39 protein-coding genes, 2 tRNA genes and 1 pseudogene (1 of these 42 running past the window's edge) are annotated in these 49,383 nt (G+C 67.3%); 16 read left to right on the forward strand and 26 right to left on the reverse strand.

What is annotated here, in order from left to right:
* From AC3WLY_RS31525 to AC3WLY_RS31540, 4 genes are all read right to left on the reverse strand, one after another.
* Nucleotides 1-419 carry the 5' portion of a GNAT family N-acetyltransferase gene (locus AC3WLY_RS31525; RefSeq protein WP_492308759.1) on the reverse strand. Its footprint begins 22 nt before the window's first position, so 419 of the gene's 441 nt are visible here — the first part of the coding sequence; the start codon lies at nucleotides 417-419; the stop codon falls past the left edge of the window.
* A gap of 42 nt (nucleotides 420-461) precedes the next feature.
* Nucleotides 462-1,421: an alpha/beta hydrolase gene (locus AC3WLY_RS31530; RefSeq protein ID WP_310141237.1), complete on the reverse strand. Its 960-nt coding sequence runs from the start codon at nucleotides 1,419-1,421 to the stop codon at nucleotides 462-464.
* 199 nt (nucleotides 1,422-1,620) lie between these two features.
* On the reverse strand, nucleotides 1,621-2,100 hold the full coding sequence (locus AC3WLY_RS31535; RefSeq protein ID WP_175960975.1) for a PaaI family thioesterase: 480 nt from the start codon (nucleotides 2,098-2,100) through the stop codon (nucleotides 1,621-1,623).
* A complete protein-coding gene (locus tag AC3WLY_RS31540) occupies nucleotides 2,097-2,411 on the reverse strand; it encodes a Dabb family protein (protein ID WP_175960977.1) in 315 nt (104 codons plus the stop codon). Before AC3WLY_RS31540 ends, AC3WLY_RS31535 begins: the two co-directional genes overlap by 4 nt.
* A 64-nt stretch (nucleotides 2,412-2,475) precedes the next feature.
* Between AC3WLY_RS31540 and AC3WLY_RS31545 the strand changes: the two genes are divergently transcribed.
* Complete coding sequence (locus AC3WLY_RS31545; RefSeq protein ID WP_492308760.1) at nucleotides 2,476-2,790, forward strand: Arm DNA-binding domain-containing protein; 315 nt, start codon at nucleotides 2,476-2,478, stop codon at nucleotides 2,788-2,790.
* A gap of 523 nt (nucleotides 2,791-3,313) precedes the next feature.
* A complete protein-coding gene (locus tag AC3WLY_RS31550; RefSeq protein WP_310141231.1) occupies nucleotides 3,314-3,769 on the forward strand; it encodes an avidin/streptavidin family protein in 456 nt (151 codons plus the stop codon).
* A 195-nt stretch (nucleotides 3,770-3,964) separates the two neighbouring features.
* Here AC3WLY_RS31550 and AC3WLY_RS31555 read toward each other — a convergent pair.
* Nucleotides 3,965-4,435 (reverse strand): annotated as a pseudogene (locus tag AC3WLY_RS31555) (hypothetical protein); the annotation flags it as partial.
* Nucleotides 4,436-5,033: 598 nt separating this feature from the next.
* On the opposite strand from AC3WLY_RS31555, the gene AC3WLY_RS31560 reads away from it, so the two are divergent.
* Both AC3WLY_RS31560 and AC3WLY_RS31565 read left to right on the forward strand, forming a co-directional pair.
* Entirely contained in the window at nucleotides 5,034-7,178 is a 2,145-nt protein-coding gene (locus AC3WLY_RS31560) for a glucosidase family protein (RefSeq protein ID WP_492308761.1), read from the forward strand.
* A gap of 28 nt (nucleotides 7,179-7,206) precedes the next feature.
* Nucleotides 7,207-7,347 (forward strand): hypothetical protein, encoded by a 141-nt coding sequence (locus AC3WLY_RS31565; RefSeq protein WP_492308762.1) that lies wholly within the window; start codon nucleotides 7,207-7,209, stop codon nucleotides 7,345-7,347.
* Nucleotides 7,348-7,396: 49 nt separating this feature from the next.
* Here AC3WLY_RS31565 and AC3WLY_RS31570 read toward each other — a convergent pair whose 3' ends face one another.
* The 5 genes from AC3WLY_RS31570 to AC3WLY_RS31590 all read right to left on the reverse strand — a co-directional run bounded on the left by AC3WLY_RS31570 (nucleotide 7,397) and on the right by AC3WLY_RS31590 (nucleotide 14,957).
* On the reverse strand, nucleotides 7,397-8,797 hold the full coding sequence (locus tag AC3WLY_RS31570; RefSeq protein ID WP_175960985.1) for a sensor domain-containing diguanylate cyclase: 1,401 nt from the start codon (nucleotides 8,795-8,797) through the stop codon (nucleotides 7,397-7,399).
* Nucleotides 8,798-9,056: 259 nt separating this feature from the next.
* The gene (locus AC3WLY_RS31575) at nucleotides 9,057-10,235 is read right to left on the reverse strand and encodes an acetyl-CoA C-acyltransferase (protein WP_492308763.1); all 1,179 of its coding nucleotides are present in this window, start codon (nucleotides 10,233-10,235) and stop codon (nucleotides 9,057-9,059) included.
* Between the two features lie 103 nt (nucleotides 10,236-10,338).
* Entirely contained in the window at nucleotides 10,339-10,971 is a 633-nt protein-coding gene (gene pncA / locus AC3WLY_RS31580) for a bifunctional nicotinamidase/pyrazinamidase (RefSeq protein ID WP_072437163.1), read from the reverse strand.
* A 44-nt stretch (nucleotides 10,972-11,015) separates the two neighbouring features.
* Nucleotides 11,016-13,100 carry a 3-hydroxyacyl-CoA dehydrogenase NAD-binding domain-containing protein gene (locus AC3WLY_RS31585; RefSeq protein WP_492308764.1) on the reverse strand — a complete coding sequence of 695 codons (2,085 nt, stop codon included), beginning with the start codon at nucleotides 13,098-13,100 and terminating at the stop codon, nucleotides 11,016-11,018.
* A 213-nt stretch (nucleotides 13,101-13,313) separates the two neighbouring features.
* On the reverse strand, nucleotides 13,314-14,957 hold the full coding sequence (locus AC3WLY_RS31590) for a 3-(methylthio)propionyl-CoA ligase (protein WP_492308765.1): 1,644 nt from the start codon (nucleotides 14,955-14,957) through the stop codon (nucleotides 13,314-13,316).
* A gap of 155 nt (nucleotides 14,958-15,112) precedes the next feature.
* Between AC3WLY_RS31590 and AC3WLY_RS31595 the strand changes: the two genes are divergently transcribed.
* The 5 genes from AC3WLY_RS31595 (at nucleotide 15,113) to AC3WLY_RS31615 (ending at nucleotide 18,959) form a co-directional block, all read left to right on the forward strand.
* Nucleotides 15,113-16,681 carry a protein adenylyltransferase SelO gene (locus AC3WLY_RS31595; RefSeq protein ID WP_492308766.1) on the forward strand — a complete coding sequence of 523 codons (1,569 nt, stop codon included), beginning with the start codon at nucleotides 15,113-15,115 and terminating at the stop codon, nucleotides 16,679-16,681.
* Nucleotides 16,682-16,727: 46 nt separating this feature from the next.
* Nucleotides 16,728-17,159 carry a peptide-methionine (R)-S-oxide reductase MsrB gene (msrB, locus tag AC3WLY_RS31600; protein ID WP_072437159.1) on the forward strand — a complete coding sequence of 144 codons (432 nt, stop codon included), beginning with the start codon at nucleotides 16,728-16,730 and terminating at the stop codon, nucleotides 17,157-17,159.
* Nucleotides 17,160-17,317: 158 nt separating this feature from the next.
* Nucleotides 17,318-17,848, forward strand: coding sequence for a septation protein A (locus tag AC3WLY_RS31605; RefSeq protein WP_492308767.1), 531 nt, complete (start codon nucleotides 17,318-17,320; stop codon nucleotides 17,846-17,848).
* Between the two features lies 1 nt (nucleotide 17,849).
* Nucleotides 17,850-18,158, forward strand: a complete 309-nt coding sequence (locus tag AC3WLY_RS31610) for a BolA family protein (RefSeq protein WP_047900921.1) — start codon at nucleotides 17,850-17,852, stop codon at nucleotides 18,156-18,158.
* A gap of 18 nt (nucleotides 18,159-18,176) precedes the next feature.
* Complete coding sequence (locus AC3WLY_RS31615; RefSeq protein ID WP_072437158.1) at nucleotides 18,177-18,959, forward strand: peptidylprolyl isomerase; 783 nt, start codon at nucleotides 18,177-18,179, stop codon at nucleotides 18,957-18,959.
* Between the two features lie 172 nt (nucleotides 18,960-19,131).
* Here the strand turns inward: AC3WLY_RS31615 and AC3WLY_RS31620 are convergent, their stop codons facing one another.
* A complete protein-coding gene (locus AC3WLY_RS31620) occupies nucleotides 19,132-19,677 on the reverse strand; it encodes a GNAT family N-acetyltransferase (RefSeq protein WP_492308768.1) in 546 nt (181 codons plus the stop codon).
* A 5-nt stretch (nucleotides 19,678-19,682) separates the two neighbouring features.
* On the reverse strand, nucleotides 19,683-23,747 hold the full coding sequence (gene purL / locus AC3WLY_RS31625) for a phosphoribosylformylglycinamidine synthase (protein ID WP_175960999.1): 4,065 nt from the start codon (nucleotides 23,745-23,747) through the stop codon (nucleotides 19,683-19,685).
* A gap of 326 nt (nucleotides 23,748-24,073) precedes the next feature.
* Between purL and AC3WLY_RS31630 the strand changes: the two genes are divergently transcribed.
* The 3 genes from AC3WLY_RS31630 to pgi all read left to right on the forward strand — a co-directional run bounded on the left by AC3WLY_RS31630 (nucleotide 24,074) and on the right by pgi (nucleotide 28,707).
* Nucleotides 24,074-25,375: an FAD-dependent oxidoreductase gene (locus tag AC3WLY_RS31630; protein WP_425130777.1), complete on the forward strand. Its 1,302-nt coding sequence runs from the start codon at nucleotides 24,074-24,076 to the stop codon at nucleotides 25,373-25,375.
* A gap of 53 nt (nucleotides 25,376-25,428) precedes the next feature.
* Complete coding sequence (locus AC3WLY_RS31635; RefSeq protein WP_492308769.1) at nucleotides 25,429-26,973, forward strand: NAD(P)H-hydrate dehydratase; 1,545 nt, start codon at nucleotides 25,429-25,431, stop codon at nucleotides 26,971-26,973.
* Nucleotides 26,974-27,084: 111 nt separating this feature from the next.
* Nucleotides 27,085-28,707, forward strand: a complete 1,623-nt coding sequence (pgi, locus tag AC3WLY_RS31640) for a glucose-6-phosphate isomerase (protein ID WP_175961005.1) — start codon at nucleotides 27,085-27,087, stop codon at nucleotides 28,705-28,707.
* Between the two features lie 60 nt (nucleotides 28,708-28,767).
* Here pgi and AC3WLY_RS31645 read toward each other — a convergent pair whose 3' ends face one another.
* Entirely contained in the window at nucleotides 28,768-29,481 is a 714-nt protein-coding gene (locus AC3WLY_RS31645; protein ID WP_072437152.1) for an ABC transporter ATP-binding protein, read from the reverse strand.
* On the opposite strand from AC3WLY_RS31645, the gene AC3WLY_RS31650 reads away from it, so the two are divergent.
* The gene (locus tag AC3WLY_RS31650) at nucleotides 29,480-30,154 is read left to right on the forward strand and encodes an arylesterase (RefSeq protein WP_072437151.1); all 675 of its coding nucleotides are present in this window, start codon (nucleotides 29,480-29,482) and stop codon (nucleotides 30,152-30,154) included. The genes AC3WLY_RS31645 and AC3WLY_RS31650 overlap by 2 nt on opposite strands.
* A 74-nt stretch (nucleotides 30,155-30,228) precedes the next feature.
* On the opposite strand, the gene AC3WLY_RS31655 is transcribed toward AC3WLY_RS31650, so the two are convergent.
* From AC3WLY_RS31655 to tig, 7 genes are all read right to left on the reverse strand, one after another.
* Nucleotides 30,229-32,163, reverse strand: a complete 1,935-nt coding sequence (locus AC3WLY_RS31655) for a SurA N-terminal domain-containing protein (RefSeq protein ID WP_492308770.1) — start codon at nucleotides 32,161-32,163, stop codon at nucleotides 30,229-30,231.
* Between the two features lie 170 nt (nucleotides 32,164-32,333).
* Nucleotides 32,334-32,410: transfer RNA gene (locus AC3WLY_RS31660), tRNA-Asp, on the reverse strand.
* A gap of 23 nt (nucleotides 32,411-32,433) precedes the next feature.
* Nucleotides 32,434-32,509 (reverse strand) — tRNA-Val (locus tag AC3WLY_RS31665).
* Nucleotides 32,510-32,716: 207 nt separating this feature from the next.
* Nucleotides 32,717-35,140 (reverse strand): endopeptidase La, encoded by a 2,424-nt coding sequence (gene lon, locus AC3WLY_RS31670; RefSeq protein WP_310141185.1) that lies wholly within the window; start codon nucleotides 35,138-35,140, stop codon nucleotides 32,717-32,719.
* Nucleotides 35,141-35,337: 197 nt separating this feature from the next.
* Nucleotides 35,338-36,609: an ATP-dependent Clp protease ATP-binding subunit ClpX gene (gene clpX / locus AC3WLY_RS31675; RefSeq protein ID WP_006489345.1), complete on the reverse strand. Its 1,272-nt coding sequence runs from the start codon at nucleotides 36,607-36,609 to the stop codon at nucleotides 35,338-35,340.
* Nucleotides 36,610-36,775: 166 nt separating this feature from the next.
* Nucleotides 36,776-37,429, reverse strand: a complete 654-nt coding sequence (gene clpP / locus AC3WLY_RS31680; RefSeq protein ID WP_010092137.1) for an ATP-dependent Clp endopeptidase proteolytic subunit ClpP — start codon at nucleotides 37,427-37,429, stop codon at nucleotides 36,776-36,778.
* A gap of 140 nt (nucleotides 37,430-37,569) precedes the next feature.
* Nucleotides 37,570-38,916, reverse strand: coding sequence for a trigger factor (gene tig / locus AC3WLY_RS31685; RefSeq protein ID WP_175961013.1), 1,347 nt, complete (start codon nucleotides 38,914-38,916; stop codon nucleotides 37,570-37,572).
* A gap of 391 nt (nucleotides 38,917-39,307) precedes the next feature.
* Between tig and AC3WLY_RS31690 the strand changes: the two genes are divergently transcribed.
* Both AC3WLY_RS31690 and AC3WLY_RS31695 read left to right on the forward strand, forming a co-directional pair.
* A complete protein-coding gene (locus AC3WLY_RS31690) occupies nucleotides 39,308-40,453 on the forward strand; it encodes a glycerate kinase (protein WP_425130781.1) in 1,146 nt (381 codons plus the stop codon).
* A gap of 62 nt (nucleotides 40,454-40,515) precedes the next feature.
* The gene (locus AC3WLY_RS31695; protein ID WP_492308771.1) at nucleotides 40,516-40,965 is read left to right on the forward strand and encodes a MarR family winged helix-turn-helix transcriptional regulator; all 450 of its coding nucleotides are present in this window, start codon (nucleotides 40,516-40,518) and stop codon (nucleotides 40,963-40,965) included.
* A gap of 196 nt (nucleotides 40,966-41,161) precedes the next feature.
* On the opposite strand, the gene AC3WLY_RS31700 is transcribed toward AC3WLY_RS31695, so the two are convergent.
* A complete protein-coding gene (locus tag AC3WLY_RS31700) occupies nucleotides 41,162-42,160 on the reverse strand; it encodes a 2-dehydropantoate 2-reductase (RefSeq protein WP_492308772.1) in 999 nt (332 codons plus the stop codon).
* A gap of 243 nt (nucleotides 42,161-42,403) precedes the next feature.
* On the opposite strand from AC3WLY_RS31700, the gene AC3WLY_RS31705 reads away from it, so the two are divergent.
* On the forward strand, nucleotides 42,404-42,619 hold the full coding sequence (locus AC3WLY_RS31705) for a hypothetical protein (protein WP_029227107.1): 216 nt from the start codon (nucleotides 42,404-42,406) through the stop codon (nucleotides 42,617-42,619).
* A gap of 31 nt (nucleotides 42,620-42,650) precedes the next feature.
* On the opposite strand, the gene AC3WLY_RS31710 is transcribed toward AC3WLY_RS31705, so the two are convergent.
* The 5 genes from AC3WLY_RS31710 to AC3WLY_RS31730 form a co-directional block, all read right to left on the reverse strand.
* On the reverse strand, nucleotides 42,651-43,694 hold the full coding sequence (locus tag AC3WLY_RS31710; protein ID WP_175961019.1) for a DUF4438 domain-containing protein: 1,044 nt from the start codon (nucleotides 43,692-43,694) through the stop codon (nucleotides 42,651-42,653).
* 72 nt (nucleotides 43,695-43,766) lie between these two features.
* Complete coding sequence (locus AC3WLY_RS31715; protein ID WP_492308773.1) at nucleotides 43,767-44,615, reverse strand: hypothetical protein; 849 nt, start codon at nucleotides 44,613-44,615, stop codon at nucleotides 43,767-43,769.
* A 22-nt stretch (nucleotides 44,616-44,637) separates the two neighbouring features.
* Nucleotides 44,638-45,726: a hypothetical protein gene (locus tag AC3WLY_RS31720; protein WP_060091562.1), complete on the reverse strand. Its 1,089-nt coding sequence runs from the start codon at nucleotides 45,724-45,726 to the stop codon at nucleotides 44,638-44,640.
* A gap of 165 nt (nucleotides 45,727-45,891) precedes the next feature.
* Nucleotides 45,892-47,841, reverse strand: coding sequence for a hypothetical protein (locus AC3WLY_RS31725; RefSeq protein ID WP_492308774.1), 1,950 nt, complete (start codon nucleotides 47,839-47,841; stop codon nucleotides 45,892-45,894).
* Between the two features lie 59 nt (nucleotides 47,842-47,900).
* On the reverse strand, nucleotides 47,901-49,175 hold the full coding sequence (locus AC3WLY_RS31730; RefSeq protein WP_175961027.1) for a hypothetical protein: 1,275 nt from the start codon (nucleotides 49,173-49,175) through the stop codon (nucleotides 47,901-47,903).
* Nucleotides 49,176-49,383: the final 208 nt, after the last annotated feature.

A 49,383-nucleotide genomic window follows, 5' to 3' on the forward strand; every position in this document is an offset into this window, starting at 1 on the left:
ACGTGCGGCACGCCGGCTTCGACGAACGGTTCGCCGACCGCCGCAAAGCCGTGCCGCACATAGAACGACACCGCCGAATCCTGCGCATAGAGCCGCACGACGGTTTCGCCGCGGCGCCGCGCGGCAGCCAGCAGCGCTTGCAGCACGGCCGACCCGACGCCCTGCCCGCGCGCGTCGGCCAGCACGGCGACGCGGCCGATCGTGCCGGACGGCAGCAGCCTCCCCGTCGCGACCGCGCGGCGTATTCCCGTCGCCGCGTCGATCCGGTACGCGACCGCATGGAGCGATAGCGGATCGTCGTCGTCGAGCTCCCATTCCGGCGGAATCTGCTGCTCGCGCACGAATACCGCGTCGCGAATCCGCGCAGCGTCGCCACCCAGTAGCGTCCAGTCACCCGTTTCCACTACGCCGTCCGTCATCGCAGCCCTCCATGCGGCGCACACGCCGTCAAACGCCCGCCGTCAAACGTCGTCGAACGCGGCCTTCAGCGCCGCGACCGCATCGGCATGCGCGGCCCGCACCTCGGGCACGTAGCCGCCCATCTTGAAGAATTCGTGGATCATCCCCGGATAGCAGACCAGCGTAACCGCATTGCCGGCCGCGCGCAGCTTGTCCGCGTACGCGGCGCCCTCGTCGCTCAGCGGATCGTATTCGGCGGTCGCGATCCAGGCCGGCGCGACGCCCGCGAACGACGGCGCGTCGCGCGTGCCGTCGAGCGGCGCGAAGCGCCAGTCGTCGCGGTCGGCCGAATCGCGCACGTATTGCGTGAAGAACCACTGGATCGTGTCCTGCGACAGCAGGTAGCCGTTCGCGAGCCGTGCGTGCGATTCGGTGCCCTGGTAGCCCGTCACGCCCGGATAGATCAGCATTTGAAGCGCCAGGCGAATGCCTGCGTCGCGCGCGAGCACCGCGCAGACGGTCGCGAGCGTGCCGCCCGCGCTGTCGCCGCCGACCGCCAGCCGCGCGGCGTCGATACCGAACGCGGCGGCCTCGCGATGCAGCCAGCGCAACGCGTCGTCGGCATCGTTCACCGCGGTCGGAAACCGGTGCTCGGGCGCGAGCCGGTAGCCGACCGACAGCACCGCGCATTGCGCGCCGTGCGCGAACATCCGGCACAGCGCATCGTGCGTGTCGACGCTGCCGACCGTGAAGCCGCCGCCGTGGTAGTAGACGAGCGCGGGCAGCGGCTCCGCGAGGCTCGGCTCGACCGGCAGGTACAGCCGCGCGCCGATCGTGCGGCCGTCGCGCGTCGGCACGACGCACTCCTCGACCGAATGCATCGGCGCCGGCGCGACGTCGAGGATCGGCGCGCTCTTCTCGTACGCAGCGCGCGCCTGCTGCGGCGTCTGATGGTGATAGGACGGACGTTTCGCGCGCTCGATCATGTCGAGCACCTGGGCGATCTTCGGATTCAGCGGCATCGGAGAGGACGGCGCCTGCGCGGCGCCGCGAACGGACAAACGTCACATGATGCCATGCCCGCGTCGGGCCAGCGCTACGCGCGCTGCGTGTCGAAATACCGGCCCTTCGGCGTCCGGTGAAGCGCGTCCTTCACGCAATCTCGCACCGCAAAACAAAACGGCCCTGCCTGTGAAGAGGCAGGGCCGTGCGTCGGGGCGCTTACGCGTCGCTCGGGCCGGGCTGCGCGTCCGGCGCCGTGCGCGAGCGTTGCCGCTTGATGTCGCGGCCCACCGCGAGCCGCCGCATGTACTTGAACGTACCGAGCGCCTTCGCGACGAAGTTGCCGTCGCTGTCGCGCACTTCGCCTTCGCAGTAGGCCATCGTCGTCGAACGATGCATCACGCGCCCGTATGCGCGCAATTCGCCGCGCCCCGGCTGCATGAAGTTCACCTTCATCTCGACCGTGACGACGCCGACGCCGTCGTCGGTCAGGCTGCGCGCCGCCATCGCGAGCGCGATGTCCGCAAGCGTCATCGTCACGCCGCCGTGCGCGATGCTCCACGTGTTCATGTGCCGCTCTTCGAGCGGCAGCACGATCTCGCTCGCGCCGTCCTTCGCGGACACGAGCTGCACGCCGAGCAGGTCGACGAACGGGCTTTCGATCGACGGGCCGTCCGCCGGGGATGCCGCGTCGCTCATCGTGCGCTGTCGACGACGTAGTCGACGCACTCGCGCGATTCGGCCACCGCGACGACGAATTTCTTCACTTCCTGGTGAACCGGGTGCACCTGGTAGGCGTCGAGCGCGGCCTTGTCCGCGAAATCGGACACGAGCACGATGTCGGAGGTCGCATCGAGGCCCGGCGTCGCCACGCCGACGTCGATCTGCAGGATGCCCGGTACGAGATCGCGGCAGCCTTCGAGCTTTTCCTTCAGCTTCAGCGCGTTCTGCGCGCGCGTCGCGCCTTCCGCGGATTCCTTCAACTTCCACATGACAATATGTCTGATCACTTCGTTCGCTCCAGTTCGTGTTGGTTCAGTGATTCGCCTGTAACCCTTACCAGTCGGGCTTCCTATGCCCTTTCGCTGTTCGCTCACGTTCGCCAGAAATCGCGCCCAGCCGAGAAAAAAGCGGGTAAGAAAGGGGGTATCACTCCAGCCTTCCAAAGACAATACCCTCTATTTCACCGTGCCACTTACCGACGTCAAGATCCGACGAGCGAAGGCAGGCGACAAGCCTACCAAACTTACCGACGCCAATGGACTGTATCTTGAGGTGCGTCCGTCCGGCTCCAAGCTCTGGCGATACCGATACAGGATTGCCGGGAGCCGGGAAGGAGAATCTATTCGCGATCGGCGAATACCCCGCCGTCAGCCTCCCGCGTGCTGAGTGCCAGTAGTATCCCCATTCCTTAAAAAGTGGGCACTTTTGACAACCCGCGCACCCGCACTCGTGGACACCGACTTGGGCTTACAAAACGACGTTTATTGCATTTCCAGAAATTAAGTCAAGCAGAACGAAACGGACTGAAACTCATCCTTAATCCAATCCCGCCCTATAATTTCTGGAGGATTTCGACATACATCTTGACTATCCTTAATCGCAGGACAATCTCTCGTGAAAAATATGAAATCTTCTATAAGGACATTCAGTTTTATCTAATAATCCGCTCCGATTGGTCACCTCAAGAGTCATTTTATGAAAGACTCAAATCATCGCCAGTGTAGTTGCTGAATGGAAACGACCGGACAAACACATTGCCCACTCGATCAAATCTCATCAAAGGATGATTGCTGCTAGCAGACATCATCAGTCGAGCTCGCACAAAATTCGTGCCGGATTGGGGTAAGGTTCGCCATTGAGTGGCTGAGCCGATACGCGGGATCCGCACAGTAGAACGGAAGGAACCGAAATGAAGAAAACTCTCGTATCACTCGCTATTTTGGGGACCGTCGCATCACCTTCATGGGCCGACACGGCAACTTGCCAAAATCCAGTCGGCGCGTGGCGCAACGAGTTGGGCTCAACAATGAAGATCTCCTCCGTCGCGAGCAGCGGCGCCATTACCGGAACGTATATCTCGCCTTCTGGAACTGGCGGACAGACCTTTTCACTTTCCGGCTGGTATTACGCGGCACCGTCTTCAAGCCCCGGACTTGATCAAGTCACGTTGGTTACATTTTCCGTAAATTGGAACAATAACTCGGCTAGCTACAATAGCATTACAACCTGGTCAGGACTTTGCCAAGTGACGAACGGTGCACCGACGATCACGGCGCTTTACTATTACGCAAACGCTTTCGCTCAGTTTCCGTGGAAACACGTCAATGTAGGGCAAGATATTTTCACACCAGTTAGCTCACAGTAAGAGGGCCGCTGCAGACGTTCCTACACCCGAGTCGCGCGTCAGCGTCAGGACTCGAAATGAAAGCGCCTCGCTGCCAACGGATCGGCGCGAGGTGCAGTTCGAAGCACAACAAAAAGCCCTGAGGGCTTACGCACTCAGGGCTTCTATATCCATTTCGTAGGGACGAACGCCCCCCACACGACCTAACGGGCTCCACTATGTGTTCTTATGTCCCGAGAGGTTTGCACGACTAACGCACGGTGCCAGCGATTCTCGCAATTGACGGCGCATTGTGTCGGACACCGATCCATTCACGTGATCGAGCAGCGCGTGCATGTCATGAAAACGACGAGACCAGTGCCGACGATATTCATCGAGCAGGACACCGATCGCCTGCGCACGCGCTGCTTCGTCAATCGGCGGCTTGCCCGAGCCGGCGCAATCCGGACGAATGTAGCGGCCGTCTCGCCGTACGATGCCGCGCCCTTCGCACCGCACGCACCGATCGTTGATCCATTCGTCGAGCAAGCGCAACGCGAAGCGCTCGACGATACCGACCTTTGCACGCTCGACTTCATGTCCTGCACGCTGATCACGTCGCTCGTCACGCTCCAGGCCCGTGAACCGACTGCGCTTGAAACGACCCGACAAGCGGATCATCTGCCCAAACAGCAACGTCGCTTTCCGCTGCATCGCAGGAACGCGGATTGCTCATGCGTCGCACGCTCCGTTTCCGCGCATTCCGGCATTGCCCGACAACAGCCGGCACAAACGCGACGATTCAACTCCTGTCCGGCACCAATCGCCGAATTGAAACGTCATTGTCAATTGTTTCGCCCACCGGATATCCGGATTCCACTATTTACTTTCTTTGAATCGCATATTTTACCGACTCAACGGGTAATAATTGCGATCGCCTTTTCAATCGAACATTGGAAAACCGCGAAAACATTATTGACTTCAACTTTCCCGTAAATTTAGAATCCCCTACGACGGCTTACGTTTCATTTTCTCCCGCCGCATACGAGTCGCCATTCGCTCGCGCGAAGGCCACCCCTGAGCCTTTTCCCGCGCCGCGCCGGGGCGACGCCCTCTGCCATTTCCGTTTTCGGCACTGATCGATCATTCGCTTTTTTGCCGCGCAATTCGCTTGTCGCAGAAGCATCACATCTCGATTAATTCCAGGCATTCGCCCGAATGTCCGCAGCACAGAACGAAACGGACGGAAGATCCGTTCATTCGACCATTCCGATAAAAATCGCCAGTCACCAGGAGGGACATCAACATGCATCGCCTTGCGAAGTCGCTGTGTCTCGGATTCGTCTGCGCCGGCCTGCTCGCCGCATGCAACGACGACGACGTCAAGTCGAGCGACGCACCGTCGCACAACGCCGCGCTGTCGTTTCGCATGGACACCGGCGGCCAGATCAACGCGTTCTACCGGCAGGACAAGGTCGCCGCGCACCTGCTGGCGCGCTCGTCGACAAAACCGCGCCTGCTCGTGGTCTTCCCCGCCGGCAACAGCGGCACTGGGCTGTGGTTCGACGACACCGCACAGCCGGTGAACTGGAGCCTCGACACGCCACCGTCCGCGCTGTCGGCCCCCGACACGCACGGCCGCCCGCTGTACGGCATCGGCGCCGACGTGTCGGTGGACACCGACACGCTGACGATCCGCCAGGGCGTGCTCAGCAACGTACGCTTCCTGCGCGACTTCAACGGCGGCGCAACGATTCCGCAGCAAATCGTCACGGCGCCGGCGATCCAGGGCAGCGCAGTGCAATGGCAACGCGACCGGATCGACGGTGCGCCCGGCTACGCGCTGCGCATCACGCTGCGCGATGGCGGCAGCATCGCGCCGGCAGCGGGCGGCAAGCTCGTGCTGCGCGCACCGGCGGGCTCGCACACGCTGAAGTTGCATGTCGACGCGCTGTCGGGCGAGACGCCGCTGTCGCCGATCACGCGCGCCGATTTACTCGCGCCGTCCGTGAACCCCGATCCGGTCAGCCAGAACGTGCTCGAATTCCTGAGCTTCCACGACAAGCTGCTGGCCGGCTCGTGGCAGTACGACACGTACTTCGGCCGCGACACGCTGATCTCGGTCCGCATGCTGATGCCCGTGCTCGAACCGGCGGCGATCGAGGCCGGTTTGTCGTCGGTGCTGAGCCGCCTGTCGGCCGACGGCAAGGTCGCGCACGAGGAAGGCATCGGCGAATTCGCGCTGGTCGACAACCAGAAGAACGGGCGACCGAACGATCCGACGCCGACCTACGACTACAAGATGATCGACAGCGACTATCTGCTCGCGCCGATCGCGGCCGCGTGGCTGATCGACGACACGCGCGGCCAGGCCCGCGCGGCCGCCTATCTGGCGCAGCGCGGCAGCGACGGGCAGACCAACGGCAGCCGCCTGGTCGTCAACCTGCTGCACGTCGCGACGACCGCGCAGCCGTTCGCGCAGCAGCCGTCGGTCGTGAACCTGATCCACCTGCGGCCCGGAGAGATCGTCGGCAACTGGCGCGACAGCACCGACGGGCTCGGCGGCGGCGTCTACCCGTACGACGTGAACGCGGTGCTCGTGCCGGCCGCGTTGCGCGCGGCGAATGCGTTCCTCGCGCGCGGCCTGCTCGATCCGTACCTGGATGCCGCGCAGCGCGCGACGCTCGCCAACACGGCGAACCAGGCCGCCGCGTGGGAAACGCAGGCGCCGCCGCTGTTCCAGGTCAGCGTGCCGGCCGCGCAGGCAGCCACCGACGTGTCCGCCTATGCGCCGTCCGCCGGCGTGCCGGCCGGTGCCGCGCCGAGCGCACCGCTGTCGTTCTACGCGCTGTCGCTCGATCAGCAGGGCAACCCGGTTCCGGTGATGAATTCCGACGGCGGCTTCGCACTGCTGTTCGGCACGCCGCCGGACGACGAGCTCCAGCGGATCGTCGCCGACGTCACGCGGCCGTTCCCGACCGGGCTCGTGACCGATGCCGGGATGCTGATCGCGAACCCGGCGTATGCGAACCAGTCGCTGTGGCCGAAGTTCACGAGCTCCGCATACCACGGCACGGTCATCTGGTCGTGGCAGCAGGCGATGTGGGTGGCCGGGCTCGATCGCCAGCTCGCGCGCCAGGACCTGTCGGCCGCGACCCGTGCATTGCTCGCGCAGGCGCGGCAGACGATCTGGCAGGTGATCTCGAACGGGCGCGACATGCGCACGTCGGAGATGTGGACATGGTCCTACGTGAACGGCCAGTACCGGACCGATGCATTCGGCACGCGCAGCGCGGACGCGACCGAAGCCAACGCGGCGCAGCTCTGGAGTACGACGTATCTCGCGATCCGCGATCCGCAGCAGCGCGCGGGCAAGTACTGGTGGCAGGCGTCGCAGCGGATGCAGGACACGCAGCCGACCGGCAACGCGGCAGCCGTCGCGTCGCGATAGCGCATCGCACGCGGGCACGGGGGCGCTGGTGCGCGTGCTGGAACACGTGCCGTCGGCCGCCGGCACGCCGATGCATGTGGTGTGGCCCGCGACGCGGCTCCTGCCGCACAAGCTGAGGGTGGCGATCGATGCGGTGCTGGCGGCGATTCCGCCGCTGCTCGCGTCGTAGGCGGCCGATTTCGACGAGCCGTGCGCGACTCGCCCCGCTCGCCCGGGCGTTACCGCGACACGACCCGGTTCCGCCCTTCCCGCTTCGCCTGGTACAGCCGCTCGTCGACCACGCGCAGCAGCGCATCGACCGTACTGCCGTCGACCCCGTATTGCGCGACGCCGACGCTGACCGTCACCTGCACGCGCTTGAAGTCCAGCCCGAACGGCGAACTCGCGATCGACGAGCGCACGCGCTCGGCCGTCATCCGCGCGCCCTCGAGCGGCATCTCCGGCAGCAGCGCCATGAACTCCTCGCCGCCGACTCGCGCGAGCCCGCCCGCCGGCCGGATCGCCTCGAGGCACTGGCGTACGACGCCGCGCAGCACCTCGTCGCCGATCTGGTGCCCGTACGCATCGTTGATGTTCTTGAAATTGTCGAGATCGAGCGCGAGCAGGCAAAACGGCGTGCCGTCGCGCTCGGCCCGCACCATCTCGCGCTCGACCTGCGCGATGAACTGCCGGCGGTTCGATGCGCCCGTCATCGGATCGGTCGCGGCCATGTACTCGAGCTTCTGGTTCGTGCGCCGCAGTTCCTGCAGCGCGCTCTCGGCGCGCGCCATCGACTCCGACAGCCGGCTCATCAGGTCTTCCTGGCTGTAGATCGCCGAGAACGAGCGCGTCGTCTGCAGCGCCTGCACGACGCCGTAGCTGAGCAGGAAGAAGCCGCCCGCGAAGATCGCGTGCGCGAGCCACCACATGTGGTTCCACGGCTTGCCGAGAATGAATGCGAGCGACGACAGCGCGAACGCCATGATCGACATGCCGTAGATCACCATCAGCGGCGAGCGGATTCGCCGCGCGAGCAGCACGCCGACGTTCAGCAGCGAGAACACGAGCGCGCCGCCCTCCATCGACAGCCGCGTGCCCAGCGCGCCCGCGACCGGCGAATACGCGATGTACGCAACGGCCACGTTGACGATCACGAAGAACATGATCCACGGCAGCCACGTCCGGACGCTCGTGCGCTTCTCGACGCGATCGGGCGGACGCGAATACGACATCAGGCCCGTGAGCAGCAGGATCGACATCACGAGCCGCGACGCGGGCCCGTACAGCAGGAACAGCCAGATATTGTGGTGCGCCATCCCGGTGAATGCACCGTGCAGCGAATAGATCATCGCGAAGCCGAGAAAGCCGAGCGTCAGCCAGCGCAGCAGCGGCTCGCCGGACGACCGGTAGCACACCCACGTCACGTAGGTGACGAACGCGCCCTCGAGGGTCGCCGCCGCAATCGCGATTTCATGGAACACGTGGCTCTCGAACACGACACGCGGGTCGCCGAAGAACCACAGATAGGCAATCAGATAGGCAGGCAGCAACGCGAATCCGACCAGCAGGCATTTCGCGTAAAGCCTCGCGGCCGCGCTGACGACGCGCGGCGGTTCCCCGGCTGCATAGGTCGTACTCATTCGGTCCCCGGTCGGTCTGCTGCGTTGGTTCAACCTTCGCGGCACGTATCGCGCGATGTACGATCCGGCCCGTCGTGCCGAACGGCAAATGTCAGAGCAAGTATAGGTGGGGCAATTCGTTTGACAAGTAAGGGGAAACGGCATTGCCGGGAGCATGTCTTTTGCTTCCCGATTGTTTCGAATGGCGGTACTGTCACGCCGTTCGTGTCGCGGCCGCTGGCCTCGCCGAAGCGAAACCGCGACCGCCACCAGCCAAAAATCAGATAATTTCGAACAGGCCCGCCGCGCCCTGCCCGCCGCCGATGCACATCGTGACAACCACGTATTTCACGCCTCGGCGCTTGCCTTCGATCAGCGCATGGCCCGTCAGGCGGGCGCCCGACACGCCGTACGGATGGCCGACGGCGATCGCACCGCCGTTCACGTTCAGACGATCCTCGGGAATCCCGAGCGTGTCGCGGCAGTACAGCACCTGCACCGCGAACGCCTCGTTCAGTTCCCACAGGCCGATGTCGCCGACCTTCAGCCCCGCCTGCTTCAGCAGCTTGGGCACCGCGAACACGGGGCCGATGCCCATCTCGTCCGGTTCGCAGCCGGCCACCGCGAAGCCGCGGAACACGCCCAGCGGCTGCAGCCCTTCGCGCTGCGCGGCAGCGGCGCTCATCACGACGCACGCCGACGCGCCGTCCGAGAACTGGCTCGCGTTGCCGGCGGTGATCACGCCGCCCGGCACGGCCGAACGGATCTTCGACACGCCTTCGAGCGTCGTGTCGGGACGGATGCCTTCGTCGGCCGATACGGTCACCTCCTTCGTGAACAGGCGGCCCGTCGCCTTGTCGGCGATACCCGCGAGCACGGTGATCGGCACGATCTCGTCGTGGAAAAGACCGGCTTCCTGAGCGGCCGCGGCCCGCAGTTGCGACTGCACGCCGTACTCGTCCTGCCGCTCCTTCGAGATTCCGTAGCGCTTCGCGACGTTCTCGGCCGTCTGCAGCATGTTCCAGTAGATCTCGGGCTTGTGCTCGACCAGCCAGCCCTCCTGGACCATGTGCCGGTTCATCTCGTTCTGCACGCACGAGATCGATTCGACACCGCCCGCAACATATACGTCGCCTTCGCCCGCGATGATCCGCTGCGCGGCCAGCGCGATGGTCTGCAGCCCCGACGAGCAGAAACGGTTCACCGTCATCCCCGGCACGGTCACCGGCAGCCCCGCGCGCAGCGCGATCTGCCGCGCGATGTTCGCGCCGGTCGCGCCTTCGGGGTTCGCGCAGCCCATGATCACGTCCTCGACGCGCGCGGGGTCGAGCTTCGCGCGTTCGAGCGCGGCCGCGACCACGTGGCCGCCGAGCGTCGCGCCGTGCGTCATGTTGAAGGCGCCGCGCCAGGATTTCGCGAGCGGCGTGCGTGCGGTCGATACGATTACGGCTTCGGTCATGCGAGTCTCCTTCGGTCCTGCTTCATGTCAGGGTCTGTTTACATATGGAACGCGGCATGTGCGTTCCATATGTAAACAGACCCTGAATCGGATGGGGAATGCGCTACGCCGCCGGGCGCGCGCCCGCGGACGTCACATGTGCGACGCCCGCTGCCTGCATCTGCTGCCATGCGTGCGCGAGCGACCCGTTCAGGTCGATCGCGCGGCACGCGTCGTTGATCACCGCGGCTTCGAAACCGGCCGCGCGCGCATCGAGCGCCGACCACGCGACGCAATAGTCGGTCGCGAGCCCGCAGCACCACACACGCTTCGCGCCGAGTTCGCGCAGATAACCCGCAAGCCCCGTGCGGGTCGTGCGGTCGGCCTCGACGAACGCGGAATAGCTGTCGACCTGCGCGTCGCCGCCCTTGCGGATCACGAGCCGCGCATGCGGGATGTCGAGGTCGCGATGCAGCGCCGCGCCGTCGGTGTCCTGCACGCAGTGCACGGGCCACAGCACCTGCTCGCCGTACGGCAGCGTGAGCGTCGAGAACGGCTCGCGCCCCGGATGGTTCGCCGCGAACGACACGTGCTCGCGCGGGTGCCAGTCCTGCGTCAGCACGACCTGGTCGAAGCGTCGCGCAAGCGCGTTGATCACCGGCACGACCGCGTCGCCGTCCGGCACCGCGAGCGCGCCGCCCGGCATGAAGTCGTATTGCACGTCGATCACGAGCAGTACGTCGTCGGTGCGTTTCATTGCGTTTCTCCTGCGGAAATCGGTTGCGCCGCCGCGCGATATCGTCAGCCGTTGAACCCGCGGCCGGCCTTCGCGAGCTCCACGATCGACGGCGCGAGCTGCCATGCGTCGCCGTTCGGCGCGGCCGCGTAGCGGCGAATCGCGCGCTCGACGTTGTAGAGGCCGACCATGTCCGCGTACAGCATCGGGCCGCCGCGCCACAGCGGGAAGCCATAGCCGGTCAGGTAGACCATGTCGATGTCGGACGCCTTCGATGCGATCTTCTCTTCGAGGATCTTCGCGCCTTCGTTGACGAGCGCGAACACCAGCCGCTCGACGATCTCGTCGTCGCCGATCTTGCGCCGCTCGACGCCGCGCTCCTTCGAATACGCGACGACCATCTCGTCGACCAGCGACGACGGCTTCGCGTTGCGATCGCCCGGCACGTAGTCGTACCAGCCGGCGCCCGTCTTCTGACCGAAGCGGCCCTGCTCGCACAGGCGGTCGGCGATCTTCGAGTACTGGAGATCCGGCTTCTCGACGTAACGACGCTTGCGGATCGCCCAGCCGATGTCGTTGCCGGCGAGATCGCTCATCCGGAACGGCCCCATCGCGAAACCGAACTTCTCGATCGCGCGATCCACCTGCGCAGGCAGCGCGCCTTCCTCGAGCATGAAGAGCGCCTGGCGGATGTACTGCTCGATCATCCGGTTGCCGATGAAGCCGTCGCACACGCCCGACACGACCGCCGTCTTGCGGATCTTCTTCGCGACGGCCATCACGGTCGCGAGCACGTCCTTCGCGGTCTGCGCGCCGCGCACGACCTCGAGCAGCTTCATCACGTTCGCCGGGCTGAAGAAGTGCATGCCGACGACGTCCTGCGGACGCTTCGTGAACGCCGCGATCCTGTCGACGTCGAGCGTCGACGTGTTCGACGCGAGGATCGCGCCCGGTTTCGCGACTTCGTCGAGCTTCCTGAACACCTGCTCCTTCACGCCGAGTTCCTCGAACACGGCCTCGACGATCAGGTCGGCATCCTTCAGGTCGTCGTAGGACAGCGTCGGCGTGATCAGCGCCATGCGCGCGTCGAGCTTCTCCTGCGTGAGCTTGCCCTTCTTCACCTGCGCGTCGTAGTTCTTGCGGATCGTCGCGACGCCGCGCTCGAGCGCTTCCTGTTTCGTCTCGAGCAGCATGACGGGCAGGCCCGCGTTGACGAAGTTCATCGCGATCCCGCCGCCCATCGTGCCCGCGCCGATCACGCCGACGCGACGGATCTCGCGCAGCGGCGTATCGGCCGGCACGTCGGGAATCTTGCTCGCCGCACGCTCGCCGAAGAACGCATGGCGCAGCGCGCGGCTTTCCGGCGTCATCATCAGCGCGACGAAACCCTCGCGCTCGGCGACGCTGCCCTTGTCGAAGCCGTTCAGCACGCCGGCCTCGATCGCGTCGATGCACTTGTGCGGCGCGGGGAAGTTCGGCGCCGCGGCCCGCGCGGAATTGCGCGCGAACTGGATGAAGCCTGCGGCGTTCTCGTGGACGATCTTGCGATCGCGCACGCGCGGATGCGGCCCCTTCTGCGCCCCGACCTTGCGCGCGAACGCGACGGCCGCGTCGAGCAGGTCGCCGTCGGCCATCTCGTCGAACAGCCCGCTCTTCGCAAGCTGCTCGGACGGCACGGGCGCGCCCGACACGATCATGTTCAGTGCGGTTTCGAGCCCGACCGCGCGCGGCAGGCGCTGCGTGCCGCCCGCGCCCGGCAGCAGGCCGAGCTTCACTTCGGGCAGCGCGACCTGCGCGCCGGGCGCCGCGACGCGGTAGTGCGCACCGAGCGCGAGCTCGAGGCCGCCGCCCATCACGACGCTGTGCAGCGCCGCGACGACGGGCTTAGCGCTCGCCTCCACCGCGCGGATCACGGTGTGCAGCGTCGGCTCCTGCAGCGCCTTCGGCGTATTGAATTCGGTGATGTCGGCGCCGCCCGAGAACGCGCGGCCCGCGCCGGTCAGCACGATGGCCGTGACCGACGGGTCCTGCGCGGCGCGATCGAGCGCGTCCATGACGCCCTGCCGGGTCGACAGGCCGAGCCCGTTGACGGGCGGATTGTTGAGCGTGAGGACGGCCACGCCGTCGCGAGTCGAGTAATCCACTGCCATCTGCCTGCCTCCATGCATCGCGCGCCGGGGTGGCTGCGCTTCATTGTGCGCGGTCGAACGGCCGCATGTCCGGATCGAACGGAGGCAGCATACAACGAAAAAGCACGGTCGTTCAATTTGAATTTGTATCCCGACCGGGGGACGGATCGGGCGACCGGATCGCGGGCCGTCGCCGGCCCGCGCTTGCCTGGCCTTATGGCGCCTTGCGGCTCCTTATGGCTCGCACACCGCCGTCGGCAACACGTAATCGCGGAACGTCTCGCGCAGCTTCAGCTTCTGCAGCTTGCCGGTCGCGGTGTGCGGCAACGATTCGACGAACACGACGTCGTCGGGGATCCACCATTTCGCGACCTTGCCCTCATAGAACGCGAGCAGCGCGTCGCGGCTCAGGTTCGCGCCTTCGCGGGGCACCACGACGAGCAGCGGACGCTCGGTCCATTTCGGGTGCGCGCATGCGATGCACGCGGCTTCGGCCACGCCCGGGTGCGCGATCGCGACGTTCTCGATGTCGATCGAGCTGATCCACTCGCCGCCCGACTTGATCACGTCCTTGCTGCGGTCGGTGATCTGCAGGAAGCCGTCGGGGTCGATCGTCGCGACGTCGCCGGTCGGAAACCAGCCGTCCGACAGCGGCGACGCATCGCCGCGGAAGTAGTGATCAATCACCCACGGCCCGCGCACCTGCAGTTCGCCGAACGCGACGCCGTCCCACGGCAATTCATGGCCGTCCTCGCCGACGATGCGCATGTCGACGCCGCAGATCACGCGCCCCTGCTTCTCGAGCAGCCGGCGCTGCGCGTCGAGCGGACGCTGCGACTGCGCCCAGTTGAGCTTCGCGAGCGTGCCGAGCGGCGACAGTTCGGTCATCCCCCACGCATGAATCACGCGCACGCCGTATTCGTCCTCGAACGTGCGCAGCATCGCGGGCGGGCACGCGGAGCCGCCTATCACCGTGCGGTTCAGCGTCGAGAAGCGCACGCCGGCTTCGCGCATGTAGTTCAGCAGGCCGAGCCACACGGTCGGCACGCCCGCGGAGAACGTCACGCGCTCGGCCTCCATCAGCTCGTACAGCGATTTCCCGTCGAGATCCTTGCCGGGCAGCACCAGCTTGCCGCCGGTGAGCGGCACCGCGTACGGCAGCCCCCACGCATTGACGTGAAACATCGGCACGACGGGCAGCACCGCATCCATCGCGGACAGGTTCATCGCGTCGGGCAGCGCGGCACCGTACGCGTGCAGCACCGTCGAGCGGTGCGAATACAGCACGCCTTTCGGATTGCCGGTCGTGCCCGACGTGTAGCAGAGCCCCGACGCCTGCTGCTCGTCGAGGCGCGGCCAGTCGAAGCGGCCGTCCTCCGCTTCGACGAGCGTTTCGTAGCAGAGCAACGGCGTCGCGCAGGACGGCAGGTGCGCGGCGTCCGTCATCGCGACCCAGCCCTTCACGTGCGGACAGTGCGGCGCGATCGCGTCGACGAGCGGCGCGAAATTGATGTCGAACAGGACGTAGCGGTCTTCCGCGTGATTGACGATGTACGCGATCTGCTCGGGGAAGAGGCGCGGATTGATCGTGTGGCATACGGCACCCATCCCGCCGATCCCGTAATACGCCTCCAGATGCCGGTAGCCGTTCCACGCCAGCGTGCCGACGCGGTCGCCGGTTTCGACGCCGAGCCGTGCGAGCGCCTGCGCGAGCTGCTTCGCGCGGCGTTCGCAATCGCGGTACGTGTAGCGATGCGCATCGCCCTCGATGCGCTTCGACACGATCTCGGTGTCGCCCGCGTGACGCGCGGCATGCGCGATCAGCGAGGACACCAGCAACGGCATGTCCATCATCTGGCCCAGCAACGGCTTACCCATCGTCTTGTTCTCCCGGAAGGACGCGAATCGGTGACCAGCCTCGAACCGGCGCGCGCCCGTCAGCGGCCCGGACGGGCGCGGCGCACGGTGCGCGGGCCGCCATGCGGGCGGCGCGGCGCCGCCTTACAATATCGGCTTACCCAGAGGCGCTCAACATGTCGTTTTCCCGAAGCGCAGCCGATCCGGCTGACACCTTGCCCGACCTCGCCGCCACGCTCGGCGCACCCGCCGAAGGCGCGTTCGTCCAGCTCGGCGACGCGTTTCATACGCGGCTGCCGGCCGCGCCGCTTGCCGCGCCGTACGTCGTCGGCTTTTCCGACGAAGTCGCGCAACTGCTCGACCTGCCTGCGTCGCTCGCCGCGCAGCCCGGCTTTGCCGAACTGTTCGCCGGCAACCCGACACGCGACTGGCCCGCAACCGCGATGCCGTACGCATCGGTGTATTCCGGCCACCAGTTCGGCGTGTGGGCCGGCCAGCTCGGCGACGGCCGCGCGCTGACGATCGGCGAGCGCACCGGCACCGATGGCCGCCGCTACGAGCTGCAACTGAAAGGCAGCGGCCGCACGCCGTACTCGCGAATGGGCGACGGCCGCGCGGTGCTGCGCTCGTCGATCCGCGAATTCCTGTGCTCGGAAGCGATGCATCACCTCGGCATCCCGACCACGCGCGCGCTGACGGTGATCGGCTCCGACCAGCCGGTGGTCCGCGAGGAGATCGAGACGTCGGCCGTCGTCACGCGCGTGTCGGAAAGCTTCGTGCGCTTCGGCCACTTCGAGCACTTCTTCTCGAACGATCGCCCCGACCTGCTGCGCCAGCTCGCCGATCACGTGATCGACCGCTTCTATCCGGATTGCCGAAACGCGGACGATCCGTACCTCGCGCTGCTCGAAGCCGCGACACTGCGCACGGCCGACCTCGTCGCGCAGTGGCAGGCCGTCGGCTTCTGCCACGGCGTGATGAACACGGACAACATGTCGATCCTCGGCGTGACGATCGACTACGGCCCGTTCGGCTTCGTCGACGCGTTCGACGCGAACCATATCTGCAACCACTCCGATAACAGCGGCCGCTACGCATACCGGATGCAGCCGCGCATCGCGCACTGGAACTGCTATTGCCTTGCGCAGGCGCTGCTGCCGCTGATCGGGCTGCAGCACGGCATCGCCGATGACGATGCGCGCGCCGAGCGCGCGGTGGACGACGCGCAGGCCGTGCTCGCGAAATTTCCAGAACGCTTCGGCCCGGCGCTCGAACGCGCGATGCGCGCGAAGCTCGGCCTCGAGCTCGAACGCGAGAACGATGCCGAACTCGCGAACAAGCTGCTCGAGACGATGCATGCGAGCCATGCTGATTTCACGCTGACGTTCCGCCGCCTCGCGCAACTGTCGAAGCACGACGCGAGCCGCGACGCGCCCGTGCGCGACCTGTTCATCGACCGAGACGCGTTCGACGCCTGGGCGAACCTCTACCGCGCGCGGCTGTCCGAGGAAACGCGTGACGATGCGGCACGTGCGGCCGCGATGAACCGCGTGAACCCGAAATACGTATTGCGCAACCATCTGGCCGAAGTCGCGATCCGGCGCGCGAAGGAAAAGGATTTTTCGGAGATCGAGCGGCTCGCGCAGATCCTGCGCCGGCCGTTCGACGAACAACCGGAGCATGACGCGTACGCGGCGTTGCCGCCCGACTGGGCCGGGTCGCTCGAAGTGAGCTGCTCGTCCTGAAGCCCCCAACCCGCGCGTATCGAACGACCGATCAGGAGAACCCCACATGTCCCACGATTCCGACGACAAGACCTTCCCGTACGAGAAGGACGACGCCGAGCTGCGCCGCCGGCTCACGCCGATGCAGTACGAGGTCACGCAGCATGCGGCGACCGAGCGCGCCTTCACCGGCGAATACACCGACACCGAAGACGCCGGCATCTACAAATGCGTCGTCTGCAGCACGCCGCTGTTCGAGTCCGGTTCCAAGTTCCATTCGGGCTGCGGCTGGCCCAGCTACTTCAAGCCGCTCAACGGCGAGGTGATCGACGAGAAGGTCGACTACTCGCACGGCATGGTGCGCGTCGAGGTCCGCTGCAACCATTGCGGCGCGCATCTCGGCCACGTCTTCGAGGACGGCCCGCGCGACAAGACCGGTTTGCGGTACTGCATCAATTCGGCTGCGTTAAACTTCGAGTCCCGACCCGAAAACGAATGAGCGGCGCCGGGCGGATCGGCGAGACGGCCCTTTGGGGGCGACCTTCGCCGGGCGGCCTGCTCTCGGGCTGGCCGCCCCGATCCGCGACGGCGGTGCCTGGCGGGTCCCTACAACGGTGAAAGGCCGCGCACGCGGCGTTTCACGCAGCTGCGAGCGCCATGAAATTCCTGTTCGATCTGTTTCCGATCATCCTGTTTTTTGTCGCCTTCAAGGTCTGGGGCATCTTCACCGCCACCGCCGTCGCGATCGTCGCGACGCTGGCCCAGGTCGCGTGGGTCGCCTTCCGGCACCGGAAGGTCGACACGATGCTGTGGATCAGCCTCGGCGTGATCGTCGTCTTCGGCGGCGCCACCCTCGTCCTGCATGACGAGAAATTCATTCAATGGAAACCGACTGTGCTGTACTGGCTGTTTGCGGTCGGGCTGCTTGCCGCGCGCTATGCGTTCGGCAACAACCTGATCGAGAAGATGATGGGCAAGCAGCTCACGCTGCCGCACCCCGTGTGGGACAAGCTGAACGTCGCGTGGGCGCTGTTCTTCGCGGTGCTCGGCGTCGCGAACCTGTACGTGGTGCACAATTTCACCGAATCGCAATGGGTGAACTTCAAGCTGTTCGGCACGACGGGCGCGATGGTCGTGTTCATCATCCTGCAGAGCCTGTGGCTCACGAAATACCTGAAGGACGAATGACATGACGGACGCCTTTCTCCACGCGTCGCCCGACGAACGCATCGCACTGATCGAGGCACGCCTCACCGCATCGCTCGCACCCGTGTCGCTCGCCGTGCGCGACGACAGCGCACAGCACGCGGGCCACGCCGGCGCGGCCTCGGGCGGCCACTACACGGTCACGATCGTGTCGGCCGCATTCGCGGGCAAGCCGCGCGTCGCACGGCACCGGCTGGTGTATGATGCGCTCGCTGATGCGATGCAGCGCGGCATTCACGCGCTCGCGATCGTGGCTTACACGCCCGAAGAATTCAACGAATCTTCAATCTAGTCTCATTAGGAATTCCCGATGATCCTGAAATCCCCCCGCCTGTGGGTCGCGGCGGCTGCATTCGCAGCGGCACCGGCATTTGCCCAGAACATCGCCGTCGTCAACGGCACGCCGATTCCGAAGTCGCGCGCGGACGCGATGGTTGCCCAGCTCGTCCAGCAAGGCCAGACCGACAGCCCGCAACTGCAGCAGGCCGTGCGCCAGGAACTCGTGAACCGCGAAATCCTGATGCAGGAAGCGATCCGCGAAGGCATCCCGAACCGTCCGGACGTGAAGGCGCAGGTCGCCGTCGCGCAGCAGACCGTCGTGCTGCGTTCGATGATCGAGAGCTTCCTGAAGAAGAACCAGCCGACCGACGCCGAAGTGAAGGCGCGCTACGACGAACTCGTCAAGGGCGCCGGCGGCAACCGCGAATATCACCTGCACCACATCCTCGTCGACAGCGAGCAGCAGGCCAAGGACCTGATCGCGAAGATCAAGGCCGGCGCGAAGTTCGAGGATCTCGCGAAGCAATACTCGAAGGATCCGGGTTCGGGCAAGAACGGCGGCGATCTCGACTGGTCCGACCCGAAGGCGTACGTGCCGGAATTCTCGGCGGCCGCGCAGAAGCTGCAGAAAGGCCAGATGACCGACGCGCCGGTGAAGACGCAGTTCGGCTGGCACATCATCCGCGTCGACGACATCCGCGACATCGCGCCGCCGCCGTTCGACCAGGTGAAGGCGCAGATCGCGCAACAGCTCGTGCAGCAGAAGCTGCAGGCGTTCGAGGAAGGCCTGCGCCAGCAGGCAAAGATCCAGTAACGCAGGCGCCCGTCTCCGTGCATCGGAAAGCCGCTCTTCGGAGCGGCTTTTTCATGTGGCGCGCGGAATCGCACGCATCGTGAGGTTTCGGCAGCCGGTCGACGCGCAATAAAAATGCCGCTCCAAGGAGCGGCATTTTCTGTGCCGAACATCACCCGCGCCGCAGCGTTCGCTACGCGGGATGGAACGCGTCGTGATAGCGCACTTCGCCCGACGGCAGCGGCGCCGCTGCGTCGAACGGCAACGCGAGGAAATACTCGCGCGGTACGTCCGGAAACACGATGTCGCCGGACGGCTCGAACCCGAAGCGCGCGTAGTACGCGGGATCGCCGAGCACGACGCAGCCGCGCGCGCCGAGCCGGCGCAACGCGTCGAGCCCCGCGCGCACGAGCCCGGCGCCGATGCTCTGCCGCTGGCAGTCGGGCAGCACCGCGAGCGGCGCAAGCCCGTACCACTGCTGTCGATCCGCCGGCTCGCCGCCGATCGCGACCGGCGAGAACGCGACGTGGCCGATGATGCAGCCGTCGCGCTCCGCGACGAGCGACACGCTCAGCGCACCGTCCGCGCGCAGCGCGTCGACGATTCGCCGCTCGAACTGCCCGCCCTGCGGTTCGCCCGCGAACGCCGCGACGATCACGCGGCCGATCGCGTCGGCCTCGCTCGCACGCTCGTCGCGCAGCGTGACGATCTCGACCGGCGCGTTCGGGTCGAACCTCATCCGGATCAGCCGATCCAGCGGCGCGCGTTGCGGAACACGCGCATCCACGGGCTCGCTTCACCCCAGCCTTCCGGGTGCCAGCTCATCGCGACCGTCCGGTGCACGCGCTCCATGTGCGGCATCAGCACCGAGAAGCGGCCGTCGGCCGTCGTCACCGACGTGATGCCGGCCGGCGAGCCGTTCGGGTTGAACGGATAGCGCTCGGTCGCTTCGCCGCGGTGGTCGACGTAACGCATCGCGACTGCAACGCGGTCGATGTCGCCCTGCTGCGAGAAATCCGCATAACCTTCGCCGTGCGCGACCGCGACCGGAATCCGCGAGCCTTCCATCCCCGTGAAGAAGATCGACGGCGACTTCTCCACTTCGACGAACGAGAAGCGCGCCTCGAACTGCTCGGACTTGTTGCGCGTGAACTTCGGCCACGCTTGCGCGCCCGGAATCATCGACGCGAGGCTCGACAGCATCTGGCAGCCGTTGCAGATGCCGAGCGCGAACGTGTCGGGACGCGCGAAGAACGCCGAGAACATGTCGGCCAGGTTCGCGTTGAAACGGATCGTCTTCGCCCAGCCTTCGCCCGCACCGAGCACGTCGCCATACGAGAAGCCGCCGCACGCGACCGCACCCGCGAAATCGGCCAGCGTCGCGCGGCCGGCGAGCAGGTCGCTCATGTGCACGTCGTGCGCGTCGAAGCCCGCGCGGTCGAACGCGTAGGCCGTTTCCAGATGCGAGTTCACGCCCTGCTCGCGCAGGATCGCGACGCGCGGCCGCGCGCCGGTCGCGATGAACGGCGCGGCGATGTCGTCGGCCGGATCGAAGCTCAGCACCGGCGAGATGCCCGGATCGGCCGCGTCGAGCAGCGCGTCGTATTCGGCATCCGCGCACGCGGGGTTGTCGCGCAGGCGCGCGATGCGCCAGCTCACTTCGCCCCATGCACGGTGGAGTTCGGTGCGCGGCGCATCGAAGATCTTCTTCGCGTCGCGGTACACCTCGATCACGTCGCGATCGTTGACCGAGCCGATCACGTGCGAGCACGTCGACAGGCCGAACTCGCGCAGCGCGCCGAGCACCGCGTCGCGGTCGGCCGTGCGCACCTGCACGACGGCGCCGAGCTCCTCGGAGAACAGCGCGCGCAGCGTGCGATCGTCGCGGCGGCCGCTCGTCTGCTTCGCCCAGTCCTTCGCGTCGCCGTAGTCGGATTCGTGATGCGGGTCGAGCGTCAGCATGTCGACGTTCAGCGACACGCCCGCGTGGCCCGCGAACGCCATTTCGCACACCGTCGCCCACAGGCCGCCGTCCGAGCGGTCGTGGTACGCAAGCAGCTTGCCCTGCGCATTGAGCGACTGGATCGCGTTGAAGAAGCGCTTCAGGTCTTCCGCATCGTCGACGTCCGGCGTCGTGTCGCCGACCTGCTGCGTGACCTGCGCGAAGATGCTGCCGCCCATCCGGTTCTTGCCGCGGCCGAGATCGATCGCGATCAGCACGCTGTCGCCCGCGTCGGCGACGCGGCGCAGTTGCGGCGTCAGGTGGAGCCGCACGTCCTCGACCGGCGCGAACGCGGAGATGATCAGCGACACCGGCGCGACCACTTCCTTCGCGACGCCCTGCTCGTCCCACTTCGTCTTCATCGACAGCGAGTCCTTGCCGACCGGGATGCCGATCCCGAGCGCCGGGCACAGCTCCATGCCGATCGCCTTGACCGTGTCGAACAGCGCGGCGTCCTCGCCGGCCGTGCCGCACGCGGCCATCCAGTTCGCCGACAGCTTCAGCTTGTCGAGCGACGCGATCGGCGCGCTCGCGATGTTCGTGATCGCTTCGCCGACGGCCATGCGGCCCGATGCCGGCGCGTCGATCACCGCGAGCGGCGTGCGCTCGGCCATCGTCATCGCCTCGCCCTTGAAGCCTGCATAGTCGAGCGCCGTGACCGCGCAGTCGGCCACCGGCACCTGCCACGGGCCGACCATCTGGTCGCGCACCGACGTGCCGCCGACCGACCGGTCGCCGATCGTGATCAGGAACGACTTGCTGCCGACCGTCGGGTGCTTCAGCACGTCGACCGCGACTTCCGACAGCGCGATGCCCGTCACGTCGACCGGCGCGCGCTCGGTCGCCACGCGCGTGACGTCGCGGTGCATGCGCGGCGGCTTGCCGAGCAGCACTTCCATCGGCATGTCGACCGGATATTCGTCGGCACCCGTCGCTTCGGCATCGACGAGCTGCAGCTGGCGCTCGTCGGTTGCAACACCGACCACCGCGAACGGGCAGCGCTCACGCGCGCAGATCGCCTCGAAGCGCGGCAGGTCGGCCGGCGCGATCGCGAGCACGTAGCGCTCCTGCGCCTCGTTCGACCAGATCTCGCGCGGCGACAGGCCCGATTCCTCGAGCGCGACCTTGCGCAGTTCGAAGCGCGCGCCCTTGCCCGCGCCGTCGACGATCTCGGGGAACGCGTTCGACAGGCCGCCCGCGCCGACGTCGTGGATGCTCAGGATCGGGTTTTCCGCGCCGAGCTGCCAGCAGCCGTTGATCACTTCCTGCGCGCGACGCTCGATTTCGGGATTGCCGCGCTGCACCGAGTCGAAATCGAGCTCGGCCGTGTTCGCGCCGGTCGCCATCGAGCTCGCGGCGCCGCCGCCCATGCCGATCCGCATGCCGGGGCCGCCGATCTGGATCAGCAGCGAGCCGGCCGGCACGTCGTGCTTGTGCGTGTGTTGATCCGCGATGTTGCCGAGGCCGCCCGCGATCATGATCGGCTTGTGATAGCCGCGCACCTGGCCGCCGACGTTCTGCTCGTACACGCGGAAGTAGCCGCCGAGGTTCGGGCGGCCGAATTCGTTGTTGAACGCGGCGCCGCCGAGCGGGCCGTCGATCATGATCTGCAGCGGCGACGCGATGCGGTCCGGGCGGCCATACGGGCCGTGCGCATCGTTCGGGTTGCGCTCGCCGACCGGCTGCGCCGCATCGCGCGCGTTTTCCCACGACTGGCGTGCATCGGGCAGGTCGAGGTTCGACACGGTGAAGCCCGTGAGCCCGGCCTTCGGACGCGCGCCGCGGCCCGTCGCGCCTTCGTCGCGGATCTCGCCGCCCGCGCCGGTCGCCGCACCCGGGAACGGCGAGATCGCCGTCGGATGGTTGTGCGTCTCGACCTTCATCAGCGTGTGCGTGAGCTCGGTGTGGCGGCCATAGCGCTCGCCGGGCTCGCCGGCCGCGCCCGCGTTGCGCGGGAACCAGCGCTCGGCCTCGGCGCCCATCATGATCGACGAGTTGTCGGAATACGCGACGATCGTGCCCTGCGGATTCAGCTTCTCGGTGTTGCGGATCATCGCGAACAGCGACATGTCCTGCGCTTGCCCGTCGATCGTCCACTGCGCGTTGAAGATCTTGTGGCGGCAGTGCTCGCTGTTCGCCTGCGCGAACATCATCAGTTCGACGTCGGTCGGATTGCGTTCGAGCTTGCGGAATGCGTCGACCAGGTAATCGATCTCGTCGTCGGCGAGCGCGAGGCCCAGCTCGACGTTCGCGCGCTCGAGCGCGCCGCGGCCGACGCCCAGCACGTCGACGCTCGCGAGCGGCTTGGCCGGCAGTTCGTCGAACAGGTGCTTCGCGTCGTCGCGCGCGGCGACCACGCTTTCGGTCATCCGGTCATGCAGCGCAGCGGCGACGGCCGCACGCGCGTCGTCGGACAGCGCCTTCTTGCCGCCAAGCAGGCCCGACTTCAGCGTGACCGTGAATTCGACGCCGCGCTCGATGCGGCGCACCTGCGTGAGGCCGCAGTGCTGCGCGATGTCGGTCGCCTTGCTCGCCCACGGCGAGACCGTGCCGAAGCGCGGCAGCACGACGAAGGTCTCGGCCGCGCCCTTCTCGGCCGCCGGCTCGAACGGCGCGCCGTAGTGCATCAGCGCGTCGATGCGCGCGCTGTCGTCGGCCGACAGCGGCTCGGCCGCATTGACGAAGTGCAGGAACTGGCCGCGCACCGCGACGATGTTGGCGTCGATTTGCCTGAGCGTGTCGAGCAGACGGGTTTGACGGAAATCGGAAAGGGCCGAAGCACCGGGAAAACACGAGAAGTGAGCCATGGGCTGGACTGACGTCGATGAGTCGCGCGAGGTGGCGACGTGGAGCGAAAGGAAGGCCGTAATTATACCCGGAAGTCAGTCGCCCCAAACCGGCCGATCGGCGCCCGCATGCACCGCGACGGTGCCGCGGCGCGCGCCGTGCATGGCCGCCCGTCGGGCCGGCCCGCCCGGGTACGGCAGCCGGCGCCGCCGCGCGGCAGCATGGCACCTGCTCGCGCGACGCCGGTTACCGCGATTTTGGCGCTATCATTCCGGGTTCACCGGGCCCGGGCCCTCAGCGAATCCTCACCGGGCGGCGTGCGCGCCGCCCGTCATCGAAGCAATCCATGGATGTCATCGTCATCGGCGGCGGAATCAGCGGCGTCGCCACCGCCTACCAGTTGCGCGCGGCCGGCCATCGCGTGTGCGTGGTCGAACGCCACGCGACCGTCGCGCAGGGAGCGACCTACGGCGACGGCGGCGCGCTGCTGCCGAGCCCGCTCGACGTCTGGTTCGGTCCGACCTTCATGCGCCAGCGCCAGCCGCGCGACAGCGGCATCGTCTACAAGCCGGGCTTCAACGGCGGCGTGCGCCGCTTCGTCAAGCAGCTCGGCGCGCTGCGCGAGCCCGATGCGTTCGCCGCGCAGTACGCGCGGCTGCGCCCGCTGATCGACGCGTCGCGCGACACGCTCGCCGACATCGAGGCGCGCCTCGAACTCGAATTCGAACAGAAGCCCGGCATCCTGCACGTCGTGCGCGATCCGCGCGACTGGGAAGCGATGCAGCCCGCGCTCGACCTGCTGCGCACGCTCGACCAGCCGTACCGCATGCTGAGCGCCGACGAATGCGCGGCGCTCGAACCGTCGGTGCCGGCCGAGCCCGGCTTCGCCGGCGGCGTGCTGCTCGAGACCGAGCGCACCGGAAACTGCCCGCTGTTCGCGAAACTGGTCAAGCAGACGCTCGACGAGCACGGCGTGCAGTTCCGCTTCGGCGCGGACGTCGCTGCGATCCGCGTCGATACCGGCCGCGCCGCGATCGAACTGGTACCGTCCGGCCAGCGGAACGCGGCGAAGGCGCACGAGGTCGACGTGATTTCCGCCGACGCGATCGTGGTCGCCGCCGGCGCCGGCAGCCTGCCGCTGCTCGAACGGCTCGGCTGGCGCCTGCCGCTGCACCCGGTGCGGGTCCACACGCTCACCGCGCCGGTCGCGTACGAAGAGCACGCGCCGCACCTGAGCGTCGTCGATTCGATCAAGCGCATCTCGATCACGCGCACCCACCAGCGGCTGCGCATCGGCGGCGCCGCCGTGCTGCAGAGCCTGCCCGACACCGCGAAGCCGCTTGCCGAGCCGCTGTCCGAGGCCGCGCTCGCGCTGCTCGGCCAGGCCGTCCACGACTGGGTGCCCGGTGCCGCCAGGATCTCGGCTGCGCTGTCGTGGCAAGGCACGCAACTGCTGTCGCCGGACGGCCTTCCCGTCGTGGGTCCGACCCCGCATCCGCGCGTGTTTGTCAATTTCGGGCACGGCCCGACCGGCTGGGGGCTCGCGTGCGGGTCTGCTAAAGTGGTGACCGACTACCTCGGCGGCGACGTGCAGCACTGGCCCGCCGACACGCTCGCCGCACTGCGCGCCGGGCGCTTCACGACCTGACCGCCGCGGGCCCGTCCCGTGGCGGCATCCTTGCCAGCCGCCACGATCCCGCGATGACCGCTACCCGCCCGCTTCCCGATTCCGATCCGATCGCACTGCTGCGCGTCGCCGACTTGCGCACGGCCGAAGCCGACGCGGCCGCGGCGCTGCCGCCGCACACACTGATGGGCCGTGCGGGTGCCGCCGCCGCGCGCTGGCTGTCCGAGCGCGTCGCCGGCGACGACCGCCCCGTATGGTTCGCGGTCGGCCCCGGCAACAACGGCGGCGACGCGTTGGTCGCCGCCGCGCAGCTCCAGCAACTCGGCATCGCGACGCAGGCGTGGATGCCGGTGCCGGTCAAGCCGGACGACGCGCAATGGGCGCTCGGCCTCGCGCGCGCGGCCGGCGTCCCGCTGTCGGCCACGCCGCCCGCGTCGCTGGACGGTTACGCATGGGTCGTCGACGGGCTGTTCGGCATCGGTCTCGGCCGCGCGCTCGACGGCGCGTTCGCCGAACAGGCCGCGCGCATTGCCGCGCATGCACGGCGCGGCGGCCGCGTGCTCGCGCTCGACGTGCCGAGCGGGCTCGACAGCGATACGGGCCGGATCGTCGGCGCAGGCGTCGCCGTCACGGCCACGCATACGCTCACCTTCATCGGCGCGAAGCCGGGCCTCTACACGGGCGACGGCCGCGACCTCGCCGGCGAGATCGACGTCGCGTCGCTCGACGTCGCACCGCCTGCCGCGCCGGCCATCGTGCTGAACACGCCCGAGCGATTCGCCGCGGCGCTGCCCGCGCGCGCGTTCGCGTCCCACAAGGGCACCTTCGGCAGCCTCGCGGTGCTCGGCGGCGACACCGGCATGTGCGGCGCACCGATCCTGGCCGCGCGCGCCGCGCTGTTCGCGGGCGCCGGCAAGGTGCACGTCGGCTTCCTCGGCGCCGGCGCGCCGCCGTACGACCCGCCGTTCCCCGAACTGATGCTGCATCCGGCCGATAGCCTCGACCTCGGCGCGATGACCGCGATCGCGGCCGGCTGCGGCCTCGGCACGCGCGAAGCCGCGGCAACGCTCGTGCGCGACGTGCTCGCCCGCGACGCCGCGACGCTGCTCGATGCGGACGCGCTGAACCTCGTCGCGACGCACGCGGACCTCGCGGCCGCCGTTGCCGCGCGCGGCGCCCGCGGCAATCCCTGCGTGCTGACCCCGCACCCGCTCGAGGCCGCGCGGCTGCTCGGCAGCGACACGGCGACGGTGCAGCGCGACCGCGTCGCGGCGGCGCAGGCGCTCGCCGCGCGCCATGCAGCCATCGTCGTGCTGAAAGGCTCGGGCACGGTGATTGCAGCACCCGACGGCCGCGTGACGATCAACCCGACCGGCAACGCGGCGCTCGCCACCGGCGGCACCGGCGACGTGCTCGGCGGCCTGATCGGCGCGCTGCTCGCACAGCGAGTCACACCGTACGAGGCGGCGCTCGCGGGCGTCTACCTGCACGGCCTCGCGGCCGACACGCTGACCGCGCACGGCACCGGCCCGGCCGGGCTCACGGCCGGCGAACTCGCACCGATGGTGCGCACGCTGATCAATCGCCTTTTTTATCCATCGCCGCGCGCCGACGCATAACGCCGCTATACTGACTGCCCCGCCGCACGGCGGGCCCTCTCGTCCGCCGGCCTGCCGATTCCGATGAGCCGGCGCGGCATTCCTCCCGATTCACGCTTCACTCGAACCGCCATGACGCTGAATTCGCTCCCCGCCTGGACTGCCCTTCAATCCCACTTCGAACAGATCCGCCACGCCCGGCTGCGCGACTGGTTCGCACCGGAAAACGACCGCGCGCCGACCCGCGCCGAACGCTTCACGATCCCGGGCGGCGGTCTCGCGGCCGACTTCTCGAAGAACCGCATCAACGACGAAACGCTGCGCCTGCTCGTGCAGCTCGCGCGCGACGCGGGCGTCGAAACGCGCCGCGACGCGATGTTCGCGGGCGAGATCGTCAACGCGACCGAAGGCCGCGCCGCGCTGCACACCGCGTTGCGCGCGACCGACCCGCACGCGCCGTTCCACGCGCAGGTGAGCGCCGAGCGCGCGAAGATGGCGACGTTCGCGCGCGCCGTGCGCAGCGGCACGTGGACGGGCTACACGGGCAAGCGCATCCGCCACGTGATCAACATCGGCATCGGCGGCTCCGATCTCGGGCCGAAGATGGTCGTGCATGCGCTGCACCACGTCGCGACGCCCGACATCTCGACCCACTTCGTGTCGAACGTCGACGGCGCCGATCTCGCGCGCGTGCTCGAACAGGTCGATCCCGAGGAAACGCTCGCGATCATCGTGTCGAAGACCTTCACGACGCTCGAGACGATGACGAACGCACGCTCGCTGCGCGACTGGTTCGTCGCACGCGGCTGCCCCGAGGACGCGCTCGCGAAGCACTTCGTCGGCGTGTCGGCGAACCCGGCCGAAGTCGTGAAGTTCGGCATCGCCGCGGACAACGTGTTCGAAATGTGGGACTGGGTCGGCGGCCGCTATTCGCTGTGGTCGGCGGTCGGCCTGTCGATCATGATCGCGATCGGCCCCGAGCAGTTCGACGAGCTGCTGGCCGGCGCGAACGACATGGACCGCCATTTCCGCGAAGCGCCGCTCGAGCGCAACCTGCCGGTGCTACTCGGCCTGATCGGCATCTGGTACCGGAATTTCTTCGGCTCGCAGAGCTATCTCGTCGCGCCGTATTCGGAAGCGCTGCACTACCTGCCGTCGTACCTGCAGCAGCTCGAAATGGAGAGCAACGGCAAATCCGCGCGCCTGGACGGCACCTTCGTCGATTACCCGACGTCGGCCGTCACGTGGGGCGAGCCGGGCACCAACGGCCAGCATGCGTTCTTCCAGATGCTGCACCAGGGGCCGACGATCGTGCCGATCGACTTCATCGCGGTGCTGACGCCCGAGCATCCGCTCGCGAGCCATCATCCGAAACTGCTCGCGAACTGCTTCGCGCAGAGCGAGGCGCTGATGCTCGGCCGCACGCTCGACGAAGCGCGCAAGGTCGCGGGGCCCGGCAAGGAAGCGCTCGCGCCGCACCTGACGTTCCCCGGCAACCGCCCGACGACGACGCTGCTCGTCGATGCGCTGACGCCGCGCACGCTCGGCGCGCTGATCGCGCTTTACGAGCACAAGGTGCTCGTGCAGGCGACGGTGTGGGACATCAATCCGTTCGACCAGTGGGGCGTCGAGCTCGGCAAGATTCTCGGCAAGGTCGTCGAAGCCGACCTGTCGGCCGAGTCGGTCGATCCCGCGAAGCACGACTCGTCGACCACGGCGCTGATCGAACGCGCCCGCGCGGCGCTCAAGCGCTGACGCGACGGCGTCACGCGCACGCCGGCCGCGCATTGCACCCCGCGCGGCTGGCAGGAAAATTCAGGCGCCGCGCTGCGCTGCGTGCGGCTCGACGATGTGCCCGGCATCGAGCGTCACCGTCGTCGCGCAGCGGCGCGCCAGTTCGGCATCGTGCGTGACGAGCACGAGCGTTGCGCCGTGCGTGCGGTTCAGTTCGAACATCAGGTCGATGACCGCATGCCCCGTCGCCGCATCGAGGCTGCCGGTCGGTTCGTCGGCAAACAGGATCGCCGGGCGCGTGACGAACGCGCGCGCGAGCGCGACGCGCTGCTGCTCGCCGCCCGACAGCAGCTTCGGATAATGCGCGGTGCGTTCGCCGAGACCGACCTGCACCAGCAGCGCCCGTGCGCGGTCGGCCGCCTCGCGCGCGCTGATGCCGCCCCGCAGCTCGAGCGGCAGCATCACGTTTTCGAGCGCCGTCAGGTGCGGCATCAACTGGAACGACTGGAACACGAACCCGACGGCACCGTTGCGCAGCGCGGCGCGCTCGTCCTCGTCGAGCTGGTCGAGCGCGCGGCCGAGCAGGCGAACCGTGCCGCTCGTCGCGCTGTCCAACCCTGCAAGCAGGCCGAGCAGCGTCGACTTGCCCGACCCCGACGCACCGACGATCGCGAGGCTGCTGCCCGGCCGCACGGCGAGCGTGATGCCGTCGAGGATCGTCAGCTCGCCCGTTGCGTCGGCGACCCGCTTGCACACGTCATGGACTTCGATGATCGGATCGGTAATCTTGAACATGGACACGACATTTCGCTGGAAAAGACGCGCGGCGCTCGCCGCGCTGCTGGGCACCCTGCTGACCGCAACCGCGCCCGCACGCGCCGTGACGGCGCCGGCCCCGACATCGGGCCAGCCGGTGATCGTCGTGCTCGGCGACAGCCTGTCGGCCGAATACGGGCTGCCGCGCGACACGGGCTGGGTTGCATTGCTGCGACAGCGGCTCACGAACGAGCGAATCGATTATAGCGTCGCGAACGCCAGCGTCAGCGGCGACACCACGAGCGGCGGCCGCGCGCGGCTGCCTGCGGTGCTGCAGCGGCTCAAGCCTTCGATCGTCGTCGTCGAGCTCGGTTCGAACGATGCGCTGCGCGGCGTGCCGCTCGCGACGACCGAGCAGAACCTGCGCGACATCATCGCCGGCGCACGGCGTGCACAGGCGAAGGTCGTGCTGGTCGGCATGTACGTGCCGCCCAATTACGGCCCCGACTACACGCAGAAGTTCCACGCCGTCTATACGCGGCTGTCGAAGGATCTCGGCGTGCCGCTCGTGCCGTTCCTGCTGGCCGGCATCGAGAACAAGCCCGAGATGTTCCAGGCCGACCAGATGCATCCCGCGCAGCAGGCGCAGGGCATTCTGCTCGACAACGTGTGGCCGGCACTGAAGCCGCTGCTCGGCAAGCCGCGCGGTTGACGACGTACCGCCCGCCGGAAAACAAAAAGCCCCGCTCGAAGCGGGGCTTTTTATTGTTGCGTGCGAAACGGTACTCAGTTGGCGCCATCCTGCGACTGGCTGGTCGTCGTCCCGTACAGCTTCACCTTCGAACGATCGCGCAGCGCGGCGAGATACGCTTCGCCTTCGCTCTGCGCGTCGACCTGCGCCATCTGCTGCTGCGCGGCCGCCAGTTGCTGCGGATCGACGGCCGTACCCGGGATCACCGCGTTCACGCGGTAGATCGCGTAGCCGTCCGCGCCGAGATCGACGCCGACGTAAGCCGGCAGCGTCTTCGCATCGACCTTGTAGACGGCGCTCAGCGCGGCCGGCGTCAGGCCCTGCGATTGCGTGCGCGACACCTTCTGCGCTGCCGCGAACCCGTCGGTCGACTTCGACTTCTGCAGCTCGGCCAGCTTCGCCGCACCGTCCTTCTGCGCGAGTGCCGCGGCCTGCTCGGCGACGACCTTCTGGCGCACGACGTCCTTGATCGCATCGAGCGCGGGCACGGCAGCCGGCTTGTAGTCGGTCACGCGCGCCGAGATCAGCGTGTTGTTGCCGACGTCGATCGCCTGCGTGTTGTTCTGGTTCTTCACCGAGTCGTTCGCGAACACGGCGGCCAGGAACTTCGGATTGTTCAGCGGGCTCGTCGGCGGCAGCTGCGGATTCGGCGTCGGCATGACGGTGGCCGTCTGGATCGTCAGCTTGTACTTGTCCGCGGCCGGCTGCAGCGTCTTCGCCTTTTCGTAGACGGTCGACGTGAAACCTTCCGCGTTGTCCGTGAACGCCTTCGAAGCGTACTGCTGCTTCAGGTCGATCGCGATCCGGTCCTTCACTTCCGCGAACGGCTTGACGGCCGCCGGCTTCACTTCGGTCGCCTTCAGCACGTGGAAGCCGAGATCCGACTGCACGACGCCGCTCACGTCGCCCTGCTTGAGCGCGAACGCGGCATCGTCGAACGCCTTGCCGCCCGCCGTCGAGCCGCGCGTGATGAAACCGAGGTCGCCGCCCTTCGCGGCCGACGGCGCGTCCTGCGAGCTCTTCTGCGCGATCTGCGCGAACTGGTCCGGATGCGCCTTCACGTCGGCGAGCAGTTGCTCGGCCTTCGCCTTCGCTGCGGCCTTGTCTGCCGCGCTTGCGCTGCTCGCCGCGGCGATGAAGATGTGGCTCACGCGAACCTGCGCTTCGGTGCGGAAGTGCGTCGGGTTGTCGTCGTAGAACTTCTTGATGTCCGCATCGGTCGGCTGGGCGCTTGCAGCGGCCGCGGCCGGCGAATAGACGAGGTACTGGATCGTCGCGGTCTCGGGCGTCGCGAAGCCCTGCTTGTGCGCGTCGTAGTACGCGGCGAGCTGCGCGTCGGTCGGCTGGACCTTCGATGCGTAGTCGCTCGTCTTCAGCACGAGCGCCTGCACGTCGCGCTGCTGCGCGGCGAGTTCGGACAGGCGTTGCGCGAGGCTCTTCGGCGTGAACGCGCTCGACACGATGCTGGCCGGAATCTGCTGCAGTGCGAGGCTGTAGCGCACGCGCTCCTGATACTGCTCGGGCGTCATCCCCTGGAACGACAGCAGTTGCGCGTAACGCTCGACGTCGATCGAACCGTCGGGCTTCTTCAGCGACGCGATCATCGGGTCGCTCATCAGCGCATCGCGCACCGCATTGTCGGACGCGGTCAGGTGCAGACGCTGCGTTTCATCGGCCAGCACGCGCTGCTGGATCAGGCCGTCGAGCACCTGCTTGCGATGCTCGGGCGTATCGAACATCTTGATGTCGAACTGCCCGCCGAGCGCCTGACGCGCCTGGTCGATCTGCTGGCGGAACGCGCCGTCGAATTCGACCCGCGTGATCTTGTGCCCGTTGACTGCTGCGGCGTTCGCACTGTCGTCGAAGAAGCCGCGGAAGCCTTGGATCCCGACGAAACCCAGCCCCGGCAACACGATCAGGAGCAGGAGCGCCATCATCAGGCGCTGGTGATTACGGAAGAAATCGAGCATGCGTGACGGGAAAATTGGACAAAACGACCGATATTACAACATACGGGGTGGGACGGGAGAAAAGCAGCGGCGCAGGCGCGCTTGCTCTGCTCCGCAGTCACGCGCCCGCCAGCGTGCGCAATCGGAAACGCAAATGAAAAAGCCCGCACAAGGCGGGCTTTTTCATTTTCTGGCGGAGCGGACGGGACTCGAACCCGCGACCCCCGGCGTGACAGGCCGGTATTCTAACCGACTGAACTACCGCTCCTTGGTCTGGCTGAATCAGGAAACTGGTGGGTGCTGAGGGGTTCGAACCCCCGACCTACGCCTTGTAAGGGCGCCGCTCTACCAGCTGAGCTAAGCACCCGTTCCCGATTCGTTCTGGCTGCGATCTGCGTTTCCGCATCAACAACCAGCGAGCCCGCAAGTTTAATTCATCCCCGATCATTTTGCCAAGCCCGGGCGCGAATTTTTTTCTGCCGCCCCCGTTCGCGATTCCGTGTGCACATAAAAAAACCCGCGGACACACCGCGGGTTTCGTGAACAACCGTCAGAAAGGACGGCGTTCAGGGTCTCAGTGCTTGACGACTTCCGTCGAGCCGGCCTCCTTCGCCGCCTCGCCGACCGGCGCTGCTGCCTTCGCTTCTTCTTCCGGCGGCAGCGGAGTCGGCGAACGCTCGAGCGCGAGCTCCAGCACCTTGTCGATCCAGCGGACCGGCACGATCTCGATCGCGTTCTTCACGTTGTCCGGAATGTCCGCGAGATCCTTCACGTTCTCTTCCGGAATCAGCACGAGCTTGATGCCGCCGCGATGCGCGGCCAGCAGCTTTTCCTTCAGCCCGCCGATCGGCAGCACTTCGCCACGCAACGTGATTTCGCCCGTCATCGCGACATCGGCACGCACGGGGATACCCGTCAGCACCGACACCAGCGCGGTCGTCATCGCACCGCCGGCGGACGGACCGTCCTTCGGCGTCGCGCCTTCCGGCACGTGAATGTGGATGTCCTGCTTCTCGAACGCTTCGTCCTTGATGCCCAGACGGCGCGAACGCGAGCGCACGACCGAACGCGCCGCCTCGACCGACTCCTTCATCACGTCGCCGAGCGAACCCGTGCGGATCACGTTGCCCTTGCCCGGCATCACCGCGGCTTCGATCGTCAGCAGGTCGCCGCCGACCTCCGTCCACGCGAGGCCCGTCACCTGGCCGACCTGGTTTTCCTTCGCCGCGAGGCCGAAGTCGTATTTGCGCACGCCGAGGAACGTATCGAGGTTCTCGCCATCGACCTTGATCGCGCCCGATGCCTTCTTCAGCAGCAGCATCTTCACGACCTTGCGGCAGATCTTCGACACTTCCCGCTCGAGCGAACGCACACCGGCTTCGCGCGTGTAGTAGCGGATGATGTCGCGGATCGCCTGCTCGGTGACGTCGACCTCGCCTTCCTTCAGCCCGTTGTTCTTCTTCTGCTTCGGCAGCAGGTAACGCTGCGCGATGCTGACCTTCTCGTCTTCCGTGTAACCCGACAGACGGATCACTTCCATCCGGTCGAGCAGCGGCGGCGGGATGTTCAGCGAGTTCGACGTCGCGACGAACATCACGTCCGACAGGTCGAAGTCGACCTCGATGTAGTGGTCGGCGAACGTATGGTTCTGTTCGGGATCAAGCACTTCGAGCAGCGCCGACGACGGATCGCCGCGGAAATCCATGCCCATCTTGTCGACTTCGTCGAGCAGGAAGAGCGGATTGCGCACGCCGACCTTCGTCAGGCTCTGCAGGATCTTGCCCGGCATCGAACCGATATACGTACGGCGGTGGCCGCGGATCTCGGCTTCGTCACGCACGCCGCCGAGCGCCATCCGGACGAACTTGCGGTTCGTCGCACGAGCGATCGACTGGCCGAGCGAGGTCTTGCCAACGCCCGGGGGCCCGACGAGGCACAGGATCGGCGCCTTGACCTTGTCGACGCGCTGTTGCACCGCGAGATACTCGAGAATGCGTTCCTTGACCTTCTCGAGGCCGAAGTGATCCTCGTCGAGCACCTGCTCGGCGTTCGACAGGTCGTTGTTGACCTTGCTCTTCTTGCGCCACGGCAGGCCGATCAGCGTGTCGATGTAGTTGCGCACGACGGTCGCTTCCGCCGACATCGGCGACATCAGCTTCAGCTTCTTCAGCTCGGCATCGGCCTTCTTCTTGGCTTCCTTCGGCATGCGCGCGGCGTTGATGCGCTTCTCGAGTTCCTCGAGATCGGCACCCTCTTCGCCTTCGCCCAGTTCCTTCTGGATCGCCTTGACCTGCTCGTTCAGGTAGTACTCGCGCTGGCTCTTTTCCATCTGGCGCTTCACGCGCCCGCGGATGCGCTTTTCGACCTGCAGGATGTCGATCTCGGCTTCGAGCTGCGCGAGCAGGTGCTCGAGGCGCTCGATGACCGGGAACATCTCGAGGATGTGCTGCTTCTGGTCGAGCTTCAGCGGCAGGCGCTCGGCGATCATGTCGGCGAGGCGACCTGCTTCGTCGATGCCCGACAGCGACGTGAGGATCTCCGGCGGGATCTTCTTGTTCAGCTTCACGTACTGGTCGAACTGCGACACGATCGCGCGGCGCAGCGCTTCCGTTTCGGCGCTGTCGGCATGATCCGGCTCGAGCGGCATCACGTCGCAGGAGAACTGCGTCTCCTGTTCTTCGATCGACAGTGCCTTCGCACGCTGCAGGCCTTCGACGAGCACCTTCACGGTGCCGTCCGGCAGCTTCAGCATCTGCAGGATGTTGGCGATACAACCGACCTCGTACATGTCCTTTTCGGTCGGTTCGTCCTTGGCCGCGGTTTTCTGGGCGACGAGCATGATGTGCTTGCCGCCTTCCATCGCTGCTTCGAGGGCCTTGATCGATTTCGGCCGGCCCACGAAGAGCGGAATCACCATGTGCGGGAAAACGACGACATCCCGCAGCGGCAGCAGCGGGAGCGTGATGCGTTCCGGCGGGAGAAGTTGGGTGCCTGACATTTCATTTCCCCATGAGTGGAATCAATTGTTCGGTAATTGAGGCCGCCACAACGAATTGCAAGCCTTCAAGTGCGGGAAATATTCGGTAAGAAAGTAACCACCGCGTGTCGAGTCAGAGTTACCCACAAGATAAACGAAAAAAAGCCGCCCACGGTCTCATGAACGGCCTTTTTCGCAGAACATCGTCGGCAAGCCGGTCAGTTCGAACCCGCCACCTTCGGCGTGTCCTCGTAGATCAGCAAAGGCTTGCCGTCCCCATCGATGACGTTCTCGTCGATGATGACCTTGCTGACCCCTTTCATCGTCGGCAGCTCGTACATTACGTCGAGCAACGCCTGTTCGATGATCGAACGCAAACCGCGCGCGCCGGTCTTGCGGCGGATCGCCTTGCGGGCGACTGCCTGCAGCGCGCCCGGCCGGATCTCCAGCTCGACGCGCTCCATCGCGAACAGCTTGTGATACTGCTTGACGAGCGCGTTCTTCGGCTCGACCAGGATCTTCATCAGCGCGGCTTCATCGAGCTTGCCGAGCGTCGCGACCACCGGCAGACGGCCGATCAATTCGGGGATCAGACCGAATTTGATCAGGTCTTCCGGTTCCGTTTCGCGCAGCACTTCGCCCGCGTCGCGCTCCTGCTTGCTCTTGACCGTCGCGCCGAAGCCGATGCCGGTTTTCTCGGTGCGATCGGTGATCACCTTCTCGAGACCGTCGAACGCGCCGCCGCAGATGAACAGGATGTTGGTCGTGTCGACCTGGATGAAATCCTGGTTCGGGTGCTTGCGGCCGCCCTGCGGCGGCACCGACGCCATCGTGCCCTCGACGAGCTTCAGCAGCGCCTGCTGGACGCCCTCGCCCGACACGTCGCGCGTGATCGACGGGTTGTCCGACTTGCGGCTGATCTTGTCGATTTCGTCGATGTAGACGATCCCGCGCTGGGCCTTGTCGACCTCGTAGTTGCAGTTCTGCAACAGCTTCTGGATGATGTTCTCGACGTCCTCGCCGACGTAGCCGGCTTCGGTCAGCGTCGTCGCATCGGCGATCACGAACGGCACGTTGAGCAACCGCGCGAGCGTCTGCGCGAGCAGCGTCTTGCCGGAGCCCGTCGGGCCGATCAGCAGGATGTTGCTCTTCGACAGCTCGACGTCGTCCTTCTTGTCGAGATGCTTCAGGCGCTTGTAGTGGTTGTACACGGCCACCGCGAGGATCTTCTTCGCGCGCTCCTGGCCGATCACGTACTGATCGAGGATGTCGCGAATTTCCTGCGGGCTCGGCAGATCCGACCGGGACAGGCTGGCCTCGACGCCGGCGGCAGCCGCCTCGTCGCGAATGATCTCGTTGCAGAGGTCGATACATTCATCGCAGATGAACACCGACGGGCCCGCGATGAGTTTTTTCACCTCATGCTGGCTTTTCCCGCAAAACGAGCAATACAACAGCTTCTCGCTGTTCGAACCTTTTTTGTCCGCCATGAATGTAGAGCCTCCGGACAGGTAAGTGACATGATACGCCGAATGCTCCGAACGCCGCGCCTAGGGCGCGACCGGAGCCGGCCGGATGCGCTTGCCGCAGAGGCTCGGGGCGTGCGGAACATAGCAGGGGCGCCGCGCGAATCGGGGCGGCACCCCACTTAAAAGTTTACGGGCGCTTCAGCAGCACCTGGTCGATCAACCCGTACGCCTTCGCGTCTTCGCTCGACATGAAGTTATCACGGTCGGTGTCGCGCGCGATGCGCTCGACGTCCTGGCCCGTGTGCTGCGCGAGCAACTGGTTCAGCCGCTCCTTCAGGTAGAGGATTTCGCGCGCCTGGATCTCGATGTCGGATGCCTGGCCGCGTGCGCCGCCGAGCGGCTGGTGGATCATCACGCGCGAGTTCGGCAGCGCGAAGCGCTTGCCCTTCGCGCCCGACGCGAGCAGGAACGCGCCCATGCTGGCCGCGAGGCCCATGCACAGCGTCGATACGTCCGGCTTGATGAACTGCATCGTGTCGTAGATCGCCATGCCGGCCGACACCGACCCGCCCGGGCTGTTGATGTACAGGCTGATGTCCTTGTCGGGATTCTCGCTTTCGAGGAACAGCAACTGCGCGACCACGAGGTTGGCGGTCTGGTCGTTCACTTCGCCGACCATGAACACCAGGCGCTCCTTCAGGAGACGCGAATAGATATCGTACGAACGCTCGCCGCGGCCGCTCGTTTCGACGACGATCGGCACCAGCCCCAGTGCTTGCGCCTCGAAACCCTGCGGCGCGTTCGAAGCAAGCATGTCCAGCAATTCAGCGCGAGTGATCATTCAATGAACCTTGTTCGAATGGAAAATTGAACGGAGGGAAGCCGCCCGCTCAATCGCCATATTAATGGCAACCGTGCGCTTGACGTAAAAACGGCGTGCAGGCCGTCGCTCCGACAGCCGGCACGCCGCTAGAGCAACACTTACGCTTGCGCCGATGCGCTCGCGAGTGCCTCGAAGCTCACTTCCTTGTCCGTCACCTTTGCCTTGCCCAGCACGAAGTCGACGACGTTGCTTTCAACGACGAACGCTTCCATCTCGGCGAGGCGCTGCTGGTTGGAATAATACCAGCGGACCACTTCCTTCGGGTCTTCGTAGCTCTTCGCGAACTCGTCGACTTCCGCGCGGATCTGTTCCGGCTTCGCTTCGAGGCTGTTCGACTTCACGAGCTCGGCCAGCACCAGGCCCAGCTTCACGCGACGCTCGGCCTGCTCGGCGAACATCTCGGCCGGGATCGGTGCGTCCTTCGCGTTCGGCACGCCGCGCTGCGCCAGATCCTGGCGAGCCATTTCGACGAGACGTTGCTGGTCCTGCTCGATCAGCGCCTTCGGCACGTCGAGTTCGGAAATCTTCAGCAGCGCGTCCATCACCTGGTTCTTGACGATCGACTGCGTGCGGCGCTTCGCTTCGCGCTCGAGGTTTTCCTTGATCTCGCCGCGCATCTTCGTGAGATCGCCGTCTTCGATGCCGAGCGACTTCGCGAATTCGGCGTCGATTTCCGGCAGGTGCGGCCACTCGATCTTCTTCATCGTGACCGTGAATTGCGCGGTCTTGCCCGCGACGTCGGCACCGTGGTAGTCGTCCGGGAACTTCAGGTCGAACGTGCGCGATTCGCCGGCCTTCAGGCCCAGCGCCGCGGTTTCGAATTCCGGCAGCATGCGGCCTTCGCCGAGCACGAACGGGAAATCTTCGGCCGTGCCGCCCTGGAACGCGACGTCGTCGATCTTGCCGACGAAGTCGACCGTCACGCGGTCGCCGTTCTTCGCTGCGGTGTCCGCACCGCCGTCGCCGTGCTCGCCGGCTTCGCCGCGTGCGTGGTAGTGCACGCGCTGCTTGCGCAGGATGTCCAGCGTGCGGTCGATTTCGGCGTCGCCGATCGACGTCGTCGAGCGCTCGACTTCAGCCGTCGCCAGATCGCCGATCTTCACTTCCGGGTAGACCTCGAACGTCGCGTCGAACGCGTATGCATCTTCGGCTTGCTCCTGCTTCGGCTCGAAGCTCGGCTGGCCGGCGACGCGCAGGTTTTCCGCGCGGCTGATCGTGAAGAACTCCTGGCCGATCTTGTCGCTCAGCACTTCCGCCTCGACCTGGCCCGCGTACTGCTGCGCGACCATCTTCAGCGGCACCTTGCCCGGGCGGAAACCCGGCATGCGCACGTTCTTCGCGAGTTTCTGGATACGGGCGTCGATTTCCTTCTGCACGGTGTCTTTCGGCAGGGAAATCGTCACGCGGCGTTCAAGCTTGCCGAGGTTCTCAACAACGTTAGCCATGGCTTCAATCGTCCTAAAATTATTCGAGCGAATCGGGTTTTCCTTGCCGTGCCTGCCTGCGGCGTGAAGTGAGGGTCACGTTCACACGCCGCGCCGGAGCGCCACGCCATCCCTGCACGCGCCGGATGGCTAGCGCAAGCGGCTCGGAGCACGGCTTTGGCCGGAAGAATCGACTATTCTAGCAAACAATTTTCCTCGCACCGCCAGTTCGGCGCGACGCGCATGCGTCTGCGCCATGTCGGCAGCCCCTTGCACGGCAATGCACGCGGATCGCCGCTATGCCGTTCGCCGTATCCACCGCGGGCCCACCATCCTGTAAGCTCCGATTAAGGGTGCGCCGCCGTCGCGGCCCCTGCCATTCTTCACACCAATCACGCCTTCCGGAGACACCATGCCGCAACACCCGTCCGCGCCTGTCGTCGTCATCGCGCCCGATTCGTTCAAAGGCTCGCTTTCCGCCGAGCAGGTCGCGGACGCGATCGCCACCGGCATCCGCCGCGCCCGCCCCGACGCGGTCGTGCGCTGCTGCCCGATGGCCGACGGCGGCGAAGGCACGCTCGACGCGATGCTGGCAGGCGGCGGCACGCGGCGCTCGCTGCGGGTGGCCGGCGCGTCGCTCGCGGCACGCGACGCGGCGGTCGGTGTGATCGACGCGCGCACCGCGATCGTCGAGACGGCCGAGATCGTCGGCATTACCGACCCGGTCGGCATGAGCGTGCCGGTCGACGCGCGCAGCACGCGCGGGATGGGCGAGGCGATCCGTACGCTACTCGACGACGGCGTGCGCCGCTTCTTCGTCGCGCTCGGCGGCAGCAGCACCAACGATGCGGGTGCCGGGCTGCTCGCGGGCCTCGGCCTGCAATGCTTCGACGCGGCCGGCCAGCCGGTCGAGCCCGTGCCGTCGCGGCTCGCCGACATCGCGCGCCTCGACGCGTCGGGACTCGACCCGCGCCTGAAGGAAACGGAATTCGTCGGCATGTCCGACGTCGACAACCCGCTGACGGGCGCGCACGGCGCGACCGCCGTATTCGGCCCGCAAAAAGGCGTGACGTCCGCGCAGGTTGCGACCCTCGACGCGGCGCTCGGCCATTTCGCCGACCTGCTCGAAGCCGCGCTCGACCGACGCGCTCGCGACCTGCCCGGCGCCGGCGCCGCGGGCGGCCTCGGTTTCGCGCTGCACATGCTCGGCGCGCAGTTCGAAGCCGGCGCCGAAGTGGTCGCGCGGCAGGTCGGGCTCGATGCGGCGCTCGCCGGCGCCGACTGGCTGATCACCGGCGAAGGCCGCTCCGACGTGCAGACGCTGCACGGCAAGGCGCCGTTCATCGCGTGCCGGCACGCACAGGCCGCAGGCGTGCCCGCGTCGCTGCTGTCGGGCGCGGTCGATCCGGCCGCGCTGCCGCGCCTGTCCGAACATTTTTCCGGCTGCTTCTCGCCGGCTCCCGGGCCGATCACGCTCGACGTCGCGATCCGCGACGCGGCGAACCTGCTCGCGAACGAAGCGGAGCAATTGACACGCCTGAAGTACGGCGCACACTGACCGTTGACCCGAGCGCGCGATACAGGAACAATCGGGCCCGCCCTTTTTCTTCAGGATTCGACATGAAAGGCCGTCAAACCGGGCTCGATCAGTTTCTGACCTATCGCCTCCATGCACTCACGAAGCGATCCGACCGCGGGATCGGCGGGGTGTACCGGCACAAGCTCGACATCTCGCTGCCCGAGGCACGCGTGATCGCCGCCGTCGGCGCGTTCGGTCCGTTCTCGATCATGGATCTCGCGCGCCACACCAATCTCGACAAGAGCCAGGCGAGCCGCGCGGCCGAAGCGCTGCTGCGCCAGGGGCTGCTCGAGCGCAGCGCCAGCGACGAGGATGGCCGGATCGTGCTGATCGCGCTGACCGCCGACGGCCGCGCGCTGCATCGCAAGATCATGCCGATCGTGCGCAAGTGGAACGACGGGTTGCTCGCGTGCCTGTCCGACAGCGAACGCCAGACGTTCGAGCGGCTGCTCGACAAGGTCGTCGCGCACGCAATCGAGCGGGACGACTGAGCCGCGTGACGGGCTCGGCATCGGCAGACGATCGAGCCCTGCCGGCAGCATTGATCCGACGAATTCGACGGGCCGCCCGGGCCGCGTAACCAGCGACCGGGCGGCCCGTTTTGCATCATGCGGCGACACCCGCCAAGGATCGCGCTTCGCCGCGTTGCCCGCGACCGCGACCGCGAATCCATCAGGCTCGCAGACGCTACAGCCCGCTGTTCGCCGCGCGCTGGCGCAACAGCCCGAGCACCGCGTCGCAATACGGGGTCGGCACATCGAGCTTGCGTCCGAGCTCAGGAAACACGCCGAGGATCGGCCCGATCTCGAGCGGACGCCCCGCTTCGAAATCCTGCAGCATCGACGTCCTGAACGCGCCGAGCTTGCGCGTGACCGCGATCCGTTCGGGCCCGCTCATTCCTGTCGACAGGCCGAGCTTTGCGCCGATCGCGGCAGCCTCCTCCATCATCCGCAGCGCGAGATCCTGCGTGAGCGGATCGTCGAGCAACTGCTCGGCCGTCGATCCCGTCAGCGCACTCAGCGGATTCATGTTCATGTTGCCCCACAGCTTCGCCCAGATCTCGGTCCGGATCGCCGGCGTCGACTCGACGTCGAACCCGCCCGCCGCGAGCGCCGCGGCAAACCGTGCGGCGGCCGTGTCGAGCCGCGGACCGGGTGCGCCGACGATCAGCCGGTTGCCGCGCCCGCGGCGCACGACGCCCGGCGCGTCGGTGCTCGACGACAGGTGCACGACGCAGCCGATCGCCTGCGCGGGCGGCAGCGCCGCCGACACCGCGCCGGCCGGATCGACCGCGTCGAGCGGCACGTTGTCGATCGGCCCTTCGAGCCCGTGCGTGAACCACCACGGCAGCCCGTTCATCGCCGCGACGATCACGGTGTCCGGCCCGACCAGCGGCGCAAGGCGCGCGGCCAGCGCCGGCAGCGCCTGCGCCTTCAGCGCGATCACCACGTAGTCCTGCACGCCGAGCGCGGCCGCATCGTCGCTCGCGCGCACCGGCACCGACGATGTGACGCCCGCCTCGTCGATCACGCGCACGCCGTGCGCGTTCAGCGCGTCGAGCGTCGCGCCGCGTGCATATGCGCTCACGGTCATGCCGGCCCGCGACAGTGCGGCCGCAAGCAATCCGCCGATCGCGCCGACACCGACCACCGCCGCGCGCACCGACCCTGAATTCATGTCGTTCATGATGGAATTCCGTCTCCCGGGAGCTGACGAGCATAGCGCGACATGGTTGCATGCACAACCATCTCGATGAGGCACGGCCGCCGACGGGATCGGCACCTGTTGCGCTGCAGACCGATGGGCTCCTGCCTGCCCGCGAACAGCGCGATCGAGGCCGCGCGCGTGATGCGCCGGCCCTTGCGCGATCCATGCGAATGGGGTTTGCTGTGACTTTGCATGAACAAGGCCACGAGCCGCATCCTTCCGATGAAACCCACCCCGCGCGAGCATGCGCGCCGCAGGCCGTCGAACCTGACGCTGAATATCGCCGCCATCCTGGTCGGCCTCGTGACGTTCGCGATCGGCGCGAGCTGGCTGATCTACAGCTGGATCGTCGACCGCGAAGCGCAGTATTTCGCCATTCCACTGGTGTTCTCGGTGCCGGTGATCGTCGCGGTCGCGGTGCGCAGCTTCTGGGATTAGCGACCCGGCAAGGCGCGCAAATGCCTGCGCTTCATTCGACGACGGAACGGCCCGCGGTGTCGAACGCCAGCCGCACAGGCTGCTCGCGCAGCACACGGCGGCGCCGGCAATCGATCTCGGCCAGCGTCGGCCGCTGCCGCGGTGGCACGGCACGGCGAATGCCGAAGATCTCGGCGAGATTCGCCTGCGGCTCATGCACCGGTATCAGCACGTCGGCGGGACCGGTCAGCAGCGGCGTCACGCCGGGGCCGTGGCCGCTGACCGTGCTGTCGCCATGCACGATGACGCCGATGGTCACGCGGCCCGCGCGATAGAGCGGGCCGCGTCGCGTGTCGGCGTCGGTAATCGCGACCATGTCGCCGAAACGCAGGCTGCCCAGCCGATAGCGCTCGCGCGTGAGCCGATCGGCAAGCTGGATGTCGTAGTCGCCGCGCCACGCGGTGTTCTTCCCGAGGCCCGAGCCCATCAGGCGCGCCGGCACGAGGTGCGTGACCGGCACGTGCAGGCGTCCGTCGCGCTCCACGATGCCCCACCGACGCAGCAGGCGCGGCGCGCAGTTCAGCACCTCGACGCGCGCGCAATCCGGCAGGCGCAGCCCCAGGCCGTGCGCGACGATCTGCACGCGGTCGCCGATCCGCAGTTGCATCAGCACCTCGCTCGGGAAGTCCACCAGCACGTGATTGACGCCGCCGTGCTTGCCGGTGACCAGTCCGACCTTGCCGCTGCAGGGCCCGCTGATCACGCGGGCCAGATTGCCGACGCACGCGGACGTGATCAGCGCGTTGTTGGGGCCGTCGCGCGGGCCGGTCACCTCGCGGCCGTTGTTATGCAGCGCGACGCCGGGCTCCACGTGATCGCCGGCGAGGCCGACGCACAGATCGCCGATCCGCTTGTTCAGTGCGATGCCGCCGGTGCCGGGCAGCACCCGCGCGACACCGTCGTAGCCGATGCGATACGCCGACGCCTGGCCGACCGAATGCGCGATCTGGCCGGCGACCGCGGTGGCGACCAGTTGGCCGGCATTGACACGTGGCCCGTTGCGGCCATCAGGTTGCATCGACAGGCTGCGGCTCATCATGAATCTCCGATTGCGCGCGCCGGCATGCCGGCGCGGCGATCCCGGCCCGAGGCGGCACGGCGTTGGCGCTTACAGGTAGTACCACCATGCGCGCACGTCGTCCCACGGGTTCGCGGCATCGATCCGGTGCGCCGGCGCCAGCCCCTCTTCCGCGCGCGGCGGGACATGCGCCGCCGCCGCGACCATCGCCGGCACGACGTTCACGTGCAGCGCAACGAGCGGCGGGAGCTCCTGCGCCAGACTCGCGAGCCCCGCCGCCGCCAGCGCGTCGCGCAGCAACGCGCGCTCGGCGGCGAACAGCGACGCGGACTGCTCGGCCGGCAACGGATCGAGCAGCCGCGCGGGACGCCCAAGGCGCGCGAGCGCCTGCACCGGCCAGGGCTCGCGCTGCGCGACCGACGCCGTCAGCACCAGTGCGCCGTCCAGCGCCACCGACAACGCGAGCGCGTCGACGCTGGCCTCGCGGGGACGCCAGCGCGACGGCCAGATGCCGGACACCGGGTCCTCGTCGGGCCGCAACCGTGCGGCCAGCGCTTCGGCCAATGCTTCGTAATGCATCACGATGCCCGGAGCGGCGGCGCCATCCAGCTGCGATTCCGCGAGGTTGTCGCCGATCCAGCGCAACGGCCACGCGCTCGCGTCGGTCGCGTCGCGCAGCGCGATCCACGCCTGCAGCACGTCCGCGAGCGGCCACGGCGCGTCGATATCGTCGTTTGGCGCCCCGGCCGCCAGGCCGGGCAGCAGCAGCTCGCTCGCGTCGATCACCTGCCAGAAGCTGCGCGTGAGCCACGGCTCCAGCACCCGCGACAGCCGCAACGCGAACGCCAGACCGACGCGCGAGCCGAGCACCAGCGCGGGATCGAGCACGCAAGCGAGCTTGCGGCTCCGCACCGAGATCAGCATGTCGTCCGCGCGCATGGCCGCTCACCCGCGCACCGCATCAGGCGCCGATCGCCTGCGGAACGCCCAGCACGCTCTTCAGCGCCGGGGTCACGCCGGGGAAGCCGCGCCCTTCCGGCGTCATCCGGTAGGCCGCGAGCCAGGCCTCGGCGTGCGCGCCCATCGGACGCACGACGTTCTGGAACAGGATCGGGTCGATCGCGGTCTTGAAATCGTTGTCCGCGACGAACTGCAGCATCCGTCGACCGCTCTCGGCCATCTTGGCGCGCTGCGATGGTTCGGCGACCCCGCCGAGATAGCGGTTCGACACGATCTCGACGACGTCCCACTTGGTGTTCGCGTCGAACGCCTTCTTGATGTCCGGCGAATCCAGCAGCTTGAGCACCTGGATCAGGTAATGCCCGGTCTCCATCGCCAGCGCGAAGATGTTGCCGTAGGTCGAGCGGTCCAGCGCGTAGCGCAAGTCCAGGCCGATGCGCTGGATCGTGCCGACGCTGCCGAACGGCCGCTGGTCGATCAGCTGGCCGCCGCGAATCACCTCGCCGATCAGCAGGTCGCGGAAGTACTGGCCGACGGCGACCACGAAGCCGACCATCTGCCGATGGAAATTGCGGTTGACGACCGCGCCGGCCGGCGCCTGCGCGTTGCCGTAGTTGAACGCGCGGCGATACGCGATCATCCGGTCGCTCTTCTTGTAGCGGATCGGCTGCCACTTCTCCAGCAGATACAGGCCGCGCGCGCCGGGGCCCCGCTGGATGCGCATCTTGCCGAGCCGGAACAGCCGCAGCAACGTCTCCACCACTTCGAAGATCTTCATCCGTTCGTGCTGGTAGATGTAGTACAGCTCGGCCGCGGCGTGCAGTTGGCTGGGCACGATGGAGTCGTCGAAATCCGGCTGCACGCGCGGATAGGCGATCTTGTCGAAGCCCACTTCGCCCTGGGGGCCGAGGCCCAGCAGGTCGAAGAACCCCGCATCGCCGCCGCCGTTCGGCTTGCCCAGCAGTTCGCCGAAGCGCTGTTCGAACTGGTTGGAGAAGGCTTCCCGCTGATCGGGCGGCAAGCTCGCCAGTTGTTCCTGCAGGAACGTGTCCCACAGGCGCTGGATCGTCTCGTTGGTCTGGAAGTTCATGGCCTACTCCTGTGAGCGAAGTCGATGCGCGGGACGGGTGACGGGTGTCGCATGCGGACGCCGCGGCTGCGACGACGGCTCGATGTTCCCAACGTTGCGCTGCGCGCTTGTCGGTCGACCGGCGGCACCGGCAACGCCGGCGCCGCCAGCGGCGAGCGCCTGCAATCACTCCTTCTTGTACAGCTGCAGCACCTCGGAATTGATGCGGGCGATTTCGGCAAACGAGGTCTCGACATCCTGCGGGATGCGCGGAACAGGCGGATTCAGCCGATCGACGTGCGCGCCCTGGTCCACGAGCCACAGACCGCCATGCTGGAAGGTCGCGAGCACGCCGAGGCCGGCGGTATTGACATACTCTTCCGAAATCACGGGCGTCAGGCTTGAATGCGGATTCCCCACGGGTGCCTCCATGCCGCCGAAAACCTGGCTGATCGGCATGCAGCCGGACGCCATCTGCTCGACGATCGGCCGCCAGTTCTCGTCGGTCTGCACTTGCAACGCCAGTTCATGACGAAGTCGCGCTCGCGCTCCTGTCGGCACCGACGGCGCGGGCGCAGTACCAGGCTGCCACCAGTTGCCGGAGCCGGACTCCCAGTAGGCGGCAAACCGGTCGGCGCCGCCGCCCTGCGGAATCAGCAGCGCCTGCAGGTCGTCCAGTTGCTGGTCGACCTGCAGCGTTTGCTTCGCACGCGTGGCGTTATCGTTGAACGAGCCGAGGTAAGTCAGCGCCGCAGTTGATTGGGCCCAGCTCTCCGGGTGCCTCGCGGCGTAAATCAGCAGCCCGCATGCCGCCGCGCGCAATTCAGGATCCCCGAAATCCTTCTCCCCGATCGCGTAAAGATCGATCGCGCGATCGATGTCGAACAGGATCCTGTCGAGGACGATCTGCGCCCTGACCACGTCGTCGCTGCACATGCAGCGCGTCAGGCAGTCGATCGTGGACGCGAACTGGCCGCGCCGGTTGACCAGCTCGATCAGGCGGTTGTCCGCCCCGGACAACTGGGTCGAGCCGTAGAGACCGTACAGCAGCACCGTCGGCCGCGAAATGCGCAGCAGGCGGAATCCGCCGGAATGGTTGAAACCGTCGATGAACAGCTGCAGCGCCTCCTGGAACGCGGCAAGGGCCGGCGACTGCGGACTCACCGCATGCAGCGTGATCTGCACGAAGCGCTCGAAGCGGTTGAGCGGCGCCCACGCGGTCGCGCCGACGCGCCGCATGCCGCTCGTCGAGCCGCCGCCGGCCGCCTGCACGAGGTCGTCCATCGCCCGCGCCAGTTCGACCTCCGACAGCAGCGACCGGAGTTCGAACTGACCGCGATTCTCGAGCACACTGTACAGCTGCCGATAGGCATCGAGGCCGCGCGGCCACGTGCTCTGGTCGAGCGACTGCTGCGCGCCGCCGGACAGGTTGCGCAACGCCACCAGCACGGCGTCGCGACGCGCCTGCAGCTCGGAGAACGGCACCTGCAGCAGATAGCGTCCGCCCGCGAAGCCGTTGTTGGCCAGCGCTTCGCCCATCAGCACCAGCAGCACCGCGCAGACTTCGTCCAGGCTCTGCGCGAGATTGCGGTAGTCCTCGTTGAGCTCCGGCGTCAGCGCGCCGATCAGCCGTGCGAGACGCGCGTACTCGCCGAGCTGGCGGCGCATCGCGAACGCACGGTCGCGGCTGTACGCGTCGAGTCCCTGCAGCGCCGAGTTGATGCCGTCGTCGACCAGATCGTTGATCGCCTGCTGCCAGCCTTCCAGCTCGGGGCGCACGTCCTTCGCGAGATTACTGCTCAACAGCTCGGCAAGATCCTGGTCGAGGTCGCTCCTGGCCTGGTCGAGATCGAGACTGGTCGCGGTCGGCGCGGCCGGCGCGCCGACCGGCAGCGACGGCGTATTCAGGAACGGCAGCCCGTCGGCCTCGCCGCTGATCGCCCGCGCGCGCGGGTCGCCCTGGTAGCGGTCCAGCAGCGCCCGGGCGACCTGCGCCGGGTCGGCGGGATCGCCCACTTTCAATTCGCGCCGGATGAGATTGTCGAAAGCGATGCGCTGCGCGCCCGCCGTCGCCGGCGCGCTCGTCCCGTCGGACTGCGGCCAGCCGGTGTAGGAAAGATTGGCGGGGATGGACATGGCGGTACCTCGCTGGAAAAGGCTGGGCTAGTGTGGATGCTTCGTCGGCTTCCCGGCATTCAGGCGGCCAGCCGCAGCCGCGGCGGCGCGGCATGCTGCGGCGGCAGATGGGCGGTGAGCATCGCGATCACGCATTGCGCCAGCCGCTGCGGCGTGATGCCGCCGCCCTCCAGCGCGTAATGCGCGGCGCTGACGAGATGCCGCGGCGCCAGCTCCGGGTCGCGCCCGGCGGCGAGCCGGCGGGCGCCGTCGCGGATGGCCGCCTCGTCGTCGGGACGGAACGGGATGATGTCGACCAGCGCGCGCTGCGCCAGGTTGCGGCGCGTCTGGAACGCGATTTCGTCGACCACCTCGGGAATCAGCCGCGGCGCGCTCGCCATCAGCGGCGCCGGAATGCGATGGCCGGCGTTCGCGCGATACAGGCCCTGCCATACGCGCAGCAGCTTCGTCGCGTCGGCGCCGAACCCGAGGCGGCGCAGCATTTCCGCGAGCAGGTAGATGCGCAGGTAGGCCGTCGGATGCGCGCCGCCCGGCCGGTAGGTCATGGTCCGCGGTTGCGGATGCGCGAGGAAGTCGGCCATGCCCCACGCCGCGGCCGGCCCGCCGAGCAGGATCGCCGCCAGGTCCGCGAAGATCTCCTTGTGCCAGCGGCCGTAGATGCCGGCCAGGAACGGACTGTGCGCGCTGCCCATGATGCGTTTCAGCACGGCCTGGCGGTTTTCCTGCCAGATGCCGAGATCGGCCTGCAGGTTATGCGCGACTTCATGCAGGAACACCGATTGCCACGGCTGGTCCCGGTCCCACGGAATGCGAATGAGCGGGAACGGATTCTGCTCGCCGAGCAGACGCGACAGCTGCACGCCGCGCCGCATCGTCGCGGGCGAGTAGCCGTGCTCCATGTAGCAGACCGGCTTCAGCAGCGGGCCGTCGAAAATGCGCGGCGCCGCCTGGCGGATCGCCTGGTAGCAATCCTCGGCGATCGCGTCGTGGGCCGCCAGCGCGGGACCGTAGCTGGTCCCGCGCTGTGCGAAGACTTCGTAGAACATGCCGAACAGGCGCCGGGCCCGGTCGAGCTCGCGCTCGACCAGCGCGATGTCGATCAGCACCCGCTGGGGCGCGCGCCGCTCCCAGTCCCGCAAGCCGGCGAAGCGTGCGCGGATGCGCCGCTCGACCCCCGCAAGGCGTGCGTTCGCCGCTTCGAAATGACGGGCCGACGGCGCATAGCGCATGTCCTGCGGGCGCAGGCCGACGAACGCGTTGTCGATCCGCGCCAGCCGCGACAGGCGGGCGGAGAGCCCGCTGATTTTCGCTTGCAGAAAGCGGTGCAGGTCCATGGCCGGCTCCGTGTGCGTCGATGGCGGGGCGTCAACGCGCGCCGGTGATGGTGATCGTCACCGGGCCGCGCAGGCGCAAGTGCCGCACGCCGCAGTGCGGGCACCCGCCGCCGGCCGCGCCGGGCACGTGCCGCCCGGCGGTGGCGGCCACGCGGCGCGCGATGGGCGCGATCGTTCGCGCGATCGTCCTGGCGCCCTGGCCGCGCGG

The sequence above is a fragment of the Burkholderia sp. FW306-1C-G01B genome, assembly GCF_058781685.1.

What these genes read in the sequence shown, in the direction of transcription:
- AC3WLY_RS31725 (WP_492308774.1), bottom strand. Translation starts at nt 47,841, where the DNA reads ATGTCCATCCCCGCCAATCTTTCCTACACCGGCTGGCCGCAGTCCGAC.
- AC3WLY_RS31575 (WP_492308763.1), bottom strand. Translation starts at nt 10,235, where the DNA reads ATGACCGAAGCCGTAATCGTATCGACCGCACGCACGCCGCTCGCGAAA.
- AC3WLY_RS31730 (WP_175961027.1), bottom strand. Translation starts at nt 49,175, where the DNA reads ATGGACCTGCACCGCTTTCTGCAAGCGAAAATCAGCGGGCTCTCCGCC.
- AC3WLY_RS31545 (WP_492308760.1), top strand. Translation starts at nt 2,476, where the DNA reads ATGCCCTTTCGCTGTTCGCTCACGTTCGCCAGAAATCGCGCCCAGCCG.
- AC3WLY_RS31570 (WP_175960985.1), bottom strand. Translation starts at nt 8,797, where the DNA reads ATGAGTACGACCTATGCAGCCGGGGAACCGCCGCGCGTCGTCAGCGCG.
- AC3WLY_RS31695 (WP_492308771.1), top strand. Translation starts at nt 40,516, where the DNA reads ATGAAAGGCCGTCAAACCGGGCTCGATCAGTTTCTGACCTATCGCCTC.
- AC3WLY_RS31605 (WP_492308767.1), top strand. Translation starts at nt 17,318, where the DNA reads ATGAAATTCCTGTTCGATCTGTTTCCGATCATCCTGTTTTTTGTCGCC.
- AC3WLY_RS31655 (WP_492308770.1), bottom strand. Translation starts at nt 32,163, where the DNA reads ATGCTCGATTTCTTCCGTAATCACCAGCGCCTGATGATGGCGCTCCTG.
- purL (WP_175960999.1), bottom strand. Translation starts at nt 23,747, where the DNA reads ATGGCTCACTTCTCGTGTTTTCCCGGTGCTTCGGCCCTTTCCGATTTC.
- AC3WLY_RS31560 (WP_492308761.1), top strand. Translation starts at nt 5,034, where the DNA reads ATGCATCGCCTTGCGAAGTCGCTGTGTCTCGGATTCGTCTGCGCCGGC.
- msrB (WP_072437159.1), top strand. Translation starts at nt 16,728, where the DNA reads ATGTCCCACGATTCCGACGACAAGACCTTCCCGTACGAGAAGGACGAC.
- AC3WLY_RS31590 (WP_492308765.1), bottom strand. Translation starts at nt 14,957, where the DNA reads ATGGGTAAGCCGTTGCTGGGCCAGATGATGGACATGCCGTTGCTGGTG.
- AC3WLY_RS31615 (WP_072437158.1), top strand. Translation starts at nt 18,177, where the DNA reads ATGATCCTGAAATCCCCCCGCCTGTGGGTCGCGGCGGCTGCATTCGCA.
- AC3WLY_RS31595 (WP_492308766.1), top strand. Translation starts at nt 15,113, where the DNA reads ATGTCGTTTTCCCGAAGCGCAGCCGATCCGGCTGACACCTTGCCCGAC.
- AC3WLY_RS31620 (WP_492308768.1), bottom strand. Translation starts at nt 19,677, where the DNA reads ATGAGGTTCGACCCGAACGCGCCGGTCGAGATCGTCACGCTGCGCGAC.
- AC3WLY_RS31700 (WP_492308772.1), bottom strand. Translation starts at nt 42,160, where the DNA reads ATGAACGACATGAATTCAGGGTCGGTGCGCGCGGCGGTGGTCGGTGTC.
- AC3WLY_RS31710 (WP_175961019.1), bottom strand. Translation starts at nt 43,694, where the DNA reads ATGAGCCGCAGCCTGTCGATGCAACCTGATGGCCGCAACGGGCCACGT.
- AC3WLY_RS31585 (WP_492308764.1), bottom strand. Translation starts at nt 13,100, where the DNA reads ATGGCAGTGGATTACTCGACTCGCGACGGCGTGGCCGTCCTCACGCTC.
- AC3WLY_RS31705 (WP_029227107.1), top strand. Translation starts at nt 42,404, where the DNA reads ATGAAACCCACCCCGCGCGAGCATGCGCGCCGCAGGCCGTCGAACCTG.
- AC3WLY_RS31650 (WP_072437151.1), top strand. Translation starts at nt 29,480, where the DNA reads ATGGACACGACATTTCGCTGGAAAAGACGCGCGGCGCTCGCCGCGCTG.
- AC3WLY_RS31535 (WP_175960975.1), bottom strand. Translation starts at nt 2,100, where the DNA reads ATGAGCGACGCGGCATCCCCGGCGGACGGCCCGTCGATCGAAAGCCCG.
- pncA (WP_072437163.1), bottom strand. Translation starts at nt 10,971, where the DNA reads ATGAAACGCACCGACGACGTACTGCTCGTGATCGACGTGCAATACGAC.
- lon (WP_310141185.1), bottom strand. Translation starts at nt 35,140, where the DNA reads ATGTCAGGCACCCAACTTCTCCCGCCGGAACGCATCACGCTCCCGCTG.
- AC3WLY_RS31530 (WP_310141237.1), bottom strand. Translation starts at nt 1,421, where the DNA reads ATGCCGCTGAATCCGAAGATCGCCCAGGTGCTCGACATGATCGAGCGC.
- clpX (WP_006489345.1), bottom strand. Translation starts at nt 36,609, where the DNA reads ATGGCGGACAAAAAAGGTTCGAACAGCGAGAAGCTGTTGTATTGCTCG.
- AC3WLY_RS31645 (WP_072437152.1), bottom strand. Translation starts at nt 29,481, where the DNA reads ATGTTCAAGATTACCGATCCGATCATCGAAGTCCATGACGTGTGCAAG.
- AC3WLY_RS31720 (WP_060091562.1), bottom strand. Translation starts at nt 45,726, where the DNA reads ATGAACTTCCAGACCAACGAGACGATCCAGCGCCTGTGGGACACGTTC.
- AC3WLY_RS31715 (WP_492308773.1), bottom strand. Translation starts at nt 44,615, where the DNA reads ATGCGCGCGGACGACATGCTGATCTCGGTGCGGAGCCGCAAGCTCGCT.
- AC3WLY_RS31690 (WP_425130781.1), top strand. Translation starts at nt 39,308, where the DNA reads ATGCCGCAACACCCGTCCGCGCCTGTCGTCGTCATCGCGCCCGATTCG.
- clpP (WP_010092137.1), bottom strand. Translation starts at nt 37,429, where the DNA reads ATGATCACTCGCGCTGAATTGCTGGACATGCTTGCTTCGAACGCGCCG.
- AC3WLY_RS31550 (WP_310141231.1), top strand. Translation starts at nt 3,314, where the DNA reads ATGAAGAAAACTCTCGTATCACTCGCTATTTTGGGGACCGTCGCATCA.
- pgi (WP_175961005.1), top strand. Translation starts at nt 27,085, where the DNA reads ATGACGCTGAATTCGCTCCCCGCCTGGACTGCCCTTCAATCCCACTTC.
- AC3WLY_RS31630 (WP_425130777.1), top strand. Translation starts at nt 24,074, where the DNA reads ATGGATGTCATCGTCATCGGCGGCGGAATCAGCGGCGTCGCCACCGCC.
- AC3WLY_RS31635 (WP_492308769.1), top strand. Translation starts at nt 25,429, where the DNA reads ATGACCGCTACCCGCCCGCTTCCCGATTCCGATCCGATCGCACTGCTG.
- AC3WLY_RS31610 (WP_047900921.1), top strand. Translation starts at nt 17,850, where the DNA reads ATGACGGACGCCTTTCTCCACGCGTCGCCCGACGAACGCATCGCACTG.
- tig (WP_175961013.1), bottom strand. Translation starts at nt 38,916, where the DNA reads ATGGCTAACGTTGTTGAGAACCTCGGCAAGCTTGAACGCCGCGTGACG.